The 57,671-nt window shown below is 46.9% G+C and carries 56 protein-coding genes, 2 pseudogenes and 1 riboswitch; of the genes and pseudogenes, 44 read left to right on the top strand and 14 right to left on the bottom strand.

Annotated elements, in window-relative coordinates; all coding sequences use genetic code 11:
- Nucleotides 1-182: 182 nt before the first annotated feature.
- From ACL02P_RS14330 to ACL02P_RS14260, 15 genes and pseudogenes are all read left to right on the top strand, one after another.
- Entirely contained in the window at nt 183-1,529 is a 1,347-nt protein-coding gene (locus ACL02P_RS14330) for an ISLre2-like element ISTco1 family transposase (protein ID WP_412836575.1), read from the top strand.
- Nucleotides 1,530-1,937: 408 nt separating this feature from the next.
- Nucleotides 1,938-2,096 carry a hypothetical protein gene (locus ACL02P_RS14325; RefSeq protein WP_412837549.1) on the top strand — a complete coding sequence of 53 codons (159 nt, stop codon included), beginning with the start codon at nt 1,938-1,940 and terminating at the stop codon, nt 2,094-2,096.
- A gap of 202 nt (nt 2,097-2,298) precedes the next feature.
- Nucleotides 2,299-4,131: a glutamine--fructose-6-phosphate transaminase (isomerizing) gene (gene glmS / locus ACL02P_RS14320; protein ID WP_036646334.1), complete on the top strand. Its 1,833-nt coding sequence runs from the start codon at nt 2,299-2,301 to the stop codon at nt 4,129-4,131.
- Between the two features lie 873 nt (nt 4,132-5,004).
- Nucleotides 5,005-6,453: an IS5 family transposase gene (locus tag ACL02P_RS14315; RefSeq protein WP_009223158.1), complete on the top strand. Its 1,449-nt coding sequence runs from the start codon at nt 5,005-5,007 to the stop codon at nt 6,451-6,453.
- Nucleotides 6,454-6,465: 12 nt separating this feature from the next.
- Nucleotides 6,466-7,107: pseudogene (locus tag ACL02P_RS14310) on the top strand (helix-turn-helix transcriptional regulator); the annotation flags it as partial.
- 85 nt (nt 7,108-7,192) lie between these two features.
- A complete protein-coding gene (locus tag ACL02P_RS14305; protein WP_009223158.1) occupies nt 7,193-8,641 on the top strand; it encodes an IS5 family transposase in 1,449 nt (482 codons plus the stop codon).
- Nucleotides 8,642-8,650: 9 nt separating this feature from the next.
- Nucleotides 8,651-8,836 (top strand): annotated as a pseudogene (locus ACL02P_RS14300) (AraC family transcriptional regulator); the annotation flags it as partial.
- A 391-nt stretch (nt 8,837-9,227) separates the two neighbouring features.
- On the top strand, nt 9,228-9,683 hold the full coding sequence (locus ACL02P_RS14295) for a putative iron-sulfur cluster-binding metallochaperone (protein ID WP_412838252.1): 456 nt from the start codon (nt 9,228-9,230) through the stop codon (nt 9,681-9,683).
- A 45-nt stretch (nt 9,684-9,728) separates the two neighbouring features.
- Nucleotides 9,729-10,055 carry a YnfA family protein gene (locus ACL02P_RS14290; RefSeq protein ID WP_412837548.1) on the top strand — a complete coding sequence of 109 codons (327 nt, stop codon included), beginning with the start codon at nt 9,729-9,731 and terminating at the stop codon, nt 10,053-10,055.
- Between the two features lie 92 nt (nt 10,056-10,147).
- Nucleotides 10,148-10,477: an ArsR/SmtB family transcription factor gene (locus ACL02P_RS14285; RefSeq protein ID WP_412837547.1), complete on the top strand. Its 330-nt coding sequence runs from the start codon at nt 10,148-10,150 to the stop codon at nt 10,475-10,477.
- A 29-nt stretch (nt 10,478-10,506) separates the two neighbouring features.
- The gene (gene arsB, locus ACL02P_RS14280; RefSeq protein WP_188624194.1) at nt 10,507-11,547 is read left to right on the top strand and encodes an ACR3 family arsenite efflux transporter; all 1,041 of its coding nucleotides are present in this window, start codon (nt 10,507-10,509) and stop codon (nt 11,545-11,547) included.
- Nucleotides 11,548-11,551: 4 nt separating this feature from the next.
- Nucleotides 11,552-11,974, top strand: a complete 423-nt coding sequence (arsC, locus tag ACL02P_RS14275) for an arsenate reductase (thioredoxin) (RefSeq protein ID WP_028107376.1) — start codon at nt 11,552-11,554, stop codon at nt 11,972-11,974.
- A 61-nt stretch (nt 11,975-12,035) separates the two neighbouring features.
- A riboswitch (Fluoride riboswitch) is annotated at nt 12,036-12,095 on the top strand.
- Nucleotides 12,096-12,148: 53 nt separating this feature from the next.
- Nucleotides 12,149-12,544 (top strand): fluoride efflux transporter CrcB, encoded by a 396-nt coding sequence (gene crcB / locus ACL02P_RS14270; RefSeq protein ID WP_028107375.1) that lies wholly within the window; start codon nt 12,149-12,151, stop codon nt 12,542-12,544.
- A complete protein-coding gene (gene crcB, locus ACL02P_RS14265; protein WP_028107374.1) occupies nt 12,537-12,890 on the top strand; it encodes a fluoride efflux transporter CrcB in 354 nt (117 codons plus the stop codon). Before crcB (ACL02P_RS14270) ends, crcB (ACL02P_RS14265) begins: the two co-directional genes overlap by 8 nt.
- Before the next feature lie 231 nt (nt 12,891-13,121).
- Complete coding sequence (locus ACL02P_RS14260) at nt 13,122-13,679, top strand: cupin domain-containing protein (RefSeq protein WP_028107373.1); 558 nt, start codon at nt 13,122-13,124, stop codon at nt 13,677-13,679.
- A gap of 318 nt (nt 13,680-13,997) precedes the next feature.
- Here the strand turns inward: ACL02P_RS14260 and ACL02P_RS14255 are convergent, their stop codons facing one another.
- The gene (locus tag ACL02P_RS14255) at nt 13,998-14,336 is read right to left on the bottom strand and encodes a helix-turn-helix domain-containing protein (protein WP_412837546.1); all 339 of its coding nucleotides are present in this window, start codon (nt 14,334-14,336) and stop codon (nt 13,998-14,000) included.
- Between the two features lie 189 nt (nt 14,337-14,525).
- Here ACL02P_RS14255 and ACL02P_RS14250 point away from each other — a divergent pair, with 189 nt between their 5' ends.
- The 3 genes from ACL02P_RS14250 (at nt 14,526) to ACL02P_RS14240 (ending at nt 18,402) form a co-directional block, all read left to right on the top strand.
- Complete coding sequence (locus ACL02P_RS14250; RefSeq protein WP_412837545.1) at nt 14,526-15,242, top strand: EAL domain-containing protein; 717 nt, start codon at nt 14,526-14,528, stop codon at nt 15,240-15,242.
- 513 nt (nt 15,243-15,755) lie between these two features.
- Nucleotides 15,756-17,093: a glycosyltransferase family 2 protein gene (locus tag ACL02P_RS14245; protein ID WP_412837544.1), complete on the top strand. Its 1,338-nt coding sequence runs from the start codon at nt 15,756-15,758 to the stop codon at nt 17,091-17,093.
- Between the two features lie 439 nt (nt 17,094-17,532).
- A complete protein-coding gene (locus tag ACL02P_RS14240) occupies nt 17,533-18,402 on the top strand; it encodes a diguanylate cyclase domain-containing protein (protein WP_412837543.1) in 870 nt (289 codons plus the stop codon).
- A 96-nt stretch (nt 18,403-18,498) separates the two neighbouring features.
- On the opposite strand, the gene ACL02P_RS14235 is transcribed toward ACL02P_RS14240, so the two are convergent.
- The gene (locus tag ACL02P_RS14235; protein ID WP_412837542.1) at nt 18,499-18,666 is read right to left on the bottom strand and encodes a hypothetical protein; all 168 of its coding nucleotides are present in this window, start codon (nt 18,664-18,666) and stop codon (nt 18,499-18,501) included.
- Nucleotides 18,667-18,705: 39 nt separating this feature from the next.
- A complete protein-coding gene (locus tag ACL02P_RS14230) occupies nt 18,706-19,182 on the bottom strand; it encodes a hypothetical protein (RefSeq protein WP_412838251.1) in 477 nt (158 codons plus the stop codon).
- 147 nt (nt 19,183-19,329) lie between these two features.
- On the opposite strand from ACL02P_RS14230, the gene ACL02P_RS14225 reads away from it, so the two are divergent.
- Nucleotides 19,330-19,536: a DUF4250 family protein gene (locus ACL02P_RS14225; protein ID WP_412837541.1), complete on the top strand. Its 207-nt coding sequence runs from the start codon at nt 19,330-19,332 to the stop codon at nt 19,534-19,536.
- A 14-nt stretch (nt 19,537-19,550) separates the two neighbouring features.
- Here ACL02P_RS14225 and ACL02P_RS14220 read toward each other — a convergent pair whose 3' ends face one another.
- Nucleotides 19,551-19,955: a hypothetical protein gene (locus ACL02P_RS14220; protein WP_412837540.1), complete on the bottom strand. Its 405-nt coding sequence runs from the start codon at nt 19,953-19,955 to the stop codon at nt 19,551-19,553.
- 285 nt (nt 19,956-20,240) lie between these two features.
- Between ACL02P_RS14220 and ACL02P_RS14215 the strand changes: the two genes are divergently transcribed.
- The 8 genes from ACL02P_RS14215 to ACL02P_RS14180 all read left to right on the top strand — a co-directional run bounded on the left by ACL02P_RS14215 (nt 20,241) and on the right by ACL02P_RS14180 (nt 28,443).
- Nucleotides 20,241-21,071 carry a hypothetical protein gene (locus tag ACL02P_RS14215; protein ID WP_412837539.1) on the top strand — a complete coding sequence of 277 codons (831 nt, stop codon included), beginning with the start codon at nt 20,241-20,243 and terminating at the stop codon, nt 21,069-21,071.
- Between the two features lie 193 nt (nt 21,072-21,264).
- Nucleotides 21,265-21,411: a hypothetical protein gene (locus tag ACL02P_RS14210; RefSeq protein ID WP_412837538.1), complete on the top strand. Its 147-nt coding sequence runs from the start codon at nt 21,265-21,267 to the stop codon at nt 21,409-21,411.
- A 215-nt stretch (nt 21,412-21,626) separates the two neighbouring features.
- Nucleotides 21,627-22,436, top strand: a complete 810-nt coding sequence (locus tag ACL02P_RS14205) for an SMODS domain-containing nucleotidyltransferase (protein ID WP_412837537.1) — start codon at nt 21,627-21,629, stop codon at nt 22,434-22,436.
- Nucleotides 22,437-22,447: 11 nt separating this feature from the next.
- Nucleotides 22,448-23,233: a hypothetical protein gene (locus ACL02P_RS14200; RefSeq protein ID WP_412837536.1), complete on the top strand. Its 786-nt coding sequence runs from the start codon at nt 22,448-22,450 to the stop codon at nt 23,231-23,233.
- 115 nt (nt 23,234-23,348) lie between these two features.
- Nucleotides 23,349-24,560, top strand: coding sequence for a helix-turn-helix domain-containing protein (locus tag ACL02P_RS14195; protein WP_412837535.1), 1,212 nt, complete (start codon nt 23,349-23,351; stop codon nt 24,558-24,560).
- A 359-nt stretch (nt 24,561-24,919) separates the two neighbouring features.
- Complete coding sequence (locus ACL02P_RS14190) at nt 24,920-26,389, top strand: IS1380-like element ISPaen1 family transposase (RefSeq protein ID WP_009225442.1); 1,470 nt, start codon at nt 24,920-24,922, stop codon at nt 26,387-26,389.
- Between the two features lie 148 nt (nt 26,390-26,537).
- Entirely contained in the window at nt 26,538-27,023 is a 486-nt protein-coding gene (locus tag ACL02P_RS14185; protein ID WP_412837534.1) for a hypothetical protein, read from the top strand.
- 40 nt (nt 27,024-27,063) lie between these two features.
- On the top strand, nt 27,064-28,443 hold the full coding sequence (locus tag ACL02P_RS14180) for a toll/interleukin-1 receptor domain-containing protein (RefSeq protein ID WP_412837533.1): 1,380 nt from the start codon (nt 27,064-27,066) through the stop codon (nt 28,441-28,443).
- A gap of 1,028 nt (nt 28,444-29,471) precedes the next feature.
- Here ACL02P_RS14180 and ACL02P_RS14175 read toward each other — a convergent pair.
- A complete protein-coding gene (locus ACL02P_RS14175; RefSeq protein WP_412837532.1) occupies nt 29,472-30,665 on the bottom strand; it encodes a transposase in 1,194 nt (397 codons plus the stop codon).
- 341 nt (nt 30,666-31,006) lie between these two features.
- Here ACL02P_RS14175 and ACL02P_RS14170 point away from each other — a divergent pair, with 341 nt between their 5' ends.
- Genes ACL02P_RS14170 through ACL02P_RS14135 form a run of 8 tightly spaced genes read left to right on the top strand, consistent with a single transcriptional unit; the run spans nt 31,007 to nt 41,759 of the window.
- Nucleotides 31,007-32,593 (top strand): restriction endonuclease subunit S, encoded by a 1,587-nt coding sequence (locus ACL02P_RS14170; RefSeq protein ID WP_412837531.1) that lies wholly within the window; start codon nt 31,007-31,009, stop codon nt 32,591-32,593.
- A gap of 15 nt (nt 32,594-32,608) precedes the next feature.
- Nucleotides 32,609-34,132, top strand: a complete 1,524-nt coding sequence (locus ACL02P_RS14165) for a type I restriction-modification system subunit M (RefSeq protein ID WP_412837530.1) — start codon at nt 32,609-32,611, stop codon at nt 34,130-34,132.
- Nucleotides 34,122-35,462, top strand: coding sequence for a restriction endonuclease subunit S (locus ACL02P_RS14160; protein ID WP_412837529.1), 1,341 nt, complete (start codon nt 34,122-34,124; stop codon nt 35,460-35,462). Before ACL02P_RS14165 ends, ACL02P_RS14160 begins: the two co-directional genes overlap by 11 nt.
- Nucleotides 35,463-35,480: 18 nt before the next feature.
- Nucleotides 35,481-38,618: a type I restriction endonuclease subunit R gene (locus ACL02P_RS14155; RefSeq protein WP_412837528.1), complete on the top strand. Its 3,138-nt coding sequence runs from the start codon at nt 35,481-35,483 to the stop codon at nt 38,616-38,618.
- 13 nt (nt 38,619-38,631) lie between these two features.
- Nucleotides 38,632-39,300, top strand: a complete 669-nt coding sequence (locus ACL02P_RS14150; RefSeq protein ID WP_412837527.1) for an SLATT domain-containing protein — start codon at nt 38,632-38,634, stop codon at nt 39,298-39,300.
- Complete coding sequence (locus ACL02P_RS14145) at nt 39,275-39,859, top strand: 7-cyano-7-deazaguanine synthase (RefSeq protein WP_412837526.1); 585 nt, start codon at nt 39,275-39,277, stop codon at nt 39,857-39,859. The genes ACL02P_RS14150 and ACL02P_RS14145 overlap by 26 nt, the downstream gene beginning before the upstream one ends.
- Nucleotides 39,834-40,817: a hypothetical protein gene (locus tag ACL02P_RS14140; protein ID WP_412837525.1), complete on the top strand. Its 984-nt coding sequence runs from the start codon at nt 39,834-39,836 to the stop codon at nt 40,815-40,817. Before ACL02P_RS14145 ends, ACL02P_RS14140 begins: the two co-directional genes overlap by 26 nt.
- Nucleotides 40,818-40,829: 12 nt before the next feature.
- Complete coding sequence (locus ACL02P_RS14135) at nt 40,830-41,759, top strand: CBASS oligonucleotide cyclase (protein ID WP_412837524.1); 930 nt, start codon at nt 40,830-40,832, stop codon at nt 41,757-41,759.
- Between the two features lie 704 nt (nt 41,760-42,463).
- On the opposite strand, the gene ACL02P_RS14130 is transcribed toward ACL02P_RS14135, so the two are convergent.
- From ACL02P_RS14130 to ACL02P_RS14120, 3 genes are read right to left on the bottom strand one after another with little or no spacing between them, the layout of a single operon-like run.
- A complete protein-coding gene (locus tag ACL02P_RS14130; protein ID WP_412838250.1) occupies nt 42,464-43,327 on the bottom strand; it encodes an arylamine N-acetyltransferase family protein in 864 nt (287 codons plus the stop codon).
- Entirely contained in the window at nt 43,327-43,899 is a 573-nt protein-coding gene (locus tag ACL02P_RS14125) for an NADPH-dependent FMN reductase (RefSeq protein WP_412837523.1), read from the bottom strand. The genes ACL02P_RS14130 and ACL02P_RS14125 overlap by 1 nt, the downstream gene beginning before the upstream one ends.
- Before the next feature lie 45 nt (nt 43,900-43,944).
- Complete coding sequence (locus tag ACL02P_RS14120) at nt 43,945-44,385, bottom strand: EamA family transporter (protein WP_412837522.1); 441 nt, start codon at nt 44,383-44,385, stop codon at nt 43,945-43,947.
- Between the two features lie 147 nt (nt 44,386-44,532).
- Here ACL02P_RS14120 and ACL02P_RS14115 point away from each other — a divergent pair, with 147 nt between their 5' ends.
- Entirely contained in the window at nt 44,533-44,925 is a 393-nt protein-coding gene (locus tag ACL02P_RS14115) for a VOC family protein (protein WP_412837521.1), read from the top strand.
- 128 nt (nt 44,926-45,053) lie between these two features.
- Nucleotides 45,054-46,244 carry an MFS transporter gene (locus tag ACL02P_RS14110; protein WP_412837520.1) on the top strand — a complete coding sequence of 397 codons (1,191 nt, stop codon included), beginning with the start codon at nt 45,054-45,056 and terminating at the stop codon, nt 46,242-46,244.
- An 84-nt stretch (nt 46,245-46,328) separates the two neighbouring features.
- Here ACL02P_RS14110 and ACL02P_RS14105 read toward each other — a convergent pair whose 3' ends face one another.
- The 5 genes from ACL02P_RS14105 to ACL02P_RS14085 all read right to left on the bottom strand — a co-directional run bounded on the left by ACL02P_RS14105 (nt 46,329) and on the right by ACL02P_RS14085 (nt 49,231).
- Nucleotides 46,329-46,907 carry a TetR/AcrR family transcriptional regulator gene (locus ACL02P_RS14105; RefSeq protein ID WP_323077793.1) on the bottom strand — a complete coding sequence of 193 codons (579 nt, stop codon included), beginning with the start codon at nt 46,905-46,907 and terminating at the stop codon, nt 46,329-46,331.
- A 25-nt stretch (nt 46,908-46,932) separates the two neighbouring features.
- Complete coding sequence (locus tag ACL02P_RS14100; protein ID WP_260071125.1) at nt 46,933-47,076, bottom strand: hypothetical protein; 144 nt, start codon at nt 47,074-47,076, stop codon at nt 46,933-46,935.
- A gap of 54 nt (nt 47,077-47,130) precedes the next feature.
- On the bottom strand, nt 47,131-47,415 hold the full coding sequence (locus ACL02P_RS14095; RefSeq protein WP_412837519.1) for a hypothetical protein: 285 nt from the start codon (nt 47,413-47,415) through the stop codon (nt 47,131-47,133).
- A 282-nt stretch (nt 47,416-47,697) separates the two neighbouring features.
- Nucleotides 47,698-48,810 carry an NADH:flavin oxidoreductase gene (locus tag ACL02P_RS14090; RefSeq protein ID WP_323077791.1) on the bottom strand — a complete coding sequence of 371 codons (1,113 nt, stop codon included), beginning with the start codon at nt 48,808-48,810 and terminating at the stop codon, nt 47,698-47,700.
- Between the two features lie 91 nt (nt 48,811-48,901).
- Nucleotides 48,902-49,231 carry an ArsR/SmtB family transcription factor gene (locus ACL02P_RS14085; RefSeq protein WP_260071122.1) on the bottom strand — a complete coding sequence of 110 codons (330 nt, stop codon included), beginning with the start codon at nt 49,229-49,231 and terminating at the stop codon, nt 48,902-48,904.
- Between the two features lie 171 nt (nt 49,232-49,402).
- On the opposite strand from ACL02P_RS14085, the gene ACL02P_RS14080 reads away from it, so the two are divergent.
- Together ACL02P_RS14080 and ACL02P_RS14075 are read left to right on the top strand one after the other, a co-directional pair.
- Nucleotides 49,403-49,759: a hypothetical protein gene (locus tag ACL02P_RS14080; protein WP_323077790.1), complete on the top strand. Its 357-nt coding sequence runs from the start codon at nt 49,403-49,405 to the stop codon at nt 49,757-49,759.
- A gap of 115 nt (nt 49,760-49,874) precedes the next feature.
- Complete coding sequence (locus ACL02P_RS14075; RefSeq protein ID WP_412837518.1) at nt 49,875-50,558, top strand: DUF554 domain-containing protein; 684 nt, start codon at nt 49,875-49,877, stop codon at nt 50,556-50,558.
- A gap of 311 nt (nt 50,559-50,869) precedes the next feature.
- Here ACL02P_RS14075 and ACL02P_RS14070 read toward each other — a convergent pair whose 3' ends face one another.
- Entirely contained in the window at nt 50,870-51,880 is a 1,011-nt protein-coding gene (locus ACL02P_RS14070) for a LacI family DNA-binding transcriptional regulator (RefSeq protein WP_412837517.1), read from the bottom strand.
- A gap of 252 nt (nt 51,881-52,132) precedes the next feature.
- Between ACL02P_RS14070 and ACL02P_RS14065 the strand changes: the two genes are divergently transcribed.
- From ACL02P_RS14065 to ACL02P_RS14045, 5 genes are all read left to right on the top strand, one after another.
- A complete protein-coding gene (locus ACL02P_RS14065; protein ID WP_009226524.1) occupies nt 52,133-53,461 on the top strand; it encodes an ABC transporter substrate-binding protein in 1,329 nt (442 codons plus the stop codon).
- A 95-nt stretch (nt 53,462-53,556) separates the two neighbouring features.
- Nucleotides 53,557-54,543, top strand: a complete 987-nt coding sequence (locus tag ACL02P_RS14060) for a carbohydrate ABC transporter permease (RefSeq protein WP_009226523.1) — start codon at nt 53,557-53,559, stop codon at nt 54,541-54,543.
- 15 nt (nt 54,544-54,558) lie between these two features.
- A complete protein-coding gene (locus ACL02P_RS14055) occupies nt 54,559-55,437 on the top strand; it encodes a carbohydrate ABC transporter permease (RefSeq protein WP_009226522.1) in 879 nt (292 codons plus the stop codon).
- A gap of 33 nt (nt 55,438-55,470) precedes the next feature.
- Nucleotides 55,471-56,565 carry a glycoside hydrolase family 130 protein gene (locus ACL02P_RS14050; protein WP_412837516.1) on the top strand — a complete coding sequence of 365 codons (1,095 nt, stop codon included), beginning with the start codon at nt 55,471-55,473 and terminating at the stop codon, nt 56,563-56,565.
- Nucleotides 56,566-56,582: 17 nt separating this feature from the next.
- Complete coding sequence (locus tag ACL02P_RS14045) at nt 56,583-57,533, top strand: MTP-1 family protein (protein WP_412837515.1); 951 nt, start codon at nt 56,583-56,585, stop codon at nt 57,531-57,533.
- Nucleotides 57,534-57,671 lie beyond the last annotated feature (138 nt).

The following is a 57,671-nucleotide window of genomic DNA, read 5'->3' as shown; positions in this document are numbered from 1 at the left end:
GAGAAGGAATTCCCGTTTTTTTCTAGACCAATAGGGTAAAAAACACGGTTCGACGAATCAGGACAAGGATAGTGTAAAATCTCTGTGGGTGTAGGAATTGGAAAAAGCGGATATAGAAAAAGAGCTTCTCCCTTGGTAAAGTGATGTTTGACGCACAAAACACCAAGAAGGAGGAAGCTCCTGTGAGCCACTTTACCACAATAATGCCGACGATGAAAGAGATTGAGCAATGGATTTTCCGGAAAATGCAGGAGGAATTCGCTCGTGCGATGAAGCAGGTACTGGAGGCGCTGGATCAGCAGATCCTGGAGCAACGGGACCGAGAGCGTTATCGAGTAAAGGACGAGCGTGAAACAAGCGTCAACACAGTGTTCGGGAATGTGCGCTTTAAGCGGAGATTGTACTGTGACCGTAGAAGCGGCAAACACGTGTATCTGCTGGATCAGCTGTTGCAATTCGAAGGGCGCGGGAAAGTCAGTCCGCATTTGGAAGAGACAGCAATCGCATTCGCAAGCCAAGGACCGTCGTACCGGGACAGCGCAAAGCGGCTGGAGCAGCTTTTGGGCTACAATGTGCTGAGCCACCAAGCGATCAGGGAAAAACTGATGGAGCGTGCGCAACAGCCGATGCCAGCGGTGAAACGGCGCGCTGCCCGCGTGCTGTTCGTGGAAGTGGATGGGCTGTACACGAAGCTGCAGCGGAGCAAAAAGCGCGGGATGGAGAACGCAATTGCAGTCGTACACGAAGGCTGGGAGAAGAACGGCAAGCGGGTACAGCTGAAGAACAAACAGCATTACCTGCATACGAGCGGCGGCAACTTCTGGGAAGGGTTCGGGGACTTTCTGGTGGAGCGTTACGAAATCGACGAGAACACGTGGCTTGTGGTGAACGGAGACGGCGCGGCGTGGATCGGGGAATGTACATCCTACTTTCACCAATGTCTGTACATGCTGGACCGCTTTCATGTGGCGCGTGATTTGAAACGCTTTGTTGGTCATTTGCCGCAGGTGTGGGAGACCGTGAGACGGTCTTTGGCCAAACAGGATGCAGCCGCGCTTATGGCGGTCCTGGAAGGCGTGTCGGAGCAAGAGATAGCGGAAGAGAACCGGAAGGATTGGAAGCCGTATAAAAGATTTCTAAAGCGGCATGAGAAGCATTTGGACGACTACCGAAAAACACTCCAGGCGAAGGGGATCGACACAAGCGGTATGCGCCCGATGGGAAGCGCGGAATCGCAGATGCGTATATTCGCCAAGCGGACGAAGCGTGGCGGGTACAGTTGGAGTGAGCGAGGCGTCAGGGCGATGCTGAGGACGATGATGAGGATTCAAGAAGCGGGCACGGTGGTAAGAACGGTTGAAGGACAAGCGAGTAAGCAGGCAACGCCGCAGCAGTCGATAAACATGCGGCAATTGCTCAAGAACGTGACGCAACCGGTCAAGGGTTGTATCGCTGGAATGATTCGCATGCTGCAAGGACCGAAGCAAAGCAGCACAACGGGTATGGCACTCAAAGCACTTCGCGGATAACGGCAAAAAATTCTGACAAATCACTTGTGTTTGATGAAAGAACGAAGCAAAGCGCTTACAAGGAAGAGGTTCCTTCGGGGTTCGCGTTCCAGGCATCTTAAATGACTGCCCACGCTAGCTTGACACTGACCAGGACAAGATGATCATTGCCAAATCGTGTGAAGGTGCATATAATTAAGCATATTCGAGCAGAGAAAGTGAGGGTAGTTAGGTTTACCGGATTTTAAGCGCCAGAACTTCATTGTGCGCGTTTCGTTTGGACCGATTTAGGAAATCGCGCGATCAAGGGAACGTTGTTGAGAAGCAGGGGCGGAAGGCTGGCTTGCAGCGACAACGGTGAATCCTTGAGGCGTTATTATCGGTTCAAGCGTACGGCAAAGCGAAGTTGACGAGGTGGAGGTGTTCGGAATGTTCGGCGGGGGCCTCCCGGTGCTGCATCGCACCGTAACCGTATCGGCAAAAGGATGGGGCGACCTTTCCCACAAACCGTGCGGGCAGATGGATAATCACATTCATAGATCGTTCATGAATGTACGTAAGCAAGTGACGCGGAAAGAGCCGCGGTAGACGGAGCAATCTGGACATTCGTGAAAAAATGAATGAAAGTTGCGTAACGTTTGAGTGATGATCAATCTGTTGATGATTGGTTGGATATATTTTTTTACAATTGAATAGTTCTGTCTCGGTGTACCGCGTAAGGCTTCTTCCGTGTTTCATTTCTTACGGCCAAAAAACCATCTTGTAAGAATGAAACGGAGGATAAATGATTATGTGTGGTATTGTTGGATACATTGGGAATCGGGATACGCAGTCGGTGTTGCTTGAGGGATTAAAGAAACTGGAGTATCGCGGGTACGACTCCGCAGGGATTGCTGTGTTTACGTCGGAGGGTCTGAAGATTGCAAAATCGCTCGGCCGTCTGGCGAACCTGGAATCCAAGCTGGAGGATGCACCGCTCAAGGGTTCGGCCGGAATTGGTCACACCCGTTGGGCTACGCACGGCAAACCGTCTGACGTGAATTCTCATCCGCATACCGATCATACCCAGAAATTTTCGGTCGTGCATAATGGGATCGTCGAAAACTATCTGGAATTGAAGGAAGAGCTGATCAGTCAAGGGTATGTCTTTGTTTCTGAAACGGATACGGAGGTCATTTCCCATCTGGTCGCTCGCGAGTATCAAGGCGATATCGTGAAGGCGGTTCAGAAGGCGATCAGCTATATGCGCGGCGCTTTTGCACTTGGGGTGCTGACGGAGTATGAACCTGACAAACTGGTGGCTGTCCGTCAAGCTAGCCCGTTGATCATTGGTCTTGGCGAAGGCGAGAACTTTATCGGCTCCGACATTCCTGCGTTGTTGAATTACACGCGGAACGTCTATATTTTGAACGATGGCGAGATGGCGGTGCTGACGAAGGATTCTGTCGAACTGATGACCATCGAAGGGAATTTTATTTCTCGGGAAATGATTCGTGTCGATTGGGACGCTGTCACCGCGGAAAAAGGCGGGTTCGATCATTTCATGCTGAAAGAGATCCACGAGCAGCCGAAGGCCTACCGGGACACGATGCTGGGCCGCATCGACGAAAGCGGACGCAAAGTCGTGTTGCCTGGCTTGAAACTGACGGACGAGAAGATCCGCAGCCTGAGAGCGATTCATATCGTTGCTTGCGGTACGGCTTATAACGCCGGTCTGGTCGGCGGGACGGCGATCGAGCAACTCGTACGCATTCCGGTGATGACGGACGTCGCTTCGGAATACCGTTACCGCTCGCCGTTGATTACGCCGGATACGCTCGTGATCGTTGTCAGCCAATCGGGCGAAACGGCCGATACGCTGGCAGCACTGCGTGAAGCGCAAGCAAACGGTGCCCATGTGCTGGCGATCACCAACGTGGTTGGCAGCTCGATTGCCCGCGATGCAGACGATGTGATCGCTACGCTCGCTGGTCCGGAAATCGCCGTCGCTTCGACGAAGGCGTATACGTCCCAGTTGATTGCCTTTTACCTGCTTGCTCTGTACATGGCTCAGGTTCGCGGTACGCAAAGCGAAGATCAAGTGGCTCATGTGATTGCGGCCATGCAGTCGCTGCCGGAGCAGGTGGAAAGCATGCTGGCTCAGGCCGATGTGGTGAAGGCTTATGCGGAGCAAATTGCTAGCAATGAGCATCTGTTCTTTATCGGTCGCGGTCTCGACTATTCCGTCGTGCAGGAAGGTTCGCTGAAGCTGAAGGAAATTTCCTACATTCACTCTGAAGCGTACGCTGCCGGTGAGTTGAAGCACGGCACCCTGGCCTTAATCGAAGAAGGCGTTCCGGTGATTGCGCTGGCAACCCAGGAATCTGTGCTGGAGAAAACCGTCAGCAACATCAAGGAAGTAAAAGCGCGCGGCGCAGAAGTCATGGCGATCACGCACGAGGAGCATGTACCTGACCTGCTGAAGTCGGTTGACCAAGCGCTGTCCATTCCGAAGACGCTGCCGCTGCTGACACCAGCCCTGTCGGTCGTACCGCTCCAATTGCTCGCTTACTACGCTTCCCTGGCTCGCGGCAACGACGTCGACAAGCCACGGAACTTGGCGAAGAGCGTGACGGTGGAGTAAGATATCATAATCTGGACTCAATTTTGTAGACAGCTAATAAATCCCGTCCTGGGAAAATAAAATCTGTCCAGGGACAATAAAAAATGTCCAAGAAGCCGAGCGATGGTTAGGGTTCATGCCTGATCAGCTGTTCGGCTTCATCTTTTGGAAAGGGGGTAGGGGGAGAGGGTGAAAGGGAAAAGGGGTTGATAAATCAGGCTTTGTCCCAATATACCCTCCCCTTTTGTCCTTTCCCTTACCCCTTCTCCCTATCCCCTCAAATTATTTCCCTGGACATTTCCCAACGTTCCATTTCCCTTAACCCTTTCCCCTAATCCCCTAATTCCTTCCAATTTGGCGGACACTTTTTATTTTCCTGGTATTTTGTACCAACTGGTTCCTGAAAGCCTGAAAAGCCTTGCGGCTCTAGGGAAGAGAGGCGATGAGGGGAAAGTTGTGGGATGGACATGAATTATTGTCTTTTGACATAGTAGGGAAATGAAAAATTATTAAATCACGTTCTCTTGGTTTGATTGCTTAGAGGGGGCAGGGGAAAGGAAAATCATTTTTTGATATGATTTGATCAGAAAATTCTGGATTTATCCTATGATTTGAACTTTATGATATACAAAATCAATATTCGTTTGATGTTAAACAAAGCAATATAGGTCAAAAAAATCATGGTTTCTTCTGTTATCTTATTTGTAAGGAGGTGTAAGGAGGCCTATTAAATGAGCTACAGTCCCATTATTCAAAAAACGATTGAATATATAGAGACTAATTTGTATGAAGAGTTATCTTTAGAAGTCCGGTGAAAAAGTCCGCGTAAGCAGGCCTTTATCACGGGTTTGTCGAATTTATATCGTAACACGATGATCGAAAGAGTGATTGAACATGAAAGCCTATAAGTCATCGGCTATCCAGCCTCAGATGTTCCAATTTGTGGATATGGATGAACTCGTACCGAAAAAGCACATCCTGCGCCAACTGAACGAAGCGCTTGATTTTTCCATCGTCCATGATTGGGTGGCGCCGCTGTATACGGAACGTACCGGACGCCCGGCGGCTGACCCGGAGCGGATGGTTCGACTCATGCTGCTTTCGTATTTGTTCAACCATTCCGAACGGGAATTGTATCAACTGTTGCCCATGCATGGGGGCTACTTGTGGTTTTGCGGACTGGATTTCGAATCCGTCTTGCGCCCGGATCCATCCAGGCCGTCCCTGCCGGATCGGACGACCTTGGTGAAGACCCGGAAATTGTGGCGAAAACACGGTATTTTCGACACGCTCATGAAACATGTCGTCGATCAGTGCATCGCCGCCGGACTGGTCCAACCCGATGTAGATGCGGGAGTCGACGGTTCCCAAGTACGCGCCAACGCTTCTATCCACAGCTTGAAAGAAATCACTCTGGCCCCTGTGGAGTCGATTGAAGACTACCTGGCTCGCATGGCCCGGCAAGACGAGCAACCCGAAGGTGACGCCGCTGATTCCGATGATGACAGACGGCCGCCCGCACCGCCCACGCGAACAGAACGGCGTCTGGAAGACGAAGCGACACATGAAGATTTTCATGGCAAAACGTTCTCGAACAAGACCCACCGCAGCGTGACGGACCCGGATGCTCGCTTGTACAAAAAGAGCAACGGTCAGGAAGCGCATTTGCGGTATTTGGTGCATCATGTGACGGATGTCAAATCCGGCGTCATTCTGGCTACGCAAGCGAGCATCGCGTCCGGAACGGCTGAGCGCGAGACGAGCTTGCAGCAGCTGGCCGCGATCCGTTTTGCCCATCCGCAAATCCGGATTCGCACGCTTTCTGCCGATAAAGCCTACGGTACGACAGATTATCTGCGATCGCTGTTCGAGCAAGGGATTATTCCTCTGGTTTCGCTTCGCAACCTGGCACTGGAAGATGTACCGACTTGGAAACGCCAAACGAACGATCCGGAGAAACAACGCAAGCGTCTGGCCAAAATCCGAGAAATCCAAATCCGCAACAAAGCCAAACAAATTCAGCTCAAGGGTTCTTACCGTCATCTGCAAAAGTTACGGACGCGGTGCGAGCATGTGTTTGCCGAAAGCAAAGTCGCGCATGGCCTGGGTCGCGCGCGGAGCCGCGGCCTGGATTGCATGCAGGAGCAGGCACTGCTCACGGCAATCGTTCAAAATCTGAAAAAACTATGCCGGTTTAAGAAGAAACGACCTCAAACCGGTATTTCGGCATGTCCAAAACCGAAATCCGTGATGATGGAGGTGGTGTCGGACCTGCTCATTTCGGTGTTGGTTGGGTTGTTTTCCTCTTTTTTCATGCCGAAGAGACGGATACAACTGACTTAAATCACCGGACTTTTAGAAAACATTGCTCAGTTTGCTGGTTTTTCAAAGTACCATTTTCATCGTATTTTTCAAAAAGAAGTTGGTGTGACTGTATCTGAATATGTTCGTTATCGAAGAATTGCTAATTCAGCCAACATGCTGCTTTATACGGATAAAAAGATAATAGATATTGCTTTCTATTATTGCTTTGAAACACAAGAATCATTTACCCGTTCGTTTAAGAAATATTATCAATTACCGCCAGGACAATACCGCAAAATCATGGGTAAATTAACTTTACAAAGGGAGGATATCATGTTAAAAAACGAACAATTGAAAGGATGGAAATTAAGCGGAAGCCACCCGTTTAATTATAAAATGGGAGTTGACAGAGAAATCTTTCACAAGGGGAAAGCATCTGGATTCTTAAAGGCTGTTACTGTCCAATCTCAAGCTGAATTTGCCACAATGATGCAACAATTTAAGGCAGAAAAGTATCTTGGTAAAAGGATAAAACTTTCTGGGTTTATAAAATCAAAAGGTGTTGATGGATTCTGTGGGTTTTGGATGCGAGTGGATGATGCACTTGGGGATGTGTTGCAATTTGATAATATGAGTGACCGCCCGATTGTAGGAGATACTGAATGGAATCATTACTATATCGTTTTAGAAGTCCGGTGAAAAAGTCCGCGTAAGCAGGCCTTTATCACGGGTTTGTCGAATTTATATCGTAACACGATGATCGAAAGAGTGATTGAACATGAAAGCCTATAAGTCATCGGCTATCCAGCCTCAGATGTTCCAATTTGTGGATATGGATGAACTCGTACCGAAAAAGCACATCCTGCGCCAACTGAACGAAGCGCTTGATTTTTCCATCGTCCATGATTGGGTGGCGCCGCTGTATACGGAACGTACCGGACGCCCGGCGGCTGACCCGGAGCGGATGGTTCGACTCATGCTGCTTTCGTATTTGTTCAACCATTCCGAACGGGAATTGTATCAACTGTTGCCCATGCATGGGGGCTACTTGTGGTTTTGCGGACTGGATTTCGAATCCGTCTTGCGCCCGGATCCATCCAGGCCGTCCCTGCCGGATCGGACGACCTTGGTGAAGACCCGGAAATTGTGGCGAAAACACGGTATTTTCGACACGCTCATGAAACATGTCGTCGATCAGTGCATCGCCGCCGGACTGGTCCAACCCGATGTAGATGCGGGAGTCGACGGTTCCCAAGTACGCGCCAACGCTTCTATCCACAGCTTGAAAGAAATCACTCTGGCCCCTGTGGAGTCGATTGAAGACTACCTGGCTCGCATGGCCCGGCAAGACGAGCAACCCGAAGGTGACGCCGCTGATTCCGATGATGACAGACGGCCGCCCGCACCGCCCACGCGAACAGAACGGCGTCTGGAAGACGAAGCGACACATGAAGATTTTCATGGCAAAACGTTCTCGAACAAGACCCACCGCAGCGTGACGGACCCGGATGCTCGCTTGTACAAAAAGAGCAACGGTCAGGAAGCGCATTTGCGGTATTTGGTGCATCATGTGACGGATGTCAAATCCGGCGTCATTCTGGCTACGCAAGCGAGCATCGCGTCCGGAACGGCTGAGCGCGAGACGAGCTTGCAGCAGCTGGCCGCGATCCGTTTTGCCCATCCGCAAATCCGGATTCGCACGCTTTCTGCCGATAAAGCCTACGGTACGACAGATTATCTGCGATCGCTGTTCGAGCAAGGGATTATTCCTCTGGTTTCGCTTCGCAACCTGGCACTGGAAGATGTACCGACTTGGAAACGCCAAACGAACGATCCGGAGAAACAACGCAAGCGTCTGGCCAAAATCCGAGAAATCCAAATCCGCAACAAAGCCAAACAAATTCAGCTCAAGGGTTCTTACCGTCATCTGCAAAAGTTACGGACGCGGTGCGAGCATGTGTTTGCCGAAAGCAAAGTCGCGCATGGCCTGGGTCGCGCGCGGAGCCGCGGCCTGGATTGCATGCAGGAGCAGGCACTGCTCACGGCAATCGTTCAAAATCTGAAAAAACTATGCCGGTTTAAGAAGAAACGACCTCAAACCGGTATTTCGGCATGTCCAAAACCGAAATCCGTGATGATGGAGGTGGTGTCGGACCTGCTCATTTCGGTGTTGGTTGGGTTGTTTTCCTCTTTTTTCATGCCGAAGAGACGGATACAACTGACTTAAATCACCGGACTTTTAGATGTTCCTAAAAATAGTGCAGTCATATCTTTTGGTGTTTTACTTTCAGGGAAAGGGCAAGTATGGATTGATGAACTTAAATTTGAGGAAGTGGATGAGCATACACCAACAACAAATATTGATTTTACAGTTGACCTTTTAGACGAGCCTACCAATTTATCTTTTGAAGAGTGGGAGTAAGATGATATTATCTCCGTAAAATATATCCGTCCAGGAAAATGTCCAAGAAGCCGAGCAGGGGCAGGGTTTTGCCTGGGTCCATGCTGGGCTTTTCTTCGTTTGAAAGGAGTACGCACTGTCGCCTTTTCGCCTGATTTTTTCCAGATTGGCTGACATGATTTATTTTCCCTTAACATAGCAGGGAAATCAAACACGATGAAAGCATGGTTCGGATAGTGTGAACGTTTGGAGGGGAAAGGCGAAGGGGCATTTGGAAAAGACTAGAATGTATCGATGTGTATTTCATCGGCACTGGCCTGGTGTGTGATACAATATTGTGTAAACATGATATGAAGTATATTTAAGTCAGGAAGATCATGGCTCGCTTGCCTGAATGAAAGGTATGATTACAATGGACTGTTGTGCTCCGACAAATCGTGAGGGAACAAACAAAACCGATTGCCCGAACTGCGGACAAAACGGAAGACATGTGCCGCTCATCACGCTCAAGTCGTTGTTGAAACCTGCGGCTTTGGCAATGCTTGAACCTGACCGTGATCACGCCTTTTGCCCGAACCCGTCCTGCGAAACGGTCTATTTTGCGTGGGACGGTTCGCTGACTTTTGCCGTAGGAGACTTGAAAGTGCCCGTGTTTCAAAAAGATTCGGACATAGATGTCCCCGTTTGTTACTGTTTTGACTGGACAAGGGAACGCATCGAGCGAGCCGTGCGGAACGGAGGAGAGCCGCTTGCGGAAATTAAAGCTCATGTCCAGACGGGGCGTTGCGGTTGTGAAGTGAACAACCCCCAGGGAGCTTGTTGCATGGGGAACGTGGCGGAGTTTATTCGACAGGTGAACGAGAACTGACCTGTTGAACATGCATTGGTTGTTCCGACGAAAGGGTGAAAAGTGATGATCAAGGCGATCATTTTGTTTCTGGCGGCAGGATTGGCGGAAATCGGTGGCGGGTATCTGGTTTGGCTATGGCTGAGGGAATCCAAACCGATATGGGTCGGCGTGCTGGGAGGGATAATCCTTGTGCTGTACGGGATCATTCCCACCCTGCAAAGCTTCCCGAACTTTGGCCGAGTATATGCCGCCTACGGCGGGGTCTTTATTATTTTGGCGGTCTTCTGGGGATGGTTCGTGGACAGGAAAACGCCCGATCTCTACGACTGGATCGGAGCGGTGATTTGCCTGGCGGGAGTTTCCGTCATGTTGTGGGCTCCGCGGTCTTGATCCGAAGGGAACAATTCGCATTTCCAAACAAGTTTATTTTGCATAACCATATAGTTATATGGTAAATTTATTATGAAGGAAGGTGAAAGGATGTGGACATCGAAAAATTGGCGGAGATGCTGAAAGCGTTGGCCGATCCCACCCGTTTGAAAATGCTCGCAATACTCCAGCATCGGGATTGTTGCGTATGCGAATTCGTTCCTGTGTTCAAGATCTCCCAGCCAGCGGTTTCCAAACATTTAAGCCGATTGAAAACGGCGGGGTTAGTCAAGGAGAGCCGCAAAGGGCAATGGGTGTTTTACTCTCTGAACCGTGAAGTTCTTGAACAGGTTGGATTGGTGTTGAGGCAGTTGCCCGACATGTCGGATGAATTGAAAGAGCTAGAAAAACAGGGACTATTGGTTAATGTTTGCTGTGAATAAGAGGAGTGTATCACATGGGCAGTCAAAACATCAAAAGGTTGTCGTTTCTGGATCGGTATTTAACGGTGTGGATTTTTCTGGCCATGGCCGTTGGCATCGGTTGCGGTTATTTGTTTCCCAACATGGTGGACAACTTGAATGCTTTACAGGTCGGCACCACCTCCATTCCCATTGCCATCGGTTTGATCCTGATGATGTACCCGCCGCTGGCGAAAGTGCGATACGAGGAACTGGGCCATGTGTTCCGCAACGTGAAAGTGCTGGGCTTGTCCCTGGTGCAGAACTGGGTCATCGGGCCGCTCCTCATGTTCGTGTTGGCAATCATTTTCTTGCGGGGCTATCCCGAGTACATGGTTGGCTTGATTCTGATCGGTCTTGCCCGTTGCATCGCCATGGTCATCGTCTGGAACGATCTTTCCAAAGGGGACACTGAGTACGCAGCGGGCTTGGTGGCGTTCAATTCCATCTTTCAGGTTTTGTTTTATTCGTTCTATGCGTTCGTGTTCGTCACGATTTTGCCGCAGTGGCTCGGATTGGAAAGCATGGTCATCGAGATCACGATGGCCGAGGTCGCCAAAAGCGTGTTTATCTACCTGGGCATTCCCTTCCTTGCGGGGATGATCACCCGATATGCACTGGTGAAAACAAAGGGGAAAGCATGGTACGAGCGGGTGTTCATTCCGAAGATCAGCCCGTTGACCTTGGTCGCCCTGCTGTTCACCATCGTGGTCATGTTCTCCCTCAAAGGGGAGGTCATCCTTGAGTTGCCCATGGATGTGCTCAGGGTCGCGATCCCGCTTCTCATCTACTTTGTCGTCATGTTTGTGGTGTCGTTTCTGCTCAGCAAAAAAGCGGGAGCAGGCTACCCCGTCTGCACGACGCTTTCCTTTACCGCCGCCAGCAACAATTTTGAACTGGCAATTGCAGTGGCAGTCGGGGTGTTCGGCATTCATTCGGGAGCGGCTTTTGTGGCGGTCATCGGCCCGCTGGTGGAAGTGCCCGTAATGCTGGCTTTGGTGAAGCTGTCGCTCTATTTCCAACGCAAATTTTTTTCCACGCAAGGAGGCTGACGAAATGGCGGAGAAACCGATCATCTATTTCCTTTGCACAGGCAATTCCTGCCGCAGTCAAATGGCGGAAGGGTTCGGGAAAAAATATCTTGGTGACCGTTTTGACGTGTACAGTGCAGGAATAGAAGCTCACGGTCTCAATCCGTATGCCGTTCGGGTCATGCGGGAGGTGGGCATCGACATCTCCAATCAGACATCCGATGTGATCGATCCCGAGCTGTTAAACAAAGCGGATTATGTGATTACGCTCTGTGGCGATGCCAACGACCGATGCCCGATGACACCTCCGCACGTGACACGCTGGCATTGGGGCTTTGACGATCCTGCCAAGGCAACGGGGACGGAGGAAGAAAAACTGGCGGTATTCCGCCGCGTGCGGGACGAGATTGGCGAACGAATCAAGCGGTTTCGCGACACGGGAGAATAGATACCAGAATACAGGCTGTTGGGATTGATTTTCGATGAAATAGGGAATATGATAGTGTCAACGCGAAATAGGCGATGGAGTTCGCCATAACCGCCTGACGGCTGATGACTCCTACCGATACGAGTGTATGGGTAGGGGTCTGTTTTTTTATCCAGCATTTCGGGAGGAATCAGCATGTCATATTTTTTGGTCGGAATTGCGGGGATCATCGGCACTTTGCTTCGGTATGTTTTAGGATTGTGGGTTCAACAATTGGTTCCGCAAACCTCGTTTCCCGTTGGCACGTTGGCGGTCAATCTGGTCGGTTGTTTCGCCCTGGGATGGTTTTTCCAATGGGTCATGGACAAAAACCGCATTTCACCTCGTGTTCGCACCAGCATCAGCACGGGTTTGATCGGCTCCTTTACCACGTTTTCGACGTTCAGTGTGGAAACCGTCCAATTGTTCCGTCAGGGACTATGGGGGAGCGGGATTGCGTATGTAGGGATAAGTATGATCGGCGGATTGTGTCTGGTTTGGATGGGAACGGCGGTTGCCGACAGGAGAAGGGAGAGGGTTCGACATGGCTGAGATCGGTTGGATAGCGGCGGGCGGCTTTTTGGGAGCGATGGCTCGTTACGCGATGGTTGCATTTGTTTCCGCCCGTTGGCCGACCAGGTTGCCTCTTGGAACGCTGTTGGTGAATCTGATCGGTTCCTTTTTGCTCGGATGGATCGCAAGCAGTGGATTAAATGAACAGATAGCATTTTTTCTGGGAACGGGATTCATGGGGGCGTTTACGACGTTCTCCACGTTCAAGCTGGAGAGCGTGAACCTGTTTCGGTGGGGCGAAGGGAAAACAAGCCTTCTGTACATGGGGATGACGTACCTTCTCGGCATCGGAGCAGCATGGCTGGGATTTGGTGTGGGAATGTGACTTATTGACACATGAAAAATGGAGACCATTTGGCGGAGTTGGTCCGACAGGTGGGAAAGGTCTAAGCTGTTCAGGTTTCATGGCGACGAATGGCCACCGTTTTTTGTGGGTTTCTCCTCCTCGCGATGCTTCCGTTTGCCCATGGATGTGCCCTTGTCACGCCTTACTGGGCAATTGCATAAAATAGTCGCAGATTCCGTTAATTCCAATCGAAGGAGAGTGAACACGGGATTGAATCCTTATTACGCCCACCAGTATTACAGCACACAGTGGTTCTATCCCATGCCCTGTTACTGGCCCCCTCATCATGACTGGCGGAACTGGCACCCGTATACTTACGGTATGCTACAACATGTAAGGAACGACGGGTACCCTCCAGTCGAATTGAAAGATTATGGCGGAAAACCGTTCGTTGTCGATATTGAGAGGGCCGCCAAGCAAAATAAAAATTACCGAACCGCATTATGGACAGGAAAACATTTGCAAGTGACTTTGATGAGCATCGAGGTAGGAGGAGATATCGGATTAGAAGTTCATCCTGATGTTGACCAGTTTATCCGTATTGAACAAGGACAGGGACTTGTGCGAATGGGGGAACGAAAAGACCGTCTGGATTTTGAAAGAAGAGTGTCCGAAGATGACGCGATCATGATTCCAGCTGGGACGTGGCATAATGTGACCAATACGGGGCATGTTCCCTTGAAGCTGTATTCCATTTATGCTCCGCCCGAGCATCCGTTTGGCACGGTTCACAGGACGAAAGCCGAGGCCATGGCCGCTTATCGGTGACTGATTTGGCAGTTTCGTTGGAAACCAAAGTTATGTCAGGTTTTCAAGTAATTATGGGAAAAAAGTGGCCGCAGAGCCCTTCGTCAGGGGTGTTCTGCGGTTTTTGCTTTCAAACGAGGGGTGCCGCCTGCAACATTTAGGGGTTCGGGATGGCTTATGCGGGGATAAGTTTGATATTGGTGGTGTGTCTCATGTGGCATTCGGTGTTGGGACAAGATGGCTTGGGAATTTGCTGTGGAACATGACATTTATCCATTCGTTTGAGGAGGAATGATAATCTCCGCCTCAATGACTGCTTTATCATAACGATGTCGGTGATTATTGATCTTTCCATTCCAGCAATATATCCAACAACTTTAGAAACGTTTTTTGATCTTCGATGCTTCGTGTTTGCAGGCGGGTAACGATTTGAGAAATTGTGAATTCTTGAGAGTTTGGTTTAGGCTGGATCGACCGAAAGAGGTCTTCTAATGAAATTTCCAGAGCGTTCGCCACCTTTTCGATGCTTTCCAGCGTAGCATTTTTCTCGCCTCTTTCCAATTGTCCAATGTATGTAGCATGGAGATTGGCTATATCTGCCAATTCTTCCTGACTCAATCCCTTTTCTTTGCGGAAATTCCGTATCCGCTCTCCAATAACCATTGGCAAATCGCTCATTTTTACCACCTCTCAGGTAACTTTAGCTTTATTCTTTAAGCTTCCCCAAGAGACGATAGATATTCAAAATAACAAATGATATACTATAAGTATTGTTTACTGAGCCAAACAAAAAATACTGAAACCAAAATCCGCGGTATTTGCTCAGAAGCTTAAAATCGTAGGCGGCAAGTGGGCAGGGGACTTATCATGTCAGGCAGGAACGAATGGTTAATGGAGGATATGATTCATAAAAGATGGTTTCATCATGTATTTCAACCGATATATGCTTTGGAAAATTGGCACGTATTCGGGTATGAAGTGTTGTTGCGTTGCGAGTGTACTCCAACCTCCGAATCACTTTTTCGGTTAGCTATAGAACAAAACAAATTGTATGACTTGGACTGTTCCTCGATTTATCATGCTCTTGCATCGGCAAATTTTCGGAACATCCGATTGTTTGTGAATGTGTTTCCTTATACCTTGGTACATCATTCATTTCCTGATTTCCTGGAAAAACTCAAGAGCGTATGCTTTTCTATTCAAAACATTGTATTTGAAATAAACGGAGCAGAAAAAGGATTAGACATAGGATTGCTCCGAAACGCAGTACAGTTGTTGAAGGATAAAGGGTACGGTATTTCACTTGATCATTTCGGCAATGGGAAAACATTAATGAAACTTGTATCTGAAATTGTCCCAGATTTTGTGAAATTGGATCGATCCTATACTGTGGGTTTGTCCACTTCAGATCAAAAGCAAAATGAGGTTCGGATGGTATTGGATCTTTGTGAACGAAAGAACATGAAATTGATTTTGAAAGGGATTGAAGAGGCAACCGATTTAGCGATAGCGAAAGCACTCGGTGTTCATATGGGGCAAGGAAACCTATTGGGTAAGCCCATGCCGCTCGGCGGAATTTTTTGATGAAAAAAGTTCTCGCTTAAAAAAGGCAAATAAAACGGGGAAGTGCCGAAACTAAGGAATGACGAGATATGTTGGATCGAAAGTTCATTACCTGTTAATTTTGGCATCGCTAGCGTTGATATTCATTTTGAATGTATAATGTATCTATCCCGACTTTATGGTTGCTTAGGGGGATGTGATTTGGAAGGTGCGAGTCAATATGTCAATTGTTTAACTCACCCTTATATGCTGAAAATAAGCCAAATGATAGACGTAAGATTGGATGAGGTCGAACGAATAAAAAAGTTGCTTCTATAGGGATATGATACAGTCAATGTTGGCGGTCAGACTGTTGACAAAGTTCCTGTCGACAGTCTTAGGGCAGGTAAACCTGCCCTTTTGTATTTTTAATTGTTAACGAAAATTTCATTTGCTAAATTCATTTGCTAATTTTTCACTCTTGGTTAACATGATGATTTAGATGTAATCATATACCTAAAGTTATAATAACATAGGACTATAGGATGATTTATCGTGAATTTACCGTTACAGCCAAATTTATCTCCACGAAATACCTTTTATGTGCCAGTGGTTGCCAAATTTTTAATCAGTCATGGATTTGCGGCGTTGTGGATGGTTGTATCCGTATATGTTTCTCTTCCTTGGCTCTATGATTTGGCTGATGTGGTTACATTCCCCATAGCTCTATTGATCATTGGGGGAATCGCATATGTTCCTGGATATCTGAATGCTTTTCTTGTTATCAGTCTGATTTTGGATCGACAGCCTCCATTTAAAACAGAATGGCCTTACGAGCCTGTTACTATATTAATTGCTTGTCGAAACGAAGAAAATAAAATTGTCAATACACTGCAATATATTAAAAATCAAGATCACGCTGGAGATATTCATGTCGTTCTTATTGATAATGGTTCAACAGATCGAACATCTGAAGAGGCAAAAATAACTGCTGATTGTTTAGGTCTTTCCTTACGCATCATTCGGGAAGAAGTTCCTGGAAAGTTTAATGCGTTAAATACAGGCTTAAAGGAAGTAAACACTCGTTATGTGATTACTCTGGATGCAGACACACTTTTGCATCGGTCGGCAGTTCGTTATCTTGTTTCTCGGATATTAAGTGCTCCTGATGACGTTTGTGCTGTCGCAGGAGCTGTATTGGTGCGTAACAGTCGAAAAAATTGGTTGACCAAAATTCAAGAATGGGACTATTTCTTAGGGATCGCTTCAATCAAGCGTTTGCAAGGTTTGTATCAAGGTACATTGGTTGCCCAAGGTGCCTACAGCATCTACAAGACAGATGCACTAAAAGAGGTGGGAGGGTGGCCAGACGCAATTGGTGAAGATATTGTGCTCACTTGGAGCTTTTTAAGGAACGGATGGAAAGTTTATTTTGAACCTCTTGCCGTCGCGTTTACTGATGTCCCCGAAACTTTAACACATTACATTAAGCAACGTTCGCGTTGGGCTCGGGGTATGATTGAAGCTCTCAAAGTGACGAAACCTTGGCAACAACCCATTTTATTTGTCAAATATTTGACTGGTGTCAATCTGATTATGCCGTATCTTGATTTCACGTATACTTTATGTTGGATTCCTGGTCTGGTACTTGCATTTTTTGGTGTTTACTGGATTGTCGGACCAATGACGATATTGGTGTTACCATTGACATTGTTGAGTTACTTTCTTTTGTATATCTTTCAGAAATCTGTATTCCAAAAACTTAACCTACGTATTCGAAAAAACATCTTGGGTTTCTGGCTTTTTGTATTATGTTACCAGATGATTCTTTCCCCCGTGTCTGTCTGGGGATATATTCAGGAAGTGTTACTGTTGAAAAGGGTTTGGAAGTAAGTCAAGCTGTCAACGACACCCGCGAGGTGTCGTATTGAAGACAAACTCCTTATGTTTCAGGCGAAACATGGGAGTTTGAGATAAGTTTTCGAGAATGATTTTCTTTCTGCGGTCGGCATTCAAAGCTTTTGAGAAGACGTAAATTAAACACTAGTATGAATAAGAGGCGAAGAGGAGTGATTGCGGACTCCTCTTTTTCTTTTGAGCGGTGGTATACTGATCGTGGAGAAAGTGATCGGTCTCGAAGACATGGCGGGAGAACAGCAAAACCGACAGAGTGAGAAAGGAAAGCCAAGGTGACAGATCCAACGGACCGTTCATGAAAGTGGATTTACAGCAAGAGATGAATGAGCTTTGGAAGAAAACAGTGCGATATTCGAAACAATATGTGACGAAGGGTCGGTATTTGCAACCCTTCAGAATTCAGGAGGTTCAGGAAATGGATAAAGAAACTGCCGACCATCATTTCGACAAATCGAAGTTTAAAGAGATCGTGATGCAGTCAAAGGATATCATATACTACTGCCGCCTCAAACCAAAGCCGCAAATGATGTTTGTCAACGCGGCTTTGGAACAGTATTTCGGTCCAGGCTCAGTAAAACAATGCTATGAGCAACCTGAACTCATTTACCGCCGTTTGCACCCTGATTTCCGTGACATGATCCAGAAAAAATGGAGCGGTGATTTTGACTATGACAAACCCATCATTCAATGTTGGCTGGATGAAGATGGACGAGAACGGTGGTTTGAAGAACTGGCCACGCCTGTTTATGAGAAGGGTGAGCTCGTTGCAATTCATGGCATTCTCCGAAACATCGACGCTTGGATTCGGCTCCAGAAAGATCTGGAGTATCGGATCTCGCATGATGCTTTGACGGGGGCTTTTAGCAGGAATTTTTTTGAGAGGATGATGAAACGATACGACGAGGAAGTAGACGTTCCTATGGCGATCATCCTATGCGACTTGGACGAGCTAAAAACGGTGAATGATCGTTTTGGACACAGGGAAGGGGATCGGCTTATTATGGAAGCCGCCAAAATACTGATGAATTTTCAATCGGAAAAAGTGCTTGTTTCAAGAATTGGCGGCGACGAGTTTGCTATCCTGGTCATCGAAATGGAATTATCGGAAGTGGAAAAGCTGGTGGAAAAAATGGATGAAGCCATACATGGATACAATGTAAGGGATTGGCCGATGAAGATGTCCTATGGCTACGCTTTTTCCCGCTCGTCCAAAGGAAACATGGAGCGATTATTCGAGGAAGCGGATCGAAACATGTATGACAACAAGTTTGGGAAAAAGCCTTGAGATTTGTTGTTAAACATTATAAAAACGGGGGCATCTTTTCCGATAAGCAAGCTATGCAAAAAAGCTAGGCGAATATTATCCTTGCTTTTTCAATGTTCAATTTTTGCTCAGTCTCCTTAAAGCTTCATCGTTTCGGTCACAAATACGGTTTGTTTGTTCACGGATCAACTGCAAGCGGTCTTCTTTGGACATTTTTGAGAAATCAGGTTTTTTATAGCCGATTGGTTTTGCAATGTTGTTTTTTTCTTCCTTGCCGTTGCACATACTATCCTCTCCCAGGTTTTTTCTCAGACGTTCGCGGTGTTACTTTGCATCTCCCATGAGCATTTGCTTAATCTGATCGCTATTTTTGCACATCAACACCTTTAACAGATAAGGAAAATGATGACGGCGGTTCGGAGCCTTAAGATAACGCTCAGGATAACCAAAAAAATCTATTGCGTATTCCAATATGTCCTCTATTAGATTTTCGACCGCCGTTTCTTTATTTTTGCCGTTTGCGTATAGTTCAAGTTCGTCCACACCGACCGTGATTGAACCATCTTCTTCAGGAAATGCCACAATTGTAAATGAATAGCTCTGAAGCAATTGTTGCACCAGTTTTTCATTTAACAAAAAGGTGCGAGATTCATTTTGCTTTTTTCGTTCTATGATAATTGGATAGAGTTTTTGGACTTGATCCATTATGGATTCCCAATTGCTTTGTATGTCCTCCGCCTTTAATTCAGGGATAACCCCTCTTTTCTTGTCTGAATCTTTCTCAAAGTGGTCTTTTCCCATCAAATCACCTTTCTGTCCTCCAGCATGATTTCATTAATTTAGTGTGATAAAGCTCGGACATCATCGAACCAAAACGGAGTATTCAAATGTATGCCCCTCTTTAAAATAAAAAGAAAGAAAAAATCTCAGATAGAAGGAGGGGCGTTGGTGTACGGCCACCAGTTTTTTCGGTTTTCTGTTGAAAGAAGAGTTCAATTCATCAATTCACAGTTGCGACAAGGCGGTTTCGATTCTTTGGAGGAACTGGCAGAGGACATGTTCTTGGATGTGGACGACATAAAAAGGGAACTAAAGCAACACGGATATATTTTTGTGCCAAATATAAATCAATTTGTGCATTGCGTTGGAGCATAGACTGTCTTTTGAGTTTATCCAAAGTGTCCTAGTTCCAGGAGGAGGGCATGCCACTCTTTTCCTTCCCGTACCCATTGCCAGTCGCCCGACGAATATGGATCGCCCTTTTGTTTGGCTACTTGTTGAAATGTTCCGCCATAGCGTGATTCAAAGTAGGTGATGGTTTTAATGATCTCTTCGGTACGTATTCGTTTGTATTCGTCATCAGACATTGTGGCTGTAGGGTTGGCATAATTTTGCATGTAGCGTTCCACGATATCTAGAACAGGGACTTTTTCTCCCGTTGGAGATATCCAAATCGAATGATCAGAAATGAGGAAATCCTGATTTACTTTTTTAATTTCGAGAAATCGTCCTGTATCGAACCAGTTATTGATCGTTGTTGAGCTAACTCCAAAAAAAGTTGCCAGCTGATTCATATTGTAAATCCTCGAAAATCGCATAATAACCACCTATTTATTTCTGTTGTATTATCGTTACGGAAAGTTGTAAAAAATAAATGACATTATCAAAAAGCGAAAGCACCTGACCGACTCTGTCGAGCGGAGGTGCTCTTTTCATAAAATTTGTGTTTTGATCCATGTAAAAGCGTTATCATTAATTATACACCCGATGAACAGAAAAGTATCTGACAACATTATAGAATGATTGGAAACCTTATTTCAACCACATACACATTTATAAGGAAAGGTAAGGGGCTTTGCGTGGACAGGGTTCAAACCAAATTTAAGCTGATTATCTCGGGCATAAATCTTGTCTCTGATTTTCGGCCGATTGATACTGTTCATAGTCGTTACGTCCGTAATGTCAAATGTTCAGTTGGGGAACGGGACAATACAGTCGTGATAACGGGAACAATTTGCAGTGAAGATCAAAACAAAAATTTCCTGATTGCAGAAGACCTGACCGTCTTTTTTCTCAGGCTGTTTTCCCTGTTCGGGGTGAATTGCCGTATTGAACATTTTGAATTGGATAAGGGCGGCGATGTTTTGTGGGGTTACCCGCCTGTGCCTACGATTGATGGGAAGATGATGAATAATCAAATAGGCAAAGTCAAGTCTTCGTTATTTGAACCTCAATCATTCGCTGAGTTTCAAGTCATCCAAGCGTCAACAAGGGTAGATGTACCGCATCATTTTCGTACTTTGGCGGCATTGTTCTTTGAAGAGCTGTGTCCCCATTGGGACGATCATGTTTTAGGAGAATATGTGGAGGCGTTGCTGGAGCGGTATGAAAATCAGCACGAAAAAAGGTTGCTGGAACTTATCCGCGTGTTATGCGAAGCGGATATTATCGACAGTACCTATTTGAATCAATCATCCAGGTTGCGGTCGGCTATGCAAAATGTCAGTGGCCCGAGGCTAATAGACGATAATGTTGCTCATGGTATACTGGCGTGCATAGAAGTGATTTATCGCCAAATGAGACAAGGCGATTATGATACATTAACAAGGAAGCTCGTCTCATCTGCACATGAATTGCTATTCCCGCTGGTTCAGAAATTATTGCGTTCTCGAACCATGGACAACCCCTGATTATGCCGCGGCATCCATTGAAATTGTTATAATGATGGTAAGGTAAGTTTGTCGCTGACCGACATGCGGCTGATAAATGGTCGGTTTGTTAGTCTGTCGCTGACCGATACGCGACTAATAAGTGGTCGGCTTGCAAGAATTTTTGTGCTAATTGGGGTGTATGGCAATATCCCTAAGAAAACGTGGTGTTCGCATGAGTCGGGAAGAAATTTTTAAAAGCTATAAAGGCAAGAAAGGAAATACGTCAAAGAAAGTTCTTAGACCCGCACAAGAGCCAGAAGTGTTTCGATTGGCAAAAAAAGCGTTGCGGATCATCGCATTAAGAAGACTGGGTGGATAATAGCGAAGGAATGCCCCGTAATCCCATGATTGAGGATTATGGGGCATTTTTGATTCGTGAACATTTCCGAAAAGATACCTTTTCGGAATAGTTAATTTATGAGTATAAATTGCTTTAAGTACTCTCGACATAATTCGATAAATTATTCGCTGTGTTATCGACAAGATTATAGGTATAATTTGTCTATAGGAAGAGATTGAAAGGAGAAATGAATCGTGAGTGTTCAATCCTACCTAATTTCATTGGCAAGTAAATTGGTACTAAAAGAAGAGGAAAAAGAAAACATAACACGATCCCTTAAAACGCTTCAGGAGCGTGTTTCAAGTTATTATGGTAGAGAAGTAATAAATCATTTTCCTTTTGGTTCGTATACAAGGGGAACGATTTTACCTCGTAAAGCGGATTCTAATTCTGACATAGACTATATGATAATTTTTAATAATCCAAACCAATATAAGCCCAAAACATTTTTAAATTACCTTAAACAATTTGTTAATTATTATTATCATCGTTCTGAGATTTATCGAGACTATCCGACCGTTGTTCTTGAATTGAATCATATTAAATTCGAGCTCGTTCCAGCTACATTAGGAAGTGTATTTTCCCAAGGATATCAAATTCCTGCTCCTGCAAAATCATATTCAGAATGGATGCTTACCTATCCTAATCAATTCAACGCAGAATTAACGGAAAAGAATAAAAATAATCATAGCTTGATAAAGCCGCTTGTACGTTTAATGAAGTATTGGAATGCTCAAAATGGATATATCTTTTCTTCATATGAATTGGAGAGGTGGATTGTACAGCAATATTATCTTTTTGATCAAAATATTAAGGATTACTTTTGTACGGCCATAACTAATTTGCCATATAGTATGGATGGATTTGAAGTATTTGCTCCTCAGTCTCACAAGCAAAAAATTGATCGTGCGAAACAAATAATGAAAAATGTTATTAATTTTGAAAATGCTGGACTAGTTGATTATGCAGTTACAGAAATAAAAAAGATACTACCAGAGTTTTAGGAGAATTAATCATGAATGAACAAAGGGTTGATACAGTTTCTACTTATTATAAACTTCCTCAAAAAGTTGACAGAATAAGTAATTTTCTAATGTGGATGTCTATCTGTATTTCATTAATAGTTCTTTATTTGAATAAGCTCGGTCCTGTTAAAGAAATGATTAACATTTTATATGTCATAGTAACAATACTCTATTTTTTAGCAAGTAATACTAACGAGCTTTACTTATTGCGAAAAGCTGAAAACAAGAGGACAACACATTTGCTTTCGAATGGATTAGGCGTTTCATTGGATGATGAATTTACTAACAGGTATTACAATAATGAACTTCCTCCCTCTATATACCGTCTTGGAATGAACGTATTCGAAAATACTTTTTTTACTTCGAGTATCTCAAAAAAAATGTTGTATAGCGAATCAATTAAAATTCTAATGTATGTCATTATTTGGTTCTTATTATTGCTGAATCGAAAGACACCTTTGGAAACAATAGCTGTGGTATCGCAAACTTTATTAGGGACTACTCTTATAACACATGGAGTAAGGATATTTATGCTTTATATTGAATCGAAATCTCTATTTGAAAGATTTAGAAACGTATTCCTGAATTATTTTTCTAATTCTTTTGATGGAAATGTAAAGGTATTAGAAAGTCAAATATTAGATCTATGTGTAAAATATGAGGTTTTGAAGGGGGCTTTAGGAGTTCTCCTATCTGAAAAAATTTTTAATGAAATGAACAAAAAGTTAACGTCAGAGTGGGAAAATATCAAAAGAAATATAGGTGCAATTAGTTAAGGGCCACATGTGTTCTGAAAAGAGGATATTAAGAGATTTTCTACTGTTTAAGAAAAGGAAAAAAATGAAATCGATTACAAATGTATGATTTTACATTGAACAATGAGGTGAAAAAATGTCTTTATTGCATAAATCACTTGATCAAATTACTGAAGCAGATCTTCAGATTTTGGTATCAACACCCGTTTATGAAAGTAGGGTATTAGACTACAAAGAGCAATTACCAGGAGATTCTTCTTCCGAAAAAAAAGAGTTTCTTTACGACATCACCTCATTTGCAAATTCAGGTGGAGGTGAATTGCTATATGGTATCTCAGAAGAGAGAATTGATGGAAAAAATACGGGCAAGCCTTCAGCAATGCCAGGGGTCAATATCGAGAATATAGATGAATTGATCCGTAAGTATGAGAATCTTATTAGAACTTCTGTACAGCCAAGAATATTTGGATTGCAGATGAAAGCTATTCCATTATCAAATGGGAATCATGTATTGCTAATTCGTATTCCCAAAAGTCTGAATGCACCACACATGGTTACATTGGAAGGAAACCAAAGGTTTTATACTAGAAATTCTGCTGGTAAACACCCCATGGATATTACTGAAATTCGCTCCACTATACTCGCAAACTCTCTATTATCTGAACGAATAAGAAATTTCTTTTTAGATCGAATCAGTAAAATAAAAATTAATCAATCACTAACTAAGCTTGAAAACAATTCTCATTTCCTTTTAACTATCTTAATTCCTTATAGTGCCTTTGGAATCCAGCAAATTTCACCTGCTGAATTGAAGGAACAAGTTACAAAATTAGCACCTTTATATTCTTCAGGGTGGGATTACAAATATAATCTTGAAGGAATTATGACATTTGCTAAAAGTCCTGTTTCGCAGATAACGTATTCGTATGTTCAGATGTATCGAAATGGAATTGTTGAATCAGTAGATACTGGTATGCTTAAACCTAGGGAAGATGGAAAAAAGGTAATTCCTTCAGTAACAATAGAAAAGAAATTAATCGAAAGAATTTTTAGCTATTTAGAAGCTCAAAAAGCCGTTGGCATAACACCGCCAATAGTTATATGGATTTCTTTAATTAATGTGATGGGATTCCAATTTGCGGTTTCAAACCGCTTTTTTCCGCCTGATTATGCTGGAATAATTGAACAAGAAGAGGTTGTGCTTCCCGAGGTTATTATTGAGGGTTTTCCACAGACTTTGGATGAACTTGCAAAAATTTTGCAAGGGACTTTTGATGCACTATGGAATGCGGCTGGTTGGCCTAGATCGCTTAATTATAATAATGAAGGTAATTGGGTAGGTCAGTAAAATACCAATTACGGAAAAAGATTATGCATGAGGTGATAGGTATTGTCTAATGTAAATGCAAATGAAATAGCGATAATTTATAACTTGGATAATTTTTTTACTGAAACTGAAATTAATATTATATATAAAGAAGTTTTAAGTAAAAACAATATTGAGTTAATAACTTTGGACTCTGGTAATAGTATTCAACATGAATTCGGAATGTAGCCTAGCCAAAATCTGAGAGATTCACGTTGTGACAAGGCATTTTCGTCATAAAAAGTTGCCAATTTTTTTGCAAAATAAACAGGACACTGCAAGCCTCTTGTCAAAGGTTAAACCACCACGAATAACCAACGAGAGGAAGTGTCCCTAGCAACATGGTACCACAAGCAACGAACCATGCGCCAGAACGAAAATCACGCCGCGAACGCCGAATTGAAATTCTTGCGGAGCGTCGCCGAATCAAGCAGATCATGAAGAAGTTGAGACCGGTCACATTCGACAACAACACCGTCACGGAAGCCGGGAACTTCCAGTTCCTTGCCAGGTTCAAGGAACTCATCGGTCTGGACACCCTTATCGAGAGTCACGTTCATCTGGAACAAACAGCCAACTGTGTCTACACGGCCGAAAAGCTCGTCGATCACCTGCTGGACTGCGCGCTACTCGGCCACACACGTTTTTCACATATGAATGCCCTGCAGTCGGACCCTGGTTACCAGATCGTTACCGGCATCGAGCGTTTTCCTGACGAAAGCACCTTTCGCAATTTCCTGGGCAAACTCACCTGGAGCCATCTGATTCAGCTTGTCGCGTTAAACCGGGATTTGCTGGCACATAAGGCGCGGACGGGCGAAAAGCGCCTGGTCTGGATCGACATCGACGACACGGTCATCACGCTGTTCGGGGAGCAGGAAGGCGCGACAAACGGCTACAATCCGCGTTACCACGGACGTCCCTCGTACAAGATCCGGGTTGCTTTCATCGCCGGAAGCGGCGAGCTGATCCACTTGCAACTGAATCCCGGCAACATGAACGGCATGAAGGATTTGCTCTCGTTCGTTAAAGAAGTCGAAGCGATGCTGCCGCCGGAATGGATCGTCGAAGGCATCCGGGCCGACTGCGGTTTTGCCGACGAAGCTGTCATGGCGTACGCCGAAGAACGCGGCTGGCAGTACATCTTCAAGCTCCCGAAGAAAGCGACCGTCAAGAAGGCCATCGCTTATCTGCAGCAGCATCCCGCCTTTTGGGAGACGCTGAACGAAAAGGAAGAGCACATTACGTTCGCAGACGAGGATGATCGTTGGGCTGCTGCCGACATCCCGATTCTCCTTACCAACTGGGAGAAAGCCAGGCGCTGTGTCATCTACCGGGAAGCCCACGAAACCGAGCGTACAACCGATGGCCAATTGACGATGGCTCTCACGACCTATTCCTTCCAAGCCATTGTCACCAATACCGATCTCAAGCCGCTCATGCTGCTTCGCTCGTACAACAAGCGTGCCAACATCGAGAATCGCATCGATGAATTGAAAGAAGGTTATGCGGTGGAACAAAACAGCCAACATTCCATGCTCCGCAACCTGCTGTTCAGCTGGATCAAGGCCATTGCCTACAACGTGATGGTCTGGTTCAAACAGACGCTGATGCCGGAAACCTTGCAGCGGTGCGAAGTCCAAACGATTCGCCGAGCGGTGATCCGGGTACCCGGCAATGTGGTCGGCTCCGGTCGCTACCAGCATATCCGGCTTGCGCCGAATCCGACGCTCGCTGGAATCGTCGATGCGATGCAGCAAAAGCTCAGAGCATTGGCCATAAGCTTCATTCCGACTCTACATGCGGCCTAACGGTTCGATTCATCCCTGGCCATAACGGCATTTCGACCTGTAAAAATCAGGTCTTCTTTGGGTTGTGCAAAAAAACGCAGGATCACATCAGAACGTAAGAAGACTTAAAAGCCCGGCTCCAAAAACGCATTGAAACAGGCATTCCGTAGTGCGATGGCGGGTTATCCACAGGCCTGAGTTATCCACATTCCGATTTCATGTTCAAGCTAGTTTTGAGGATTTAAAAAATATTATCACTGTTATAGTACCTGGTGCTCTAATTGCATCAATCTCTAATCAAATATTTCCGAATGCTGTTTGGGATGCTATTAAGCTTGTTATAACTAGTATATACCGAAAAGTCAAAGATAAAAAATGCTACAGGGTAACATCAAATAGTACTAAAGAAATTCCTATAACATTAGGGATAAAGGTGAAAATAAAAGAGGCTCAATTCAATTTTAAGCTAGATAATATTTCTGATGAAACCATTGTTCAAGTAGCCTTGGATAAATTTTTAGAGTTCGTTAGCAGATATGATAACAAAGGGCAAGATTCTTACATGGAGTACCTCGCACAATATGAAAATTCAGAGTGGGAAATTAAGGATATGTACGAGTTAATTCAAGAGAAAGTTTCCGAAAAGGAAATGTAAAGAGGCATAGGCTGGGACTAAGAAATCTAAGGTGGAATACATGGAAAAGGTTATCTTTTTATCGTATTGTTGGAAAGATAAAGACGAAGCTAACAGAGTTGACGACTTGCTCTTGTCATTTGAGAATATAAGAGTAATACGAGATGTTAGAGATTTAGGATATTTAGACGATATTGAAGAATTTATGAAGCAAATCCGTGCGGTTGACCATGCTATCTTAATGATAAGTGACGGATACATGGAGTCCATAAATTGTATGTTTGAAGTTTCTCAGATCATAAAAGAAAAGGATTACAAGTACAAAGTAACACCCGTCATTGTAAAGAAACCGCGAATTTACGGTTCGGACAATCGATTATTCTATGCAGAATATTGGAACCAGAAATATATCGATTATGACAAGAGGGTTCGTAATCTTAAGAATATTGAAGACTACCCTAATCTATTAATAGAACTGAAAAAGATCAGAGAAATCTGTTCTGCAACTGATGAGTTTTTACATTTTTTGAATTCAAAAAAATTCAACAGCTTAGAAGAGCATTTTGCTAATGAATTTCAGGATGTATTCAAAGCTATGGGATTTGAAATTCTGCCCAAGAAAAGAGTGGTTACAAAGTCGGAGGGTTCTCAGGTAAACGAATTTAACTATTCAATATATAAGCTCGATGATATTAGTACTGCAACCGCTAAAAGGTACTCTGCTGTTATATTAATTAATCAAGATTATACTCGCGAAGAAATCAAATCATTAATATTACAAGCAAATGATATTGTGAAAAGAAAAAGGTACAGCAAGAAATTTAAGAGCATTTTTCGAGAAAAGGATGCGGATGTTGTCTGGCTATATTTTGCCAGAGATTTATTTGATATTCAAACAACAAATTGGATTTGTAGGACATGTTGGATATCAGCTAGTTTACCTGATAAATTCCGACCAGTTTCTCTCAATGGAAATGACCGAGTAAATGATATAGATATATCTTGGAACGAAGGATATGAATCGCATAAAAAGATCTATAGAAGTTATCAGGGAGAAAAAGAAGAAGTATTAGAGGTTGTTAATTCATTACTGGTTGAATTTATTGAGTACGCCAATTTTGCAATTTTAAATTTTGCCGAAAGCAGAGAAGGGATAATCACTGAAGATAAATTCCTTCAGGAGATGCGAAAGATTGACCACATAGTTGAAAAACTTTTTATTGAATCCTCTGATATACCCTTACCGCCAAATGATATCCAAGATTATGTAGAGTTGTGTCGACAAATTTTTGGTGTAGTTTATGATATGTTCTTATATTTTATGGAGCGGAATGAAGGCAAGTGGACTAAAGATAACCAGAAAAATTTAATGGAAAAATCTATAAAAGAGTTTAATCGGCTACTTCCTTTAGTTGAATATGAAAAAAGCAAAATATCTTAAGATTATCTTTTCAGCATAGTGGGCGGGATGGGGATAATTTGCGAATCAAAATACTGTCACCTTATAACTCACCGCTTTCTATGTAGACAGCTAATAGATCCCGTCCTAGGAAAATAAAATCTGTCCAGGGACAATAAAAAATGTCCAAGAAGCCGAGCGATGGTTAGGGTTCATGCCTGATCAGCTGTTCGGCTTCATCTTTTGGAAAGGGGGTAGGGGGAGAGGGTGAAAGGGAAAAGGGGTTGATAAATCAGGCTTTGTCCCAATATACCCTCCCCTTTTGTCCTTTCCCTTACCCCTTCTCCCTATCCCCTCAAATTATTTCCCTGGACATTTCCCAACGTTCCATTTCCCTTAACCCTTTCCCCTAATCCCCTAATTCCTTCCAATTTGGCGGACACTTTTTATTTTCCTGGTATTTTGTACCAACTGGTTCCTGAAAGCCTGAAAAGCCTTGCGGCTCTAGGGAAGAGAGGCGATGAGGGGAAAGTTGTGGGATGGACATGAATTATTGTCTTTTGACACTATCTGTAACAAGTAATTAAAGTCGCCAAAAGGATTGTGAAGTCGATCTAAAGATTATGGAGTCGGTATCAAAAAGCCTAGGAAACTCAGAGTCACTCCTGAGTTTTCCTCGGCTTTTTTCATTTTTGTTGCTGTGATCCCTAGCTAATCCCTTGTTTATTAATTTTCTCCAGTTTTCCAACAACACCATTATCCGAATTCATCATTTCACTGGTTTTCGCATGTTAATCCACTATGATTCTTATCACTCGTGATGAAACCGGAATTTAAGACGAGAAGATACAAAACTAAGTGCGGCAAAGAGTTTCTCGGATTTTTCGTAGTTTTTTACGATGCAATCTTAACGAAAATATCCCGTAATCTGTAAATTGAGTGTTTTGCATAATTCCGTTTCAGAGAAGAAGCGATAGCATATTCACTGTCGTTAAGGGGTAATTTTCGAAAATGGTATTATATGGATGAAGAAAAGGGCAGACTTGCAGAATTTTAGAACAGCTCGTTTTTTAAGCGGCAGCCCGTTTTGAATGATGAGAAACGGCGAGCGCAGATGCAAGCAGAACAATGGCATTCAAATACTGGTGAGTTGTGACTTTCTGAATGCCCCGGACATGTGCGGCGTCTGCCGTCAAATAGGTTTTCAATCGGGAGTTGCAGCGTTCTACGCTGGTTCGTTCATTGTAAAGTTCCTTCCAACGCTTTGTATCCCGATGAGGGATGCTGTATCGCCGGAGATCATCCTTCGCATTTACTTTGACGACCATTCCATAGTTTGAAGACGAGCAGGCAGCCATGCCAAGCGGACAGTCGACTTTACCCGTGGCATGCGGGCAGCGAAATTTATGCATATCGCCGTCAACTCCCCAGTATGTCATCGCATAACCCATGGAACAGCACGGTGTTCCGTTCGAGGTCATGCCAGCAGGCGGTTCCTTCTCCCCCCGAAGATTAAGGGGAATGATGGCTTGTGCCTTGACGTTGCGGGCGGCCTCATAAACTTTCATTTGGTCGTAGCCCGCATCGAGTATGAAAAATCGTGTGCTCGTCCTGGACGCTGTTTTCTCGATCAGGCCCGGCGCCATTTCTCCATCATTGACATGCGCCGGCGTTACTTCCAAGGCGATCGGCAATTCACTTTTCGTATCGACCGCCAGATGAATTTTGTAACCAAACCATGTGATTTTATTGCCGAAGGAATCAATTTTTGCGCCCCAGTTCGCATTACCCGTTTGCTCGCTTTTGCGTTTGGGCTGCTTTTTCTCGTAAGCGCGGAGAGCGGCGCTGTCTATGGCGACGTTACTGCCTTCTATGATACCTTCCTGCTGACAGCGTGTGACCAAATCCTCAAAAAGCCGTTTTGCCAAGTCCTTTCTCGTCAGTTCTGAGAAAACTCGGCTTAATGTGGATATGGAAGGAGCTTCTCGATCCAGCCGAAGACCACACTGATAACGAAACCGGAGATCCGTATCCAAACGCTTATGCAACCCTGAAAAGGTACTTATTCCTTCAAGCGGCGCAGCCAAGAGTGCTCGTAGAATACCTTGTCTGCAGTATCCCTCAGCGCCTCGGGGTGAACGGCTTCTCAGTTCCTTGGCATACGGTCTCAGATCGAGAGAACTGAAGAAGATCGGCAATCTCTCCTTGGGTTGAATTTTTAAAAGTTCTTCGAAGGAAAACAGACATTCTTGGAGAATATACAAAGTGACTTCCTCCATCCTTGAGGTTTTTGGGTTTAGTCACTTGAAAACTTCTCCAAGTTGGGGTGAAGTCCCTTTTTTATGTCCGAAAATCCTTACGGCTCAAGGCCTCAGATTACTGCAAAACGCTCAATTAAAAATGTCCAGAGCCAATAAAAAATTCAATCAAATTCCCGGTGAATACTGAACTGAATTTAGTATTGAAATACTCGATTTATCCGTGGTAGTATTTGGGTAGAAGTTATGTTGATCAAAAGGGACTAATCCCGAATCTTCTTGTTATAAATTTCTCGATTATAAAATAAGGAAGTAACCTAACTTTTATCTTGAAAGAAGGTGATAAATTGATTGAATCGTTCTGGAATATCTGTCTGCTCCATGATATATCAACACGTGATCAGTTGCTTCGCGAAGCCATTCGAGTGAAACGGACGCAACAACTTCTGGAACAGCAACAGTTGGCCGAAACGGAGCTAATGACAGAACCTGAGAAGCTGTTTCAGTGGATGAAGGAACGAGCCTTAGACAAAGAATTAGGCCATTTTCCCGGCGATCGGGATTTATTTTATAAATTATACCATGCAGGCAAGGATATGGACTTGTTGGAATACGCCATGCTCACCATCCAACAAGATCGTGTTACAGGGAGCATTGTCGTCCATCCAGGAATCGTCGAGCGGTTTGTCGATCAGTGTGAGCGACATGGTTGCAAGAACATTCTGTTTGCAGAAGCTGAAAAGTATATCAAAGGACTCATCGAAACGAAATGTTACCATCGACCATGGACAATCACATTGTTAACGGAAAACTACATCGTAGGCAGATTGTTCAAAACGTATTTCGAGCCCTATTCCAATATCCGCATCGTTCAAGGGTCCATTTATCAGCCGCTGCCCGCAGAACATCAATTCGACGCGATCCTGGCGATGCCGAATTTTGGTATGAAGATGAACGATGACGATGTCGCGGTTCGGGAATCCGAAGGCGCAGCGGCCAGCTACCTCCTTCCACTCTTGCAAGACGGCGGGAGATTGAGCGTGACCTTTCCTGCACGGATGCTGTTTCAATCCGGCGCGATCGCCAGCTGGCGGAAGAAAATGAATGATCAGGCGCCGGTGCAAACGATCTATTCGCTTCCGGACGGCTTGTTTCGTCCCTACACTTCTATCAAGACCTATCAGGTTGACTTCGGCAAAGTGCCTGTGGAAGAGGTGATCCTCGGGCGACTCCATATGGAGAAGTCAAAGCTTGTGGGGGAACGGGAGATTACCATCCATCCGGATCGGTTCCGAGAGCTGGATCATTGGCGAATCGAACTGCTGCTGGATGAAGATCAGGATATACTTCGTTCGTTTCAGCAGGCGGCAACCCCGAAAGTGAAGTTGCGCGATGTGGCAGAAATTTTTCGGGGAAAATCGATTCTTAAGCAGGATCTAAAGCCCGGGAACATTAAGGTGCTGAATATATCCAATCTGGATGACGGCGAAGTGCTATTGGATCAGCTTGAAACGATTGACGAGGAAGAGAGGAAAGTGAAACGTTACGAGATTCTCCCGGGTGACCTGGTCATGACGTGCCGCGGCACCGTGAACAAGCTGGCTGTATTTCCGGAGGCTCAAGGGATGGTCATCGCTTCCTCGAATATGATCGTGATCCGGTTCAAGTCGGCCATCAAGAGTCATTTTGCCAAAATGTTTCTGGAAAGCCCGGTTGGAACAGCCCTTATTCAAAGCTTCCAGCGGGGAACAACCGTGATGAATTTGAATCCAGCGGATGTGGCGGAATTGGAATTGCCCTTGGTACCGGAAGATAAGCAGCACGAGTTAATAGAGCAATATATACGGGAAAAAGAACGATATAAAGAAGTTGTTCGGGAAGCGACGAATCGCTGGGAACAAGTGAAGAGCCAGTTATACGAGGAACTCTACTGAGGAGGAATTAGGATCATGGCAACAGCGAACATTGGATTCGAGGAAAAATTATGGAGCATGGCCGATAAACTGCGCGGCAGTATGGATGCAGCGGAGTATAAGCATGTAGTGCTTGGCCTTCTATTTCTGAAATATGTGTCGGATGCATTTGAAGAAAAATATGAAGCATTGAAAAATGAACCGTATGCTGATCCGGAGGACCGGGACGAATACGTGGCAGAAAATATATTCTGGGTACCGAAGGAAGCGCGCTGGAGCCATATCAAGGATAACGCGAAGAAGCCGGATATCGGGCAGATCATCGACAATGCGATGATTGCCATCGAGAAGGAAAATCCGTCGCTGAAAGGCGTACTGCCGAAAGATTATGCTAGGCCAGCGCTGGATAAAACCCGCCTTGGCGAAGTAATCGACCTGTTCTCGTTCAAGGTCGGCGATGAAGAGAGCCGCTCGAAGGATGTTTTGGGTCGGGTATATGAGTACTTCCTTAGCAAATTTGCTAGCGCGGAAGGCAAGAATGGTGGCGAATTCTACACCCCGAACAGCGTTGTGCGCCTGCTCGTCGAGATGATTCAGCCGTTCAAGGGCCGCGTATACGACCCCTGTTGCGGTTCCGGCGGCATGTTCGTGCAGAGTGAGAAGTTTGTAGAGGAACATCAGGGACGCATCGGCGATATCGCGGTGTACGGGCAAGAGTCGAATCCAACAACGTGGAAGTTGTGCAAAATGAACCTCGCTATTCGCGGCATCGACGGCAATCTTGGAGAGCATCATGCGGACACGTTTCACAATGATCTACATAAAAACCTGAAGGCCGATTACATCCTGGCGAATCCGCCATTCAATATCAGCGATTGGGGCGGCGAACGACTGACAGAAGACGCTCGTTGGGCGTATGGGGTACCTCCCGCTGGGAATGCCAACTATGCGTGGATTCAGCATATCGTGAACAAGCTTGCGCCCAGCGGTGTTGCAGGCTTTGTACTTGCGAACGGCTCCATGTCGACAAGTACGACGGCGGAGTTTGAGATTCGCAGCAAGCTCGTTAACGCCGATTTGGTGGATTGCATCGTCACCTTGCCGGGGCAGTTGTTCTACTCTACGCAAATTCCGGTTTGTCTCTGGTTCATTGCCAAAAATAAAGCGCCAAAGGGCTTTCGGGACCGCCGTGGTGAAATCCTGTTTATCGATGCCCGCAAAATGGGGCATATGGTGGATCGCACACATCGCGAATTGAGCACGGAGGATATCCGGAAGATCGCCGACACGTACCATGCATGGCGCGGTCAGGCGGAGGTCGGAGCATACGAGGATGTGAAAGGCTTCTGCAAAGCGGCGAAACTTGCAGAGGTACAAGAGCACGAGTATATCCTGACACCTGGGCGTTATGTAGGCATTGAAGATGTGGAAGAAGACGGAGAACCGTTCGAGGATAAAATGGCGCGGCTGACAGCAGAGCTCGGGGAGCAGTTCGCCAAGTCCCGGCAACTGGAGGATGAAATTCGCAAGCGGCTTGGGGGGATTGGGTTTGAGTTTTGAGCCATTTAATGGGATGACGCCTCCTAATGAATGGAAGGCTAGGTTGGTGAAAGATATTGCAGTTGTGAATGAAAGGTCGATCAAGAAAAGTGATCGTATTGATACAATACAGTATATTGATATTGCGGCGGTCAACCATCGTAATATAGATCAACTACAAACATTCAAACTGAACGACGCCCCTAGTCGCGCTCGTCGGATCGTGCAGGATAACGATATTTTGATTTCCACGGTTCGCCCGAATTTGAAGCACTATACCATGATTCGTAAGGCTGAACCCGATATGATTGCATCGACAGGGTTTGCAGTGATATCACCAAAGAGGGTTCATCCGGATTTTCTGTACTATTATTTGACATCGGACTCTTATACAAGATATTTGACTCAGATCGCCGAAGGGCAGACATCCGCATACCCGGCTTTTAATTCAGATATTATAGAGAACACTGTGATCTATTTGCCTCCTGAAAATGAACAATGCGAGATCGGAGAAATGCTGGCATCAGTAGACAAAAAAATCGAACTCAACAACGCCATCAACAAAAACCTTGAAGAAATGGCCCAAGCCCTTTTTAAACGATGGTTTGTGGACTTCGAGTTTCCGAATGAAAACGGCGAACCGTATAAATCCAGCGGCGGCGAGTTTGAGGAAAGCGAGTTGGGGTTGATTCCGAAGAACTGGAAGCTTGGAACAATTAGTGATCTTGGTGAGGTTGCCGGAGGAGCAACGCCTTCTAAGAAAAACGAAGATTTTTATACTGCTAGAGGCATTCCTTGGATCACTCCTAAAGATCTATCGAAAATCAACAACAAATATATCTCGCGCGGCGAAATAGATATTACACAGAAAGGGTTTAGCAACTCCAGTGTAAAACTATTACCGAAAGGGACAGTTTTATTTAGTTCTCGAGCCCCCATTGGTTATATTGCGATAGCTAAAAATGAAGTTACAACTAATCAGGGATTTAAGTCGGTGATTCCATTTAAACATGTTGGTTCAGAATTCGTCTATTATCTCTTGAAAAGTAATGTTGAGACGATTGAAAGTCGTGCATCCGGCTCAACCTTTAAGGAGATATCCGGGGCAGAAATGAAGCGAGTGCCTGTTCTTATCCCTACAGAAGATGTTCTTGCGAAGTTTAATGATATCGTTGAACCGATAGGGAGACTAACACAAAAGTGTGAAGAAGAAAATGAAGATTTAACCCAACTCCGCGACACCCTTCTCCCCAAACTGATGTCTGGCGAGATCCGTGTCCCTGTCGAGCGGGATAACAGCGCTACCGATCTGCCTAAGGTTGCGGAGAGCAATGCAATCTATCAACCCTAATCCAAAGGAGGTGCAACGATGGCCTACTATACGACGTCCTACACCGAAAGCGACCTTGAACAGGCCGCGCTGGAATGGTTCGAAGAACTGAACTACGAGAAAGCTTACGGTCCGGATATTTCTCCCGAAGGGGAGTACCCCGAACGGCAATTTTACCATGACGTCATCCTGAAAGACCGGCTGCGCGAGGCGCTTATTCGCATCAACAAGCATGTGCCGCGCGAAGCCATCGAGGAAGCGATTCGGGTCGTTGAAGTGCCGCGCAGTCCCAGCTTGTTGATCAATAACAAGGCGTTCCAGAAGATGATTACCGATGGAATCGATGTGCAGTATCAAGCCGCCAACGGCGAATATCCGACAGAGAAAGTATGGCTGTTCGACACCGACCCGGACCGGATCGACAACAACGACTTTCTGGTCGTCAACCAGTTTACCGTTGTTGAAAATCAGGGAGAGAAGCGCCCGGATATCGTCGTGTTCGTAAATGGATTGCCGATCGCCGTATTTGAATTGAAAAGCGCCTCCAACGAAGAAGTCGGGATCAGCGATGCCTACAATCAGATGCAGACGTATAAAGGAGCGATACCGTCCCTGTTCACGTACAACTCGTTCCTGGTCATCAGTGACGGTGTGAATGCGCGGGTAGGCACGTTGACCGCCAATGAAGATCGGTTTATGATGTGGCGCACGATCGACGGCGATGACGTGGCGCCCTCCTCCCTGCCCCAGCTTGAAGTGCTTGTGAAAGGGATGTTCGAGAAAAGTCGGTTGCTCGACATTATCAAGCATTTCGTGCTGTTTCAGACCGATGGGGAGCATCTGTTCAAAATATTGGCGGGATACCACCAATACCATGCCACCAACAAGGCAATTGCAAGTACGGAACGTGCGACGATGGACGAAGGTGATCGCAAAATCGGCGTCATCTGGCATACGCAAGGCTCCGGTAAAAGCTTGTCCATGGTTTTCTACGCGGGAAAACTTGTTCTGACGCTGAACAACCCGACGATCGTCGTGGTGACGGACCGGAACGATCTGGACGATCAGTTGTTCAGCACGTTCAGCAAGTCGAAGGACTTGCTCAGGCAAACGCCTCAGCAAGCGGAAAATCGGACTCATTTGCGTGAGCTTTTGTCGGTGGAGTCGGGCGGGATCATTTTCACAACGGTTCACAAGTTCACTCCTGATGAAAATGAAGACAAGTATCCTGTACTTACGGAACGCCGCAATGTGATCGTGATCGCAGACGAGGCGCATCGCAGCCAGTACGGGTTTCAGGCGGAAATGGTCGCCGGGGAAGACGAAGCGGCCATTAAGTATGGCTACGCCAAGTATATGCGCGATGCGTTGCCGAACGCTTCTTATATTGGCTTTACCGGAACGCCGGTTGAATTGACAGATAAAAATACGCCTGCTGTTTTCGGTGACTACATCGATATTTACGATATGACCCGAGCTGTAGAAGACGGAACGACGGTCAAAATCTATTACGAAAGTCGAATTGCCCGCCTGGAGTTGTCGGAGGCGGAGCGCCCAGTCATCGACAGCGAGTATGAGGAAATTACGGAGTATCAGGAATATACGCAGCGGGAGCGTTTGAAGTCGCGTTGGGCTCGGCTAGAAGCGTTGGCCGGTACGGAGAAGCGGGTTAAGAAAGTCGCTCAGGATGTTGTCGAACATTTCGAGCAGCGGCAGAAAGCCGGCTTCGGCAAAGCGATGATCGTTGTGATGTCGAGGCGGATTGCCATCGATATGTACAAAGCGATTGTTGCTCTCCGACCGGATTGGCATAGTGATGACGACAATGAAGGCAAGATCAAGATCGTCATGACCGGTAGTTCCAGCGATCCGGAGGAGTGGCAACCGTTTATCGGCAACAAGCGGCGCCGTGAACATCTTGCGAAACGTATGAAAGATGTGAACGATCCGCTTCAGATCGTCATTGTCCGTGACATGTGGCTGACCGGGTTTGACGTGCCGAGCATGAATACGATGTATATCGACAAGCCGATGAAAGGCCATAACCTGATGCAGGCGATCGCCCGTGTGAATCGGGTATTCCGCGACAAGCCGGGTGGTTTGATCGTCGATTACATCGGAATAGCGGATTTGCTGAAATCGGCGCTGCAAAAATATACGGAAAACGACCGCAAAACTGCCGGCATCGACACGGACCAAGCCGTTGACTTTATGCTGGAAAAACTGCAACTTATCCGTGAATTGCTTCATGGGTATGACTACAGCAAATTTGCTTCGGAGAAAGCATCCGAACGGATGAAGGCCATTGTTGAGACGGTCGATTACGTACTTGGATTGGGTGAAGAGAGCAAGCGGAACTTCCTAAATTGGACGACGGAATTAGCAAGAGCCTTCTCGCTTTGCGCGACGACTCCCGCAGCTGAGGAAGTTAATCTCGAAATTAGCTTCTTCAAGGCGGTAAAATCTGGTATTATTAAGTTGATAACTGATGAGAATAGGAAGAAAACGACGAAAGAGCTCGACGCCGAGTTGAATCAGCTCATTTCGAAATCGGTCGTATCCGATGAAGTGGTCGATATCTTGGAAGCTGTAGGTTTGCAGAAACCGAACATCGCGATTCTATCGGATGAGTTTCTGGAACATGTGCGCGGGTTGAAGCAGAAGAATCTGGCGGTGGAACTTCTCCGTAGGTTGCTTCAAGGTAAAGTGAGGGCCGTTTCTCGGACCAGTATTGTGCAATCGAAGAAATTTTCTGAGATGCTGGAGGAAGCGATCCGGAAATACAACAACCGTACCATTGAGACGACTCAGGTCATCGAAGAACTGATTCAAATGGCCAAAGAAATGAACGAGGCTGTCAAGCGTGGCGAAGATCTCGGTCTGGTCAAAGAAGAACTGGCTTTTTACGAAGCTTTAGCTTCGAACGAATCGGCCAAAGAACTGATGGGCGATCTGATGCTGAAGCAGATCGCACATGAACTGACCCAAGCGATTAAAAGCAACATTAAAGTCGACTGGACGCTTCGCGAGAATGTACGGGCGCAAATGCGGATTACCGTCAAGCGGCTGTTGAAGAAGTACGGTTACCCGCCGGATCTGGAGAAGATGGCCATTGATTTAGTGCTTCAGCAAGCTGAATTGATGGCACAGGCGGAGACGGAAGAGTATAAATATTAAATGACATCAGGGCGTGGCGGATTTATTTGCTACGTCCTTTTATATTAATTTTTTGGAGGGAAAAACGATTAATAACCCAATTGATAAAGTAAAGGAACTTAAAAGGAAGGCCGAACAAAACAGACAAATGCATTTTAGCATTAGTAGGAGAGCCAATCAGCTAAATAAAACTTTACATGCTTTAGCATTAATAGGTTCTTCAGCAACAGCGATATTAACCTTCTCTGAGTATAAAACATTCCTTCCATGGTTTCCGGATCTTTCAGATGGTGAATATAAACTTACGATTGGTGTTTTTGCAGGACTTGTATTTATTTTAACAATCCTAGAAGAATACTTCCGGTTCGGGGAAAAGGCAGCTTCTCACGAATCTATTGGAAAACAACTGACTTCATTTATTCGTAAAGCCAGCATAATTGAAGATTACGAAGTTATAACAGGCGATGTTATTGATAAATTAACAAGTGAATATAATAGCATTCATGAAAATGCTCCAATCATTCCAGATCGTATATTCTTGAAAGAAAAACAACGTCTTAGAATCAAGATTGGAATTAGCAAACAACTTGAAGTAACACCGCACATGAGCATATGGTTTTATAGATTGAGAATGAAAATTAAACAATTTAGTGCGCTGGAAAGTAGGAGTGGAGATAATGGTCGAGAAGAGCCAAACCAATAAAGTGTTGATTTTATTGAGCGGCGGAATTGACTCTACTTCCTTAGTTCATTATTACCTCTCAAAAGGAGAAAAAATAGAAGCAATTTTTTTTGATTACGGCCAACTAAGTTGTGAACGAGAATATCAGTCAGCTATAGCAATTAGTAAACACTACGACATTCAAATTCAACGAGTAAACTTAGGGTTTACGATTCGTGACCAAAAAGGTGAGTTTTATTGTCGTAACGCTCTTTTTGTTTTAGCTGCATGCAGTTTTCTTGGAAATTCCGCATCTTATATCTCAATAGGTGTTCATTCTGGTACACCATACTATGATTCAACACCAGCGTTTATTAGAGATACTCAGACGATGCTTGATGGCTATTTCGGTGGCGTATTTAGAATCACAGCGCCATTCCTTGAATTCTCAAAAGAACAAGTATATGAATACGCTCTGCGTGAAAGTGTGCCCATTCACCTAACATATAGCTGTGAAATGGGACGACAGGAGCCTTGTGGAATCTGTCTATCTTGCATTGATAGGAGGATGTTGGATGAAAAATCACCAAGGAAAGATTAGATATATTGAAAGGATTGGGAAAAGCACCCCAATTCTTATTCCTTCGTTCTCTAGCAAAGGTTTTCCCCATGTGAAAGATTTGCATAATTATCTGAAACATAAACTCACAGAAGCATCCCTGGTCAGCACTTATGACTTGCACTATGGAAATTTAGAAATTGATCAAATTTATGAGTCCGATATTATTTTTGTTGATAGCGGTGGTTACGAGAGAAACCGTGAACATGACGTCTCAGATATTTATGGTACTTTGCATTTTCCAAAAGAATGGAATGTTAGCCTGTACGAAGAACAGGCAAGTAAACTAAAATCCATTACAGATATTGTGCTTATTAATTATGATTATCAAGAACCGCTCCCAATGGAAGTTCAATTAAATCGCGCAAGAGTAAATTTTGAAAAGTTTCCAGACTTCGCGTCGGACTTTTTATGCAAACCAACATCAAATGAAGAATCACTAATTAACGTCAATGACGTTGTTCAAAATGTAAATCTTCTAGCCCCTTTTGACATATTGGGGTTTACTGAAAAGGAGTTGGGCCACTCAATACTTGAAAGGGCTAACAATATCTACAGGATCAGAAAAGCACTAACTGATGCTGGATTGGATAAACCGATACATATTTTCGGATGTTTGGATCCGTTATCGGTTGTTTTATTTTTTCTTTGTGGTGCAGACATATTTGATGGGCTGTCTTGGCTCCGATTCTCATTTAAGAACGGAATACCTGTTTATATGAACCATTATTCAATTAGTAACGGCTACTGGAACAAACATGAAAATGAAGTTAAAGTTTTGGGGTTTTCAGAGAACCTATGTGAGTTATCCCAATTAAAATATCGGTTGGAAAAGTTCTTGCGTTCATCGGATTGGGACGATATTGGAGTATCAGAGCATGATCTTAAGCAATTGATGGTTATTCTAGAACAGATCGGGAAACACAAAAGTAATGAGTAGAGGGGGAAAAGAATGAGCGGTAGTGGTGGTGGCTACAGTGTTCCGAGAAAAACACTTGCTGAACTGGAGAAAGAAAGAGCAGCAAAAGAAGAGGGTGAAAAATTTGAAACTGAACTAAATAAGTATATCAAAGAGTTATTGAAAGACATAAACGATCGTGATGTGGAAGGAATAAACCGTCACTTAGAAACATTGAGAAGTGCTTTGGAAAAGGACATAGAAGGTTATGTGGATCTTAAATTTGGTGGTTCCATCATGAAAAACACATATGCTGATGGCTTAAGTGACGTTGATATGCTGGTTCAAATCAATAATAGTGAATTGGCTGGCGCAACACCGAATGATGTGTTGAAATTTTTTAGTGAACAGATTAAACGTCGTCTTCCGAACACAGAAGTTAAGATTGGAAAGTTGGCAGTTACAGTAAAATTTGCTTCAGGACATGAAGTTCAGTTGTTACCAAGTGTAAAAACAGAAACCGGATATCGTATAGCTCGTCCTGGCGAGAATAGTTGGAGCAATGTCATTAAACCAAAGAAATTTGCAGAGAAGTTGACCACTGTTAACCAAGCGAACGCTAATAAAGTGGTTCCACTGATTAAGCTTATGAAAAAGATTAATGCTAGTTTTCCGCCTCATAAGCAGCTTTCAGGGTATCACATTGAGTCTCTTGCAATAGATGCTTTTAAGAATTCTACATCTGTACCTAAGACGTACAAAGGAATGGTGGAGCATTTCTGCCGACATGCAGAAAAAGCAGTGTTGAGACCAATAACTGATAGTACTGGTCAATCCGTTCATGTAGATAATTATTTAGGTGGGGCAAATAGTGTCGAACGTCAAAGAGTGAGTACAACTTTTAAACAATTACTAAAGCGGATTGAAACTGCGAATAATACTAACTCGTTCTCTTCATGGAAATCTATACTTGAAGGTGAATGATCAAAAACGATCTTCATAGTAGTTTCTTAGTCTAATACTTTATTTTTTCGGGGAATCATTTTAATAAACCCTGACCTGAATGAGTCTAAAACTTATTTTTCAAAAGCTGACGATTTTCCAACTTAAAAACCGCGTCAAATCAACAACTCCAGTCTAACACTTTATTTTTACTGAACAATTGTAGAAATCAATCAAAGTCATATCAAAGCCTAAAAAGTCGTATTAAATTCTAAATAGTCGTATCAACAAAGCCGAGCGAAACGCAGGTATCCACTCCTGTTTTTCCTCGGCTTTTTCTCTTGCCATAAGGTTCGAAAGAACCGCTCCTCCTTGATAAATTAGGCATTCTCCCGCTTCCTTCCTCAGATATTTTTCTCATATCCTTATCCCTGACCCCTGTTATTCCTCTGCCTTTGATACGACTTTATTTGCTTTTTTGACTCTGATTTTCTCTGGATTTCCTCGGTTTTTCTTCTGGTTTGTAATACGACTATAATTAATAGGGGGATTTTAGGGGCAAGGAGGAAAGAGGGGGTGGAGCCTTGCGGTTCTAAGGTTTTTGAGGTAGAGCGGGTTGGGGTTGGTTTGATACGACTTTTTAGCGAATTGACAACAGGTTAGACACAAAAGGAACAGCGGCAGGCTAAGACTTTATTTTGCAAGTCCTGGTCCACCGCTGTTTCATTTTTGGGGGTTGCCCCTCTTTATTTCATATTTACCTTCTTCCACTCCTCATGATATTTCCACACTTGCTTCCATAGTTCATCGCGCTCTAGCTGGCTATAGCTGACCAGATGCTCCTGAAACACGTCTCCCAGCATTTCCAGCCATTGGGATTTGGTGCGAAGTTCTGTTTTTTCGATGCCCTTGCTGTCTCGCTTGGTCCATATACATCCTCTCAGTTCATTACTGCCGGTGGCGTGTCTATGCCGAACAAGAAATAGCTGAATCCAGGGCGACTCCGGCGATCGGCTGTAAAATTCATGCTTGGGTTTAAACTCTTCCAGGTTCTCTAATTCATCCGGGGCATAATCAACACCCGCAAACGATGTGTTTGGGGCGTGAACAAGCCGCCAACCGCCTTCCACCACGCCGGACTTCTCGACTTGATACACCAACGGACCTTGCTCGTAAGTGCCCATCTGCAGCGGAATCGGTTCATAGGGCATATCACCCAACCCCACGTCGATGATGTATCGTTGTTCTTGCTGCTGTTCATTGGTCAAGCTGACAGTGAGCCCGAGGTGAAAGGAGTTAATGCGAGGCTCCTGCCCCGGAGGTTGGACACCCGCTCGATGCCAAAAAACACGGTAGCCCAGTGAACGAAGCAGAACGCTGAACGCACCGTTCAAGTGAAAACAATACCCGCTTCGGTTGCTCAACATCAGACGGACGCACTCGCGTAAATCGATCGGAGTTGGTCTGCCGGCAACGATATCAATGGTCTGCCAGGAAATGGTCGACACATGGGCCCTGTGAAGCTGAGTGAGATATTCAAGGGTTGGCGGTTGTATGTCCTCAATGCCAATTCTTTTTAAGTAGGCTTTGATTTCGGTGGGGGTCATCATCATGTTTCCATCATCACTTTCGCAGGTTGCTTGCTGTTATGCCCCAGCTTCTTCACCAGTACGATAAATTGTTCGACGGCTTGGTCGATGCGCTGGATGACCTCCATATCTTGAGGAACCCCATCCGCATCAAAGACCGATTGGCCCTCCCCAACGGATATCCATTCCGGACACAGGATGCCATGAAGATTCCGGATGATGCTTTGCAAATGGAGAAGTGAACTGACTCCCAGAGGACCGCCTGCCGAGCTCAAAGTCAAAAATGGCTTGCCAGTCACGTGGCTGTTGTCCAGGTAATCCAGCGCATTTTTTAAGGAACCGGAGATGGAACCATGGTACTCGGGAGTGGCTAAGATGAGGCCGTCAGCTTGCTTCACTGAATGGATCAGAACGTCGGCTTCCGGGGGGACGACCTCTGAGTCAGGAGAATAGAGCGGTAATTGCACAGCCGCCAGATCGATAAATGAGACCTGAATGTTTCTCGATTTCAGAACGTCTTCGATATAACGAAGAATACTTGTGCTTGCAGCGTTGTGCCGGTTGCTTCCGGCGATCAGGGTAATAAGCATCATTATGACCTCACTTTATTCGTTTGCTTAAGTTGCTCCGAGGAAGATCTAGAAAATTCCCACGACATATTCATTCCAACAACCTAATGTAATGCAAGCCAGAACGAGCAAGATGGTTCCGGTCGTTTGCGACCAGCCGCTGCTGCCATTCATGATATATATGAACACAATGCCGCTTGCAGACAGAAGAAGAGACAGCTTCTGCATCCAGGTGGTTTTTTCTTTCAAAAAGAGGGAAGCGAATAGCATCGTGACCACAGGCGTCATGGCGCTGATGATGCCCCTTCCGCGGAATCTGCATGCTGAAGCCCAAACGTTTGCAAAACAAAGTAAGCGATCGGGTATAATGAAGCGAGTAGCACCAAGGAGAATAATGGTTTCCCACGGAAGCCAGTTTGACGAATCCAACAACGCAGGAACATAAGTTACGCCAATCACTGCCGCATTCAGGATGGCAACGAAATAAGCAAGTTTCAGTTGCGGAATCACCTCCAGACCAACGAGTTCGAGGAAGCCCCCGTTACATCTCGTATATTGGAAGAGGGATTACCAATCGTTCTTTCCGGGATGAAGACATTGATTGAGACAGACAGTTCGTTAACTTTCTAGTGGCACATATAAAGGAGGCAGAATTAGATGAAAATCGTAGTGACAAGCCTGTTCGTTCAAGATCAGGACAAGGCGTTAGAGTTTTATACCCAAACCCTGGGTTTTGTAAAAAAGCATGACATTCCTGCCGGAAAATTTAGATGGATTGCGCTGGTTTCTCCCGATGAGCTGGATGGGACTGAGCTTTTACTCGAACCAAATGACCATCCTGCTGCCAAGGAGTATCAACAGAAGTTGTTCGCCGATGGCATTCCGGCCACGATGTTTGGTGTTGCAGATACTCACAAAGAGTACCAACGCTTATTGGAACACGGGGTGAAGTTCACGATGGAGCCGACTCAAATGGGCGAGAACACCATCGCGATCTTCGACAATACCTGTGGTAATTTGATCCAGATTATTGATTATATGAACAAATGATGATATCCCGATCACGCTTCCTGAAACTGGCGCGCTGATTTCATTTGTTTATGACAAGATCTGTCACTATTATCCCTTATCATAAACAAAGAAATCTCACCAGACGTTACAAGGAGTGATCGAAAGTCATGTTAAGATTTACAATACTGTTCTTCTGCATCATGTTTATGATCGGGACCGATACCTTTCTCGTCTCGCCGCTGCTGCCGACGCTGCAGGATCAATTTGGTGTGGATACGGGCATTGCCGGCTGGATGATTGGTGCCTACACGCTGGGCTCTGCCATCTTTGCCTTGATCGCTGGACCGCTGTCCGACGGCTGGAACCGCCGATTTGTGCTCGTCAGTGGACTGCTTGGGTTCGCCGTCTCCACCATCTTGTGCGGCTTTGCGTTCAGCTTTTGGTCCATGTGTCTGTTCCGTTTTCTTGCCGGCATTAGCGCGGCATTTACGGCTCCCCAAGTATGGGCGTCCATTCCCGCAGTGATGCCGGCGTCAAAAATATCGAAAGCGATGGGCGTCGCCTTCTCCGGGCTGGCGGCCGCGCAAGCGCTGGGCGTGCCGATCGGGAGCTGGCTTGCGGCTTCCTCCTGGTCCGTGCCGTTTTGGATCATTGGCGGGGTGGCATTGCTGCTCGCCGTAGCTGTCTATGGCATGCTGCCGAACATCCATCCGCATGAACCGCAACGGAACACGGTATCGATTTTCCGCCGCTATATGCCTCTGATCACGAGCGGAAAAGCAAGATCCGGGTATCTGGCCTACCTGCTCCTTCATCTGGGCAGCGGGACTACGATGGCTTTTGTCGGCAAATGGCTGGCGGACCGCTTCGAGCTTCCTGTTGAGTCCATCGGCACCGTGATGCTGTTTCTCGGGTTCGGGTCGCTGCTGGGCAGTTTCATCAGTTCTGCTGTGGTGAAAAAGCTGGGCCAAGCCAGTGCAGTCGCGGTGGGAACGGCACTTCTCGTGCTGTTCTATACGGGTTCACCGCATATGGCGAATCTCCCCGTCGTTACCGCTCTCTATTTGATCATCTTCACGACCCTGGGCATCATCTTCCCGCTTGTCATGGAGGCGCTCACTTCGTTAAACGCCTCGATTCGGGGAACGATCTCCAGCCTCGCCAACTCAACGATGAATGTTGCCAATACCCTAGGGGCTTGGGCAGCCGGTATTTTGTATACCCAATTCGGCGGGTTTGGCGCGATCGGGATGTTCTCGGCCGTCAGCTTGGCGCTCTCGCTGGGGATCTTCCTGTTTGGCGGCGTATTGCAACGGAAATCGGAACACGCAGGCCAGGAATCGCCGTCAGCTTCATAATTGATGCGGTTGCCGCTGCCGTGGGAACCCAATAAGGAGTTCCACGCAAGTGCGCGTTTTTATGGACCTTTTTAAATTTGTAGATTACGGCTTCAGCATCTCCATCGAAACTTCGGCAATTTGATGGAGCTTCTGTTTATCGGTGGAGGTGCGACGCATGACGCGGATTCCGAGCAAAGTCGCATGTAAACTGGACGCAAGCAGGCGGGGGGCTAATTCTGGTGAGATGTCTCCCGCTTGTTGCCCCTGTTGGATGAGCTCAGTCAACAACTGCTCTTCATTGCCGAACAGCTCGCTCGTTAATTTGCTGACCTCGGGATCTCTGTAGGCCAGCTCAGTCGCCGAGTTCACAAAGAAGCAGCCGATGGGCTGTTCGCCGTTGGTTTCAATCAGATAGTCAAAAATCAGACGGATGGATTCTAAAGCCGTACGGCCGCGTTGGACTTCCGCCTTAATGGCAGCATTCGTAATCCTCGCATACTGCTCCATCGTTTTGATGTACAGCGTGTGCTTATCGCCAAACGTGTCGTACAAGCTGCGGCGATGTACTCCCATATGCTCCACCAAATCTTGAAGTGAGGTCTTCTCATACCCTTGCTCCCAGAATAAACGCATGGCCTTAAGAAGGACTTCCTTTTCGTCGAACTCTTTACTTCGTGCCATTAACCAGTCCCCTTTCAACTTTATCTTATATCAGGTGCATTCCGGCTTCATCCCCTTGAATGGCCGCACGTTCGCCGAAATGGCGGTGTATGGTCCCGATTAATAGTTGCCGCTGCTGAATTGGCAGGATGCCGCCGCCCGGGAACTGATGCGAGGGCGTCAGAAGCATGAGATGTCCGGGCTCCCATGCGGGAAGCTCATGCAGCTTCATCCCGGCGCCGTCTTATAGCCACCGGCGAGATCCGATAGCCGGCTCTGCGAAAAATATGCAGCGTGAACTCAATCGTCGGATCCTCCAGGTACACGACGTCAAAACGATCCGCAGCGTCTGGGCAATGAGGGCAAAGCCTTCGGAGGAGCCGGATACGATCATGATTTGGACCGGCTGGCAGCGCATGCCTCGTATTCGGTAAAGGTAGGCGGCAAATTCCTTTCGCAGCGCTTCCTCGCCGCGAATATCGCCGTAATCGAGGGAGGCGGGCGGTACACCCCCCGCCGCTTCTTTCAAATATTTGGCCCATAGCTTCCGGGGAAAATGGTGTAAATCCGGCGTACCGATCTCGAAAGGAGCTGCTCATACGCGTTAATCACCACGTTCCGGCCATGGGGCTGCTGAGCGGCAAGTTTACGGCCGCAAAGGCCATCTCCTTCGGCCCGTTGACTCCGGCGCAAATGAGCGAAATCAATGCGATTTTGCGGGGAAAGGCATAAGTCCGGGGCAGGTGACAGCCTAAAAAAGACCTCTTCGAGCATTTCGAAGAGGTCTTTCTACAATCCCGAAAGCAAGAGATCAGCTCAACGTGGAGAGGGCTTCCTTCGTAAATGGCTTCAGCTCATCCACGCGGCCATCGCGGATTTTAGCGGCCCAAGCCGGGTCGGTCAGCAGCGCACGGCCAACGGCAACGAGGTCGAATTCGCCGCGTTCGAGGCGCTCGATCAGTTGATCAATGCCGGTTGTTTCTGCGCCTTTGCCTGACTCGAACAAGCTGGTGAACTCGGAATTCAAGCCAACGGAACCTACGGTGATCGTTGGTTTGCCGGTCAGCTTGCGCGTCCAACCGGCCAGGTTCAGTTCCGAACCCGCGAACTCCGGTTCCCAGAAACGGCGAGTGGAGGCGTGGAAAATATCAACCCCGGCAGCACTCAGCGGAGCCAAGAAGCGCTCCAGCTCCTCAGGGGTCGCGGCCAGCTTGGCACTATAGTCGACGGGCTTCCATTGCGAGAAGCGGAAAATAATCGGGAAATCCGGCCCAACCGCAGCACGGACCGCTTCAATCACCTCAACAGCAAAACGAGTACGCCCGACAAGGTCGCCGCCGTATTCATCGGTCCGCTTATTGGTGACCTCCCAGAAAAACTGGTCGATCAGATAACCATGCGCTCCGTGGATTTCCACGGCATCAAATCCAAGGCGCTTCGCATCCGCGGCAGATTGGGCATAAGCCTGAACCAGCTCGCGGATTTCCTCCTTCGTCAGCGGTTCAGAGACCGGCTTGCCGGTCAAGCTGAGGCCAGATGGTCCGATAGGATCGGCATCCGATTCAGGGAACGTCTCTCGCTGGCGGGCCGTGCCGGTATGCCAAATTTGGGGAGCGATTTTACCGCCGGCTTCATGCACTTCATTGACGACCCTTTGCCACCCGGCCAACGCTTCCTCTCCATAGAAATGCGGCACGTCCCGATCCGCAGGGGCTGCCGGATGATTGATGACCGTGCCTTCCGTAATGATCAATCCAACGCCGTTCTCGGCTCTTCTGCGGTAATAACCGGCGACATCAGGACCCGGGATTCCGCCGGGCGAAAAGGAACGGGTCATCGGCGCCATGACAATTCGATTCGCAAGCTTCAGTCCGCCGCCTTCAAAAGGTTTGAATAGAGCAGCAGCCGCTTGGGAAATGGACATGTGGATCTCTCCCCTCCATAATCATTTTATACGTATATCTAAATATATAGATTAATAAATCGATATGCAAGCAAAAAATGATTCTGCTTGATTATTTTTTGGCTTTCAGCTTGGCGGCAAATTGCTCCAAGAAGGTATCGATCCCTTCTTCATTTAACCTGTAATACGTATATTGTCCATAACGGCGTGATTCTAACAGGCCGCTCTTTTGCAAACTGGCTAAATACGAAGAAATGACGGATTGCGCTAATCCGGATTTTTCCTGAATCGAGCCGACACATACACTGCCCGGAAACTCTTGCTTGATGACATCCGGCAGATCGGACTCCAATTTCTCCGGCTCCCGCAGCCAACAGAGAATGTTGAGCCGAGTTTCATTTGAGAGGGCCTTTAGCACGGCCAGCATGTCTTGGTCTTTCATCGTTTGATCCCCGTTCTTAGTTCGTTTGTTCCCAGTATATCAAAATTTTCGCCGCCCCATAAAGAGTGAAGATGCTGCAGCGCTCGTGATGGTTTGAATTCATGTCGTCTGCCCATTTTTCATAGCTCTTCAAAGTCCATGATCGAATAGTTAAATGAAGGAAGGCGGGAAGTGCTGCCTTTCTTTTTTTATGCCCGTTTGTCCCGTCCGGTCCATAGCCATTATGACAAAGAGCTGTTTGCTGCTAGACGGAGCATCATTGCGGGGAGCAAACTCTATGCCCCAATGCATGAAACGATCGCCCGGATCATTAATCCATACGCAGGCGACACCGCTTCTGCCCCTCTCGTGGCCGACATGGGTTGCGGGGAAGGTTCGCATTTGCAGGGGATATTACGGCAGTTGGAAAGGCCGGATGGGTTAGGCGTTGGCATCGATTTGTCCAAAGAAGCCATCCGGCTGGCTGCCCGCTCGCCTGGTCTGCGGAACAAGCGCGAATCGCAGCGTTTACGCAGCGGGATGCCGTAGAAATCACCATCGATGTGGAGATTCTGATGGGCATCAAGGAGATGCGCTAGACGGTTTTTCGGCAAAACGTTATCATGAATGAGGACAGAACAAATGAACGGATAGGAGCAGAAAGATGATCGGAACGATTGTGAACACGGTCGCCATATTGGCGGGGAGTGTGCTTGGCAGCATCTTTAAGAAAGGGCTGAAGGAAACGTATCAGTCCGCCCTATTTACCGCAATCGGTCTGGCCGCCACCATGCTTGGCATTAACGCTGCGGTGACCCATATGAAGGACAGCACGTTCCCTGTGCTGTTCATCATCAGCATGGCGGCGGGGAGTTTGGCCGGAACCGCGCTGGACATCGACGGGAAGTTCCAACGGCTGGTGGGGCGGTTCTCCACCTCGAATTTGGGACAAGGACTATCGACGGGCATCCTGCTCTTCTGCATCGGCACGTTGTCGATCCTTGGGCCGATTGAAAGCGCGCTTCACGGGAATCACACCTACCTGTACATGAATGCCACGCTGGATTTGGTGACTTCCATGGTGCTGGCATCCAGCTACGGCATCGGCATTGCACTTACTGCTGTCGTGCTCTTTCTATGGCAGGGAGCCATTTATATGAGCGCCGATTATTTGGCGACTTTTCTGACGACTCCATTGCTGACGGAAATTTCGATTGTCGGCGGCGTGCTGATTGCAAGCTCGGGGTTATCGATTTTGAAGATCATCGATGCGAAGACGTTGAATATGCTGCCGTCCTTATTGGTGCCGGTGATCTGGTTTTTGCTTAAAGGCTGGTTCGGTTATTGAGGACTCAAGTCGGGATACTCAATACAAATTAACTGGAAAATGTACCGTTAATTTCGATGTAGACCAGCTGTACGTGCAACTAACAGTAAAACCTACCGTTAATTTCATCAATATCGCCACTTTAGCGGAAAAGCACCCAAATTAACTATACAATTTACCGTTAAATCGCCCATAACTTACGTTTCTGCCAATATTAACGGTAGAAATTCCAGTTAGTTTGTATTCTCCGACGGGGAGTGCTAACGATTCCGTCGTCCACTGATACAAAAAAAGTCAGTCAGGGTTACCATCCTGATCGACTTTTTTTTGATTTAAACTTTCACAGCTGCCGTTGATTCGCGCACGATCAAATGGGTGGGCAGCAAAATTTCTTGATACGCTTCGTTCGGATGCTTGATCCGCCACATGAGCTGCTCAAACGCTCTGTGCGCGAACAGAGACAGGTCAACCTCCATCGTCGTGATTTTGGGCGTGGCCATTTGGGAATAATGGCTGTTGTCGAAGCCGCAAATCGAGATCTCGTCAGGGATTTGGTAACCCAGCTGGCGCAGCGCCGAGCTGACGTAAAACGCAAATCCATCATTCAGGCAAAACCAAGCGCTAGGCTGGTCAGCCACACGGCTCATCGCTTCAGCGATGATTTCCTCTTCTTCTTGCGTATGCACAAGCATACGTGCTTCACGCGGCTCAAGGCCGTGCTCCCGCAAGGCAAGCATATAGCCTTCCCAACGTTCCTGGTAACTCGGCGAAACCGCGACATTGCCCAGGATGCCGATATTCCGATGGCCATAATCCAGCAGATGCTTGACGGCGATATAAGCGCTGAAACGGTTATTGGTCAGAACTGCATCGGTTGAAAGCAGCGGGTGATGGTGGTCGATCAGCACGGTGGGGATGCCTTGCTCAAGCACGTTGCGGATATAAGCCGTACTGATATGCGACAGAATCAGGAGGCCGTCCACTTGCTTCTCTTCAATGAAAGAAGGCAGCTGCAGCCGGTCGCGCATCTCGGGAGTAATCGATTGAATAAGGAGATTGATGCCGTGGTTCTTGGCTTCCCGTTCGACCGCAAGATAGATTTCCCCGAAAAACTGCATGGAAAAAGCAAAGTCTGAAGCAATCAGCCCGATGGTCTTCACTTGATTTTGATTGCCGGCGGACGTCTTCTTGTTGTAACGGTAGCCCATGGCTTCCGCCGTCTCGATAATTTTGCGCCGCGTTTCTTCGCTTACTCCGTCCTTGCCGGATAACGCCTGGGAGACAGAGTTCTTGGATAGATTCAAGCGATCAGCGATATCCTGCATGACGACTTTTTTACGCATGTTTGAATCCCCTCTATGTGTACTGCTTATCATTTTGTAACGTTACAAAATTAAATATACACAAAAAAAGTTGTAATGTAAACGATTAGCAGGAAAAAAGCTTAGTTTTCAGCATTTTGCGAAGCTGAAATCCTCTCTTGACAGCGTTGTCATTTGGATACATAATAAAAATGTAATCTTGAGTAACGTTACAAAAGAAGGTTAGTCATGAAGTTAGTAATTCTATCATCTATCTGGTAGGGGGTCATTCATGTGAAGAAGAAATTTTCCATGGCCATCATCTTGGTTCTTGCAGTTTCCCTGCTGTTGTCGGCCTGCTCCGGCAATAACGGCGGAGGCGCCAGCCAAGGCGATCAGAATGAGAAGGGAGGGCAAAGCGCTGAACCAGGCAAGAAGGTGGAACTGAAGCTGACGACCTGGGCCGGGGCGGACGAAGCGAAAGAACTGCAGCAAATTCTTGACGAATTAAACGAGAAATCAACAACGTATACGATCGTGCAGGATTCCAATCCGGCGGAATACGATACCCGATTGATCACGCAATTAACCGGGAATTCGGGACCAGATCTGTTCTGGATCAGCGCACAGCGTGCGGCCCAGTTCTCGTCGGAAGGCGCGATGCTGGACATTACAGATCGATTGAAGTCCTCTGACAAACCGGCAGCGAATCTGGATGATTATTACGAGGCTTCGCTTCAGCCGTTTACGCACGAAGGGAAGGTTTACGGCCTGCCTTGGCTGCAGCAGCCGGTGATGCTGTACGTGAATAAGGGATTGTTCGACGAAGCGGGTGTGGCTTATCCGGATGAAACCTGGACCTGGGAGCAATTTACCGATGCGGCAACGAAGCTGACCAAGGACAAGAATGGCAAGCATCCGGGCGAGGATGGGTTTGATGAGAAGTCGGTGGTACAGTGGGGCTTTACGTTAAACGGCTGGCCGCCATCCCAAATGTTCGTATGGCAAAACGGTGGAGACGTCTTAACCGAAGACGGTCAATCGCCAATCGACTCGCCGGAAGCGAAGGAAGCTCTGAACTTCTACGCCGACCTGGTGAAGGGTCCATTGACACCTTCGCAGCAAATCGTTCGAGATCGCGGCTTCGACAAAATGTTCCGCGATGGCCAAGTGGCTATGTTCATGGGCGGGGCAGCCGATGATCTGGATTCCACGGTCGATAACGTGCAAGCTTTTATGGTTCCAGCGGGACCAACCGGCATCCATGCCACCTTTGGCGACATCCTTGGCATGGGCATCAACGTCAATACGAAAAACCCCGATGCCGCTTTCGAAGCTTTGGTGGATCTGAGCGATGCGATCCACCACTGGAAGATCATGCCGCCGCGTAAATCCCTGGCGGACTTGGCAACGTTGCAGGAGCTTCATCCGAAGAAATCGCATTCCCTAGAGGCGATCATCAACTCGATGGAATACGCGAGACCGTACCGCTATTCCGAGAAATATCCGGAATGGGATAACATTTACTGGACGCAGCTGATGGACCCGATCATCAATGCGGGGACCGATCCGGAGAAGCTGATTCCGGAAGTCAAGCCGCTGCTGGAGAGCGCGATTAAATAATTGAAGGTTCGAGAGAGAAGGACGGGGAGGCGGGAGCCTCCTTCCTTTTCTTCATCAAGCGAACGGGCCAACCTGTGCAGAAAGGAGGAAACCGCATGGAAAACCATCTTGCAACCTTGATCCGATGGTTGCTGGTGCCTGTCGTCCTATTAGTCATTGCGAGCGTGCTCTACTTCGTTGTTTCCAAGCTTGGCTGGAAAAAGAAGCAGGCGATCGGTTTGGCGCTCGTTTCCCCGTGGATTGTAGGTTTCCTGATTTTTACCCTTTATCCTTTGCTGGATTCCTTATACCTGAGCTTTACCGAGTCTTCGATCTTCGGAAAGACGGAATGGGTAGGATTTGGCAACTACATCAAGCTGTTTACGAATGATATCGAGTTCTGGCCGTCCATCCGGATCACGCTGCTTTACGCCGCCTTATCGCTGCCGATCGGCGTGATTGGAGCACTGCTGGTCGCCATGCTGCTGAACAATAAAATCAAGGGGATCGGCACGTACCGGACGATCTATTTCCTTCCGGCGGTGATGCCCGAGGTAGCGGTGGCGCTGCTGTGGAGATGGATGTTTAACAGTGAGTCAGGCATTATCAACTATGTTCTATCGCCGGCGCTGTCGTTGTTTGGCATCGATAAGCCCAATTGGTTTGGCGATCCGCATTATGTCATTGGCGCGTTTGTCATCATGAGCTTATGGGGGATCTTCGGTACCAATACAGTCGTATTCCTGGCCGGCTTACAGGGCGTTCCAAGCAATTTATACGAAGCGGCAGAAATCGACGGAGCCGGACGATTCGCCAAGTTCATACACATCACGATCCCGCAAATTTCGCCGGTGATCCTGCTGCAGGTCATCATGGGGATGATCGGAGCACTGCAAATTTTCACGATTGCGATGTTCGTCCGCCCAACCTCGGCCGCCGGCAAATTTATGAACCAGCTGGTGTACGAACGCGGATTCACGCAGCTGCATATGGGCGAGGCGTCGGCCATCGCCTGGGTGTTGTTTATCATCATCCTGGTGTTGACGCTGCTCGTGTTCCGTTCCAGCCCGGCGTGGGTTCACTACGAATCGGAACGGCGCTAATAGGAGGTGTAACACATGGAAAATGCTTCGACAGCCCGTACCCAAGCTGTCTCCGGCAGAACGTGGAAATGGGTGAACAAAACGTTGATTTACGTGATCGTCACGTTCTTAGCCGCCGTCATCCTGGTGCCGTTCTTCTGGATGGTGTCGACCGCTTTGCAGGCGGACGGGGATATCTTCGCCTGGCCGCCGCAATGGATTCCAGATCCGCCGCAATGGCATAACTTCGTGGAAGCGTGGACGGCGATGCCGTTTAACCGCTACCTGTTTAACACGATATTTATCGTGGTGCTGGGGATTGTTGCGGAGCTGATCAGCGCGACGATTGTAGCTTATGGATTTGCGCGGTTTCGTTTTCCTGGAAGCAGTCTGATCTTCCTCGTGCTGCTGGCCACGATGATGCTGCCGTTTCACGTCACGCTGATTCCAACGTTTCTGATCTGGCAGAAATTTGGCTTGGTCGGCCAATTCGACCCGCTTGTTCTGCGGGCGTGGACGGCGTGGGGACCGTTTTATATTTTCTTGCTGCGTCAGTTTTTCATGACCTTGCCGCGGGAATTGGACGATGCGGCTGAGATCGACGGGTCAAATTTCTTTCAGACCTTCGTTTATATCATGCTGCCGCAGGTGAAGCCGGCGTTGCTGGCTGTAGCGATCTTTGCGTTCCGGGGGTATTGGAACGACTTTCTGGGTCCGCTCATCTACCTGTCGGATATGAAGATGTATACGCTTAATGTTGGCATGTATTTCTTTATGGGCGGCGTGAACGAAGCCCCGCAATGGAATTACCTGATGGCGATGTCCACGCTGGTGGCGCTCCCGGTCATTCTGTTGTTCTTTATGGCTCAGCGTTATTTTATCGAGGGCATTACGTTTACGGGCATGAAAGACTAATCAGTCTGAATTTCGGATAGGAGGAACTACTAGATGACGATGTTGCAAAAGATAGAGATCAATCGCTCCGTGAACAATCCGCTGATTACGCCGAAGGATGTCAAGCCCACCTTCCCGGATTGGGAGGTGCTCGGCGTATTTAACGCTGGCGTTGCTGAATATGAAGGAGAAGTAATCCTGCTGCTGCGGGTGGCGGAATGCCCTCGGCAGACCGACCCGCGCTATGTGCTTGTTCCGGTGCTTGACGTGAACGGCCAGACCTCGGGTTCGGAACCGGCGGTGGAAATTGTGAAAGTAGACCGGGAAGATCCGCGCTTCGACTTCTCCGATCCTCGGGTCATTCGCGACAAGCAGGGGGCCACGGTGTACTTGACGTCTATCTCCCATTTTCGCGTGGCACGTAGCCGGGACGGCCTGAACTTTACCATCGACGAGACGCCTAGTGTCTGGCCGGAGGACCCGCTGGAACGCTGGGGCATCGAAGATCCGCGGATTACCCGGTTGGAGGAGCGATATCATATCACCTACAGCGCAGTTTCTGAAAGAGGTGTAGCCGTCGGCCGGCTGACGACCAGCGACTTCGTTTCGTTCCGCCGGGAAGGATTAATCCTGGCCCCGACCAATAAAGATGTAACCTTGTTCCCCGCAGCGATCGACGGGAAATATTATATGCTTCACCGCCCGGTGCCGGAAGGAATCGGACAGCCCGAAATGTGGCTGGCCGAGTCGCCGGACCTGGAGCACTGGGGGAACCATCGCTTCTTGATGGGGCTGCGCGAAGGAAAATGGGACGGAGCGCGTATCGGCGCGGGATGCGTACCGATCCAAACCGAGGCAGGCTGGCTGATCCTGTATCATGGCGCGGACCAATCGCATCGCTACTGCATGGGCGCAGCCCTGCTGGACCTCAAGGACCCGGGCCGGGTGACCGCCCGCATGGAGGAGCCGCTGATGGTGCCGGAAGCGGAATATGAGACGAGCGGATTTTTCCATAGCGTTATTTTTGCTTGCGGAGCGATCGTTAAGGGAGAACAAGTGATCATGTATTATGGGGCATCGGACGATTCGATGGCCTGCGCGAGCTTCCGCCTCCCGCAGCTGCTGGAAGCTTTGAAACCACTAAGCTAACGGAAAGGAATCAGACGATGGCAAAATTTCAGAACAGCGGTGTTTTGTCGTGCGAGAAATTGGTTGAGGTCTACCGCCGTATGGCAAAAACGAACAAGCCCGGAGAAGCCGTCAAACTGAAGTTTGAAGGTGTGGGCGAACGGGATGTTTACAATATTTCGGCTCCCTTCGAGGACGAAGGGGATCTGGTCATTGCCGGACGCGTTGAGCGCCGGGACAGCGAGGAGTCGGAGATTTGGTTTTTTGTTCGCCATGATGAGCATTGGGTTCCCCGGGAGGGGGCGCCGGTGTTTGCGCTGCAGGATCCGTTCTTCACCCGCATCGGCGGGGAGCTGGTGTTCGGCGGGGTGCAGACGTTCCCTCATCCGGAGCTGGAAGGAGCACTCAGTTGGCGGACGGTATTTTACAAAGGACCTAGTCTCAATCGGTTAGAGCTGTTCTTCCAAGGCCCGGACCAAATGAAGGATTTACGCCTGGTGGAGCTGTCCGACGGAGCCATTGGCGTATTTACCCGTCCGCAGGGTGAGAAAGGCGGCAGGGGGAAAATCGGCTTCGCGAAAGTGGACCGGCTTGAGGACCTCTCGCTTGAGGTGGTGCAGGAAGCGCCGCTGCTTGAGCAATTCCTTGATGAGGAATGGGGCGGCTGCAACGAAATCCACCTGCTGGCCAACGGCAAGCTGGGGGTGCTGGGCCATATCGCCCGCTTCGATGAGCAAGGCGACCGCCATTATTATCCGATGGCCTTCGGTTACGACCCGGCGACCGGCCAATATACCGATCTGGAGATCATCGCCGAGCGCTCCGATTTCCTGCCGGGTCCGTCGAAGCGGCCGGATCTGGCAGACGTCGTATTCAGCGGCGGACTCGTCCGTCAAGGCGGAGGCAAAGCCACGCTGTATGCGGGAATCAGCGATGCGGAAGCGCAGAGCCTGGTGATCGACGATCCGTTTGTCGAATTGGAACAATAAGATTTGATCTAAGCCTTTCTCGGCTGCCGAGAGGGGCTTTGTTTTTTTGTTGAAAAATTGGGAATTGTCGACTACACTAGCGGTAGTCTCTTCTACTTTTTTTGTACATCTACGCTATTACGGACATAGAATACTCAT

The sequence above is a fragment of the Paenibacillus sp. MB22_1 genome (assembly GCF_047200555.1).
GTDB lineage: Bacteria > Bacillota > Bacilli > Paenibacillales > Paenibacillaceae > Fontibacillus > Fontibacillus phoenicis.
This window is presented reverse-complemented; position numbering and strand designations above follow the sequence as displayed.

Coding starts and splice junctions, on each gene's coding strand:
- ACL02P_RS14045 (WP_412837515.1), top strand. CDS start 56,583: ATGGCAAAATTTCAGAACAGCGGTGTTTTGTCGTGCGAGAAATTGGTT.
- ACL02P_RS14110 (WP_412837520.1), top strand. CDS start 45,054: ATGTTAAGATTTACAATACTGTTCTTCTGCATCATGTTTATGATCGGG.
- ACL02P_RS14200 (WP_412837536.1), top strand. CDS start 22,448: ATGAATGAACAAAGGGTTGATACAGTTTCTACTTATTATAAACTTCCT.
- ACL02P_RS14055 (WP_009226522.1), top strand. CDS start 54,559: ATGGAAAATGCTTCGACAGCCCGTACCCAAGCTGTCTCCGGCAGAACG.
- ACL02P_RS14230 (WP_412838251.1), bottom strand. CDS start 19,182: ATGGGAAAAGACCACTTTGAGAAAGATTCAGACAAGAAAAGAGGGGTT.
- ACL02P_RS14255 (WP_412837546.1), bottom strand. CDS start 14,336: ATGAGCGATTTGCCAATGGTTATTGGAGAGCGGATACGGAATTTCCGC.
- ACL02P_RS14235 (WP_412837542.1), bottom strand. CDS start 18,666: ATGTGCAACGGCAAGGAAGAAAAAAACAACATTGCAAAACCAATCGGC.
- ACL02P_RS14050 (WP_412837516.1), top strand. CDS start 55,471: ATGACGATGTTGCAAAAGATAGAGATCAATCGCTCCGTGAACAATCCG.
- ACL02P_RS14315 (WP_009223158.1), top strand. CDS start 5,005: ATGAAAGCCTATAAGTCATCGGCTATCCAGCCTCAGATGTTCCAATTT.
- ACL02P_RS14140 (WP_412837525.1), top strand. CDS start 39,834: ATGAAAAATCACCAAGGAAAGATTAGATATATTGAAAGGATTGGGAAA.
- ACL02P_RS14060 (WP_009226523.1), top strand. CDS start 53,557: ATGGAAAACCATCTTGCAACCTTGATCCGATGGTTGCTGGTGCCTGTC.
- ACL02P_RS14125 (WP_412837523.1), bottom strand. CDS start 43,899: ATGATGCTTATTACCCTGATCGCCGGAAGCAACCGGCACAACGCTGCA.
- ACL02P_RS14195 (WP_412837535.1), top strand. CDS start 23,349: ATGTCTTTATTGCATAAATCACTTGATCAAATTACTGAAGCAGATCTT.
- ACL02P_RS14210 (WP_412837538.1), top strand. CDS start 21,265: ATGAGTCGGGAAGAAATTTTTAAAAGCTATAAAGGCAAGAAAGGAAAT.
- arsC (WP_028107376.1), top strand. CDS start 11,552: ATGGCGGAGAAACCGATCATCTATTTCCTTTGCACAGGCAATTCCTGC.
- ACL02P_RS14155 (WP_412837528.1), top strand. CDS start 35,481: ATGGCCTACTATACGACGTCCTACACCGAAAGCGACCTTGAACAGGCC.
- ACL02P_RS14100 (WP_260071125.1), bottom strand. CDS start 47,076: ATGCTTCTGACGCCCTCGCATCAGTTCCCGGGCGGCGGCATCCTGCCA.
- ACL02P_RS14135 (WP_412837524.1), top strand. CDS start 40,830: ATGAGCGGTAGTGGTGGTGGCTACAGTGTTCCGAGAAAAACACTTGCT.
- ACL02P_RS14130 (WP_412838250.1), bottom strand. CDS start 43,327: ATGATGACCCCCACCGAAATCAAAGCCTACTTAAAAAGAATTGGCATT.
- ACL02P_RS14325 (WP_412837549.1), top strand. CDS start 1,938: ATGTTCGGCGGGGGCCTCCCGGTGCTGCATCGCACCGTAACCGTATCG.
- ACL02P_RS14250 (WP_412837545.1), top strand. CDS start 14,526: ATGTCAGGCAGGAACGAATGGTTAATGGAGGATATGATTCATAAAAGA.
- ACL02P_RS14070 (WP_412837517.1), bottom strand. CDS start 51,880: ATGCGTAAAAAAGTCGTCATGCAGGATATCGCTGATCGCTTGAATCTA.
- ACL02P_RS14105 (WP_323077793.1), bottom strand. CDS start 46,907: ATGGCACGAAGTAAAGAGTTCGACGAAAAGGAAGTCCTTCTTAAGGCC.
- ACL02P_RS14290 (WP_412837548.1), top strand. CDS start 9,729: ATGATCAAGGCGATCATTTTGTTTCTGGCGGCAGGATTGGCGGAAATC.
- ACL02P_RS14220 (WP_412837540.1), bottom strand. CDS start 19,955: ATGAATCAGCTGGCAACTTTTTTTGGAGTTAGCTCAACAACGATCAAT.
- ACL02P_RS14115 (WP_412837521.1), top strand. CDS start 44,533: ATGAAAATCGTAGTGACAAGCCTGTTCGTTCAAGATCAGGACAAGGCG.
- ACL02P_RS14295 (WP_412838252.1), top strand. CDS start 9,228: ATGGACTGTTGTGCTCCGACAAATCGTGAGGGAACAAACAAAACCGAT.
- crcB (WP_028107375.1), top strand. CDS start 12,149: ATGTCATATTTTTTGGTCGGAATTGCGGGGATCATCGGCACTTTGCTT.
- ACL02P_RS14305 (WP_009223158.1), top strand. CDS start 7,193: ATGAAAGCCTATAAGTCATCGGCTATCCAGCCTCAGATGTTCCAATTT.
- ACL02P_RS14180 (WP_412837533.1), top strand. CDS start 27,064: ATGGAAAAGGTTATCTTTTTATCGTATTGTTGGAAAGATAAAGACGAA.
- crcB (WP_028107374.1), top strand. CDS start 12,537: ATGGCTGAGATCGGTTGGATAGCGGCGGGCGGCTTTTTGGGAGCGATG.
- ACL02P_RS14240 (WP_412837543.1), top strand. CDS start 17,533: ATGGATAAAGAAACTGCCGACCATCATTTCGACAAATCGAAGTTTAAA.
- ACL02P_RS14145 (WP_412837526.1), top strand. CDS start 39,275: ATGGTCGAGAAGAGCCAAACCAATAAAGTGTTGATTTTATTGAGCGGC.
- ACL02P_RS14190 (WP_009225442.1), top strand. CDS start 24,920: ATGGTACCACAAGCAACGAACCATGCGCCAGAACGAAAATCACGCCGC.
- ACL02P_RS14085 (WP_260071122.1), bottom strand. CDS start 49,231: ATGAAAGACCAAGACATGCTGGCCGTGCTAAAGGCCCTCTCAAATGAA.
- ACL02P_RS14075 (WP_412837518.1), top strand. CDS start 49,875: ATGATCGGAACGATTGTGAACACGGTCGCCATATTGGCGGGGAGTGTG.
- glmS (WP_036646334.1), top strand. CDS start 2,299: ATGTGTGGTATTGTTGGATACATTGGGAATCGGGATACGCAGTCGGTG.
- ACL02P_RS14090 (WP_323077791.1), bottom strand. CDS start 48,810: ATGTCCATTTCCCAAGCGGCTGCTGCTCTATTCAAACCTTTTGAAGGC.
- ACL02P_RS14165 (WP_412837530.1), top strand. CDS start 32,609: ATGGCAACAGCGAACATTGGATTCGAGGAAAAATTATGGAGCATGGCC.